At 73.9% G+C, this 56,314-nt stretch carries 55 protein-coding genes and 3 tRNA genes (2 of these 58 cut by a window edge); 13 read left to right on the plus strand and 45 right to left on the minus strand.

All coding sequences use genetic code 11. The annotated features are described in order from the left end of the window. The 19 genes from trmD to rsmD form a co-directional block, all read right to left on the minus strand. Positions 1-12, minus strand: the 5' portion of a protein-coding gene (gene trmD, locus QP090_RS05665; protein WP_285937403.1) for a tRNA (guanosine(37)-N1)-methyltransferase TrmD. It extends 774 nt beyond the left edge of the window; 12 of the gene's 786 nt are visible here — the first part of the coding sequence; the start codon lies at positions 10-12; the stop codon falls past the left edge of the window. After that, positions 9-524, minus strand: a complete 516-nt coding sequence (gene rimM / locus QP090_RS05670) for a ribosome maturation factor RimM (RefSeq protein ID WP_285937404.1) — start codon at positions 522-524, stop codon at positions 9-11. The genes trmD and rimM overlap by 4 nt, the downstream gene beginning before the upstream one ends. 146 nt (positions 525-670) lie before the next feature. Next, positions 671-913, minus strand: a complete 243-nt coding sequence (locus tag QP090_RS05675) for an RNA-binding protein (protein ID WP_021598307.1) — start codon at positions 911-913, stop codon at positions 671-673. Position 914: 1 nt separating this feature from the next. Then, the gene (gene rpsP / locus QP090_RS05680; protein ID WP_285937406.1) at positions 915-1,382 is read right to left on the minus strand and encodes a 30S ribosomal protein S16; all 468 of its coding nucleotides are present in this window, start codon (positions 1,380-1,382) and stop codon (positions 915-917) included. A gap of 447 nt (positions 1,383-1,829) precedes the next feature. Next, positions 1,830-3,413 carry a signal recognition particle protein gene (ffh, locus tag QP090_RS05685; protein WP_285937407.1) on the minus strand — a complete coding sequence of 528 codons (1,584 nt, stop codon included), beginning with the start codon at positions 3,411-3,413 and terminating at the stop codon, positions 1,830-1,832. 119 nt (positions 3,414-3,532) lie between these two features. After that, positions 3,533-5,905, minus strand: coding sequence for a [protein-PII] uridylyltransferase (locus QP090_RS05690; RefSeq protein ID WP_285937408.1), 2,373 nt, complete (start codon positions 5,903-5,905; stop codon positions 3,533-3,535). 8 nt (positions 5,906-5,913) lie between these two features. After that, complete coding sequence (locus QP090_RS05695) at positions 5,914-6,252, minus strand: P-II family nitrogen regulator (RefSeq protein WP_285937409.1); 339 nt, start codon at positions 6,250-6,252, stop codon at positions 5,914-5,916. Continuing rightward, positions 6,249-7,589, minus strand: coding sequence for an ammonium transporter (locus tag QP090_RS05700; RefSeq protein WP_285937410.1), 1,341 nt, complete (start codon positions 7,587-7,589; stop codon positions 6,249-6,251). The genes QP090_RS05695 and QP090_RS05700 overlap by 4 nt, the downstream gene beginning before the upstream one ends. A gap of 256 nt (positions 7,590-7,845) precedes the next feature. Beyond that, positions 7,846-9,015, minus strand: coding sequence for a signal recognition particle-docking protein FtsY (gene ftsY, locus QP090_RS05705; protein ID WP_285937411.1), 1,170 nt, complete (start codon positions 9,013-9,015; stop codon positions 7,846-7,848). Between the two features lie 274 nt (positions 9,016-9,289). Continuing rightward, positions 9,290-12,964, minus strand: a complete 3,675-nt coding sequence (smc, locus tag QP090_RS05710; protein WP_285937412.1) for a chromosome segregation protein SMC — start codon at positions 12,962-12,964, stop codon at positions 9,290-9,292. A 460-nt stretch (positions 12,965-13,424) separates the two neighbouring features. Continuing rightward, positions 13,425-13,622, minus strand: a complete 198-nt coding sequence (locus QP090_RS05715; protein ID WP_160819579.1) for a hypothetical protein — start codon at positions 13,620-13,622, stop codon at positions 13,425-13,427. Between the two features lie 178 nt (positions 13,623-13,800). Continuing rightward, on the minus strand, positions 13,801-14,082 hold the full coding sequence (locus QP090_RS05720) for an acylphosphatase (RefSeq protein WP_285937413.1): 282 nt from the start codon (positions 14,080-14,082) through the stop codon (positions 13,801-13,803). 16 nt (positions 14,083-14,098) lie between these two features. Next, positions 14,099-15,061, minus strand: coding sequence for a bifunctional DNA-formamidopyrimidine glycosylase/DNA-(apurinic or apyrimidinic site) lyase (mutM, locus tag QP090_RS05725; RefSeq protein ID WP_285937414.1), 963 nt, complete (start codon positions 15,059-15,061; stop codon positions 14,099-14,101). Beyond that, a complete protein-coding gene (rnc, locus tag QP090_RS05730; protein WP_285937415.1) occupies positions 15,054-15,851 on the minus strand; it encodes a ribonuclease III in 798 nt (265 codons plus the stop codon). The genes mutM and rnc overlap by 8 nt, the downstream gene beginning before the upstream one ends. 265 nt (positions 15,852-16,116) lie before the next feature. Then, the gene (gene rpmF, locus QP090_RS05735; RefSeq protein WP_285937416.1) at positions 16,117-16,296 is read right to left on the minus strand and encodes a 50S ribosomal protein L32; all 180 of its coding nucleotides are present in this window, start codon (positions 16,294-16,296) and stop codon (positions 16,117-16,119) included. 51 nt (positions 16,297-16,347) lie between these two features. Continuing rightward, positions 16,348-16,968: a YceD family protein gene (locus QP090_RS05740; protein WP_285937417.1), complete on the minus strand. Its 621-nt coding sequence runs from the start codon at positions 16,966-16,968 to the stop codon at positions 16,348-16,350. An 88-nt stretch (positions 16,969-17,056) separates the two neighbouring features. Then, the gene (gene coaD, locus QP090_RS05745) at positions 17,057-17,536 is read right to left on the minus strand and encodes a pantetheine-phosphate adenylyltransferase (RefSeq protein ID WP_285937418.1); all 480 of its coding nucleotides are present in this window, start codon (positions 17,534-17,536) and stop codon (positions 17,057-17,059) included. Positions 17,537-17,628: 92 nt separating this feature from the next. After that, the gene (locus tag QP090_RS05750) at positions 17,629-19,116 is read right to left on the minus strand and encodes a penicillin-binding transpeptidase domain-containing protein (protein WP_285937419.1); all 1,488 of its coding nucleotides are present in this window, start codon (positions 19,114-19,116) and stop codon (positions 17,629-17,631) included. Between the two features lie 147 nt (positions 19,117-19,263). Then, a complete protein-coding gene (gene rsmD, locus QP090_RS05755) occupies positions 19,264-19,827 on the minus strand; it encodes a 16S rRNA (guanine(966)-N(2))-methyltransferase RsmD (RefSeq protein WP_285937420.1) in 564 nt (187 codons plus the stop codon). Between the two features lie 184 nt (positions 19,828-20,011). On the opposite strand from rsmD, the gene QP090_RS05760 reads away from it, so the two are divergent. Continuing rightward, a complete protein-coding gene (locus tag QP090_RS05760; protein ID WP_285937421.1) occupies positions 20,012-21,145 on the plus strand; it encodes a hypothetical protein in 1,134 nt (377 codons plus the stop codon). Between the two features lie 105 nt (positions 21,146-21,250). On the opposite strand, the gene QP090_RS05765 is transcribed toward QP090_RS05760, so the two are convergent. The 6 genes from QP090_RS05765 to QP090_RS05785 form a co-directional block, all read right to left on the minus strand. Beyond that, positions 21,251-23,047 carry a serine/threonine-protein kinase gene (locus QP090_RS05765; protein WP_285937422.1) on the minus strand — a complete coding sequence of 599 codons (1,797 nt, stop codon included), beginning with the start codon at positions 23,045-23,047 and terminating at the stop codon, positions 21,251-21,253. Positions 23,048-23,198: 151 nt separating this feature from the next. After that, the gene (locus tag QP090_RS05770; protein ID WP_285937423.1) at positions 23,199-24,134 is read right to left on the minus strand and encodes a HEAT repeat domain-containing protein; all 936 of its coding nucleotides are present in this window, start codon (positions 24,132-24,134) and stop codon (positions 23,199-23,201) included. A 64-nt stretch (positions 24,135-24,198) separates the two neighbouring features. Then, the gene (locus tag QP090_RS37610; RefSeq protein ID WP_432763012.1) at positions 24,199-24,312 is read right to left on the minus strand and encodes a putative leader peptide; all 114 of its coding nucleotides are present in this window, start codon (positions 24,310-24,312) and stop codon (positions 24,199-24,201) included. Between the two features lie 82 nt (positions 24,313-24,394). After that, a complete protein-coding gene (locus tag QP090_RS05775) occupies positions 24,395-25,831 on the minus strand; it encodes an MFS transporter (RefSeq protein WP_285937425.1) in 1,437 nt (478 codons plus the stop codon). Between the two features lie 200 nt (positions 25,832-26,031). After that, positions 26,032-28,311 carry an ATP-dependent DNA helicase RecG gene (locus QP090_RS05780; protein ID WP_285937426.1) on the minus strand — a complete coding sequence of 760 codons (2,280 nt, stop codon included), beginning with the start codon at positions 28,309-28,311 and terminating at the stop codon, positions 26,032-26,034. 40 nt (positions 28,312-28,351) lie between these two features. Then, positions 28,352-29,953, minus strand: a complete 1,602-nt coding sequence (locus QP090_RS05785; protein WP_285937427.1) for a DAK2 domain-containing protein — start codon at positions 29,951-29,953, stop codon at positions 28,352-28,354. Positions 29,954-30,193: 240 nt separating this feature from the next. On the opposite strand from QP090_RS05785, the gene rpmB reads away from it, so the two are divergent. Next, on the plus strand, positions 30,194-30,388 hold the full coding sequence (gene rpmB, locus QP090_RS05790; RefSeq protein ID WP_067632165.1) for a 50S ribosomal protein L28: 195 nt from the start codon (positions 30,194-30,196) through the stop codon (positions 30,386-30,388). A gap of 144 nt (positions 30,389-30,532) precedes the next feature. Here the strand turns inward: rpmB and thiD are convergent, their stop codons facing one another. From thiD to QP090_RS05805, 3 genes are all read right to left on the minus strand, one after another. Continuing rightward, positions 30,533-31,369, minus strand: a complete 837-nt coding sequence (gene thiD, locus QP090_RS05795; RefSeq protein ID WP_285937428.1) for a bifunctional hydroxymethylpyrimidine kinase/phosphomethylpyrimidine kinase — start codon at positions 31,367-31,369, stop codon at positions 30,533-30,535. Positions 31,370-31,446: 77 nt separating this feature from the next. Further along, positions 31,447-32,382, minus strand: a complete 936-nt coding sequence (locus QP090_RS05800; RefSeq protein ID WP_285937429.1) for a cellulose binding domain-containing protein — start codon at positions 32,380-32,382, stop codon at positions 31,447-31,449. A gap of 279 nt (positions 32,383-32,661) precedes the next feature. Further along, positions 32,662-33,663: a thiamine-phosphate kinase gene (locus tag QP090_RS05805; RefSeq protein ID WP_285937430.1), complete on the minus strand. Its 1,002-nt coding sequence runs from the start codon at positions 33,661-33,663 to the stop codon at positions 32,662-32,664. Between the two features lie 101 nt (positions 33,664-33,764). On the opposite strand from QP090_RS05805, the gene QP090_RS05810 reads away from it, so the two are divergent. Then, positions 33,765-33,998: an Lrp/AsnC ligand binding domain-containing protein gene (locus tag QP090_RS05810; protein WP_285937431.1), complete on the plus strand. Its 234-nt coding sequence runs from the start codon at positions 33,765-33,767 to the stop codon at positions 33,996-33,998. Positions 33,999-34,005: 7 nt separating this feature from the next. Further along, the gene (locus tag QP090_RS05815; RefSeq protein WP_285937432.1) at positions 34,006-34,509 is read left to right on the plus strand and encodes a DUF3515 domain-containing protein; all 504 of its coding nucleotides are present in this window, start codon (positions 34,006-34,008) and stop codon (positions 34,507-34,509) included. A gap of 67 nt (positions 34,510-34,576) precedes the next feature. On the opposite strand, the gene QP090_RS05820 is transcribed toward QP090_RS05815, so the two are convergent. The 7 genes from QP090_RS05820 to QP090_RS05850 all read right to left on the minus strand — a co-directional run bounded on the left by QP090_RS05820 (position 34,577) and on the right by QP090_RS05850 (position 40,087). Continuing rightward, a complete protein-coding gene (locus tag QP090_RS05820; protein WP_285937433.1) occupies positions 34,577-35,128 on the minus strand; it encodes a nuclear transport factor 2 family protein in 552 nt (183 codons plus the stop codon). Next, positions 35,128-35,322: a ferredoxin gene (locus QP090_RS05825; protein WP_285937434.1), complete on the minus strand. Its 195-nt coding sequence runs from the start codon at positions 35,320-35,322 to the stop codon at positions 35,128-35,130. The genes QP090_RS05820 and QP090_RS05825 overlap by 1 nt, the downstream gene beginning before the upstream one ends. After that, entirely contained in the window at positions 35,319-36,656 is a 1,338-nt protein-coding gene (locus QP090_RS05830; RefSeq protein WP_285937436.1) for a cytochrome P450, read from the minus strand. The genes QP090_RS05825 and QP090_RS05830 overlap by 4 nt, the downstream gene beginning before the upstream one ends. Further along, a complete protein-coding gene (locus QP090_RS05835; RefSeq protein ID WP_285937437.1) occupies positions 36,653-37,435 on the minus strand; it encodes an SDR family oxidoreductase in 783 nt (260 codons plus the stop codon). The genes QP090_RS05830 and QP090_RS05835 overlap by 4 nt, the downstream gene beginning before the upstream one ends. Positions 37,436-37,452: 17 nt before the next feature. Beyond that, on the minus strand, positions 37,453-38,661 hold the full coding sequence (locus QP090_RS05840) for a cytochrome P450 (RefSeq protein WP_285937438.1): 1,209 nt from the start codon (positions 38,659-38,661) through the stop codon (positions 37,453-37,455). A gap of 10 nt (positions 38,662-38,671) precedes the next feature. After that, complete coding sequence (locus QP090_RS05845) at positions 38,672-39,262, minus strand: TetR/AcrR family transcriptional regulator (protein WP_285937439.1); 591 nt, start codon at positions 39,260-39,262, stop codon at positions 38,672-38,674. Between the two features lie 285 nt (positions 39,263-39,547). Next, positions 39,548-40,087, minus strand: a complete 540-nt coding sequence (locus tag QP090_RS05850) for a MarR family winged helix-turn-helix transcriptional regulator (protein WP_285937440.1) — start codon at positions 40,085-40,087, stop codon at positions 39,548-39,550. A gap of 194 nt (positions 40,088-40,281) precedes the next feature. Between QP090_RS05850 and QP090_RS05855 the strand changes: the two genes are divergently transcribed. The 4 genes from QP090_RS05855 to QP090_RS05870 are packed head-to-tail and all read left to right on the plus strand — an operon-like array spanning position 40,282 to position 44,230. After that, on the plus strand, positions 40,282-41,349 hold the full coding sequence (locus QP090_RS05855; protein ID WP_285937442.1) for an ABC transporter substrate-binding protein: 1,068 nt from the start codon (positions 40,282-40,284) through the stop codon (positions 41,347-41,349). A gap of 3 nt (positions 41,350-41,352) precedes the next feature. After that, a complete protein-coding gene (locus QP090_RS05860; RefSeq protein ID WP_285937443.1) occupies positions 41,353-42,147 on the plus strand; it encodes an ABC transporter ATP-binding protein in 795 nt (264 codons plus the stop codon). Then, positions 42,144-43,022, plus strand: coding sequence for an ABC transporter permease (locus QP090_RS05865; protein ID WP_285937444.1), 879 nt, complete (start codon positions 42,144-42,146; stop codon positions 43,020-43,022). Before QP090_RS05860 ends, QP090_RS05865 begins: the two co-directional genes overlap by 4 nt. After that, the gene (locus QP090_RS05870; RefSeq protein WP_285937445.1) at positions 43,019-44,230 is read left to right on the plus strand and encodes an alcohol dehydrogenase catalytic domain-containing protein; all 1,212 of its coding nucleotides are present in this window, start codon (positions 43,019-43,021) and stop codon (positions 44,228-44,230) included. The genes QP090_RS05865 and QP090_RS05870 overlap by 4 nt, the downstream gene beginning before the upstream one ends. 159 nt (positions 44,231-44,389) lie before the next feature. Here QP090_RS05870 and QP090_RS05875 read toward each other — a convergent pair whose 3' ends face one another. The 10 genes from QP090_RS05875 to QP090_RS05920 all read right to left on the minus strand — a co-directional run bounded on the left by QP090_RS05875 (position 44,390) and on the right by QP090_RS05920 (position 51,378). Further along, entirely contained in the window at positions 44,390-44,902 is a 513-nt protein-coding gene (locus tag QP090_RS05875) for a cupin domain-containing protein (protein ID WP_285937447.1), read from the minus strand. Continuing rightward, a complete protein-coding gene (locus QP090_RS05880) occupies positions 44,899-45,708 on the minus strand; it encodes an alpha/beta fold hydrolase (RefSeq protein ID WP_285937448.1) in 810 nt (269 codons plus the stop codon). The genes QP090_RS05875 and QP090_RS05880 overlap by 4 nt, the downstream gene beginning before the upstream one ends. After that, positions 45,705-46,547, minus strand: a complete 843-nt coding sequence (locus QP090_RS05885; RefSeq protein WP_285937449.1) for an aspartate dehydrogenase domain-containing protein — start codon at positions 46,545-46,547, stop codon at positions 45,705-45,707. Before QP090_RS05885 ends, QP090_RS05880 begins: the two co-directional genes overlap by 4 nt. A 189-nt stretch (positions 46,548-46,736) precedes the next feature. Continuing rightward, entirely contained in the window at positions 46,737-48,038 is a 1,302-nt protein-coding gene (locus QP090_RS05890; protein WP_285937450.1) for a serine hydrolase domain-containing protein, read from the minus strand. An 88-nt stretch (positions 48,039-48,126) separates the two neighbouring features. Then, positions 48,127-48,212: transfer RNA gene (locus QP090_RS05895), tRNA-Tyr, on the minus strand. Positions 48,213-48,238: 26 nt separating this feature from the next. Beyond that, positions 48,239-48,311, minus strand: a tRNA-Leu gene (locus QP090_RS05900). 4 nt (positions 48,312-48,315) lie between these two features. After that, a tRNA-Leu gene (locus QP090_RS05905) sits at positions 48,316-48,389 on the minus strand. Between the two features lie 252 nt (positions 48,390-48,641). Continuing rightward, positions 48,642-49,697, minus strand: coding sequence for a PDR/VanB family oxidoreductase (locus tag QP090_RS05910; protein WP_285937451.1), 1,056 nt, complete (start codon positions 49,695-49,697; stop codon positions 48,642-48,644). Further along, positions 49,694-50,572, minus strand: a complete 879-nt coding sequence (locus QP090_RS05915; RefSeq protein ID WP_285937452.1) for a metal-dependent hydrolase — start codon at positions 50,570-50,572, stop codon at positions 49,694-49,696. The genes QP090_RS05910 and QP090_RS05915 overlap by 4 nt, the downstream gene beginning before the upstream one ends. A 110-nt stretch (positions 50,573-50,682) precedes the next feature. After that, positions 50,683-51,378: a hypothetical protein gene (locus QP090_RS05920; RefSeq protein ID WP_285937454.1), complete on the minus strand. Its 696-nt coding sequence runs from the start codon at positions 51,376-51,378 to the stop codon at positions 50,683-50,685. A 44-nt stretch (positions 51,379-51,422) separates the two neighbouring features. On the opposite strand from QP090_RS05920, the gene QP090_RS05925 reads away from it, so the two are divergent. The 5 genes from QP090_RS05925 to QP090_RS05945 form a co-directional block, all read left to right on the plus strand. Then, on the plus strand, positions 51,423-52,880 hold the full coding sequence (locus QP090_RS05925; RefSeq protein ID WP_285937455.1) for an aldehyde dehydrogenase: 1,458 nt from the start codon (positions 51,423-51,425) through the stop codon (positions 52,878-52,880). After that, a complete protein-coding gene (locus tag QP090_RS05930) occupies positions 52,877-53,617 on the plus strand; it encodes an SDR family oxidoreductase (protein ID WP_285937456.1) in 741 nt (246 codons plus the stop codon). Before QP090_RS05925 ends, QP090_RS05930 begins: the two co-directional genes overlap by 4 nt. Beyond that, positions 53,614-54,462: an NAD(P)-dependent oxidoreductase gene (locus QP090_RS05935; protein ID WP_285937457.1), complete on the plus strand. Its 849-nt coding sequence runs from the start codon at positions 53,614-53,616 to the stop codon at positions 54,460-54,462. The genes QP090_RS05930 and QP090_RS05935 overlap by 4 nt, the downstream gene beginning before the upstream one ends. Further along, a complete protein-coding gene (locus QP090_RS05940) occupies positions 54,455-54,868 on the plus strand; it encodes a carboxymuconolactone decarboxylase family protein (RefSeq protein ID WP_285937458.1) in 414 nt (137 codons plus the stop codon). Before QP090_RS05935 ends, QP090_RS05940 begins: the two co-directional genes overlap by 8 nt. 156 nt (positions 54,869-55,024) lie before the next feature. Further along, a protein-coding gene (locus tag QP090_RS05945; RefSeq protein ID WP_285937459.1) for a beta-propeller domain-containing protein crosses the window boundary here: on the plus strand, positions 55,025-56,314 show its 5' portion. It continues 681 nt past the right edge of the window; the window shows 1,290 of its 1,971 coding nt (coding positions 1-1,290); its start codon is at positions 55,025-55,027; its stop codon lies beyond the right edge, outside the window.

Below are 56,314 nucleotides of genomic sequence, written 5' to 3' on the forward strand. Positions count from 1 at the left end.
GTCGATTCTCATGATTCGCCGAGGAGCCCGGGGGGCGGGTCGATGACGAGCCGCCCCCCGGGAACGTCCACCTCGGGGACGAGCGCGGCCACGAAAGGCACCAGCACATCGTCCCCGCCGGTCCGGCGCACGACCAGGAGGTCCTGGCCGTGGTGCAGGATCTCGGTGATCGTGCCGACCTCGGCGCCCTCGGCGGTGACCACGGCGAGCCCGACCAGTTCCTGGTCGTGGTAGTCGTCGGGGTCGTCGGTCGAGGGGATGTCGGTGGGGTCGACGACGAGCCACGTGCCGCGGAGCTCCTCCGCGGCGGTGCGGTCGTCGACCCCGGCGAAGCGCACGAGCAGGCGCCCCGAATGCCAGCGAGCACGCTCGATGGTGAGCGGGCCGGTTGCCGCCGGGTCGGTGGTGAGCGAGGTTCCCGGCGCGAACCGGGCCTCGGGATCGTCCGTGCGGACGTCGATCGTGTTCTCACCGCGGATCCCGTGCGGCCGGCCGATCCGGCCCACCACGAGGGGCTCGCTCATCGGGTCTGCTCCGTCAATCGCCGGTCGCCCAGGGGTCCCCCGGTACGGGCTGCCGGGCCGGGGCCGCGTCGCCGCGGCCGCCGGGCCGTCCCACGCCGGAGGGTCCCCCGGCACTCCCCGCATCGCTGCGGATGCCGGAGGGCCACTCAGCGGACCTCGTTGACGTCGAGCAGGTCCACGCGCACGTAGCGTCCCCCGGAGAGGGCGCTGATCACTGTGCGCAGGGCCTTGGCGGTACGACCGCTGCGGCCGATGACCTTGCCGAGGTCCTCGGGGTGCACGCGCACCTCCAGGACCCGGCCGCCCCTGATCCGGCGGGCGCGAACCCGGACGTCGTCCGGGTTCTCGACGATCCCGCGGACCAGGTGCTCGAGCGCTTCTTCGAGCACGTCAGCCCTCGCTCTTGACTTCGGTGGTCTCGGCCTTGGCCTCGGTGTCCTCGGCCTTGGCCTCGGTCTTCTTCGGCTCGGCCTTCTTCTTGGGCTTGGCCGCGGGGGCGGCGGCCGGGGCGTCGCCCATGGACTCCTTGACCGCGGCCTCGAAGACGGCCTTCTTGTCGGCCTTGGGCTCGGCCACCCGGAGGGTGCCCTCGGCGCCCGGCTCGCCCTTGAACTTCTGCCAGTCGCCGGTGATCTTCAGCAGGCTGAGGACCGGCTCGGTCGGCTGCGCGCCGACGCCCAGCCAGTACTGCGCGCGCTCGGAGTCGATCTGGATGAGCGACGGCTCCTGCTTGGGCTGGTAGAGCCCGATCTCCTCGATGGCCCGGCCGTCACGCTTGGTACGGGCATCGGCGACGACGATCCGGTACTGCGGGTTCCGGATCTTCCCCAGACGCTTGAGCTTGATCTTGACTGCCACGAGAGTGGTGTACTCCAGACTTCATTTACAGGGTGAGCAGGCCGTACCCAGGTGGGGAACACCGGTGACCGGCCGCTCGATGGACTCCGGCCGCACAGGACGAGAGAGGGCGCCTTGGCGAATCCGGGGTTTCCAGCCTGCCATTCTGCCAGACGATGGCGGTGAAAGCGCAATCGTACGGTGACACGCGGCGACTTCTCTGCGTGACCGTCCGGTGGACGCTGAGTCGATCATGCCGGGACCGCCGGGGCGTGGCGTGGTCCACCGTGGCGTGCGGCGTCACCCGCTGAGGCGTGCGCCGTCACCCACCGTGGCGTGCGGCGCGACCCGCCGTGGCGCGCCGCGGGCCGTCTCGGCGTGGCGAACCGGGGGTGCTGGGCTGCCGGGCGTGCCAGGGTGCCGGGCGCGTCCCGGCGCCGCTGAGAGCGGCGGCGGGACGCGGCGCGGTCACTTCTTCTTGCGGCCCTGGAGCTTGCCGAGGTCGGGCATCTGGAGGCCGGGGGGCAGCTGGCCGCCGCCCAGGCCCGGCGGGAGGCCGCCGGGACCGCCCAGGCCGGGCGGGAGGCCCTTCGGGGCGGCGTCGGGCGCGGTGGTCTGCTCCTCGGCCTGCTTGCCGCCGGCCTGGCGCTTGCGCGGGTCGCCGCTGCGCTGCTTGCCCTTCTTGCCCTTGGCCGCCTTCGCCGCCTTGGTGGCCTTGCGGCGACCGCCCGGCATGCCGGGGATGCCCATGCCGCCGGCCATCTGGCGGACCATCTTCTGCGCGTCGAAGAAGCGGGTGACCAGGCTGTTGACCTCGCCGACGGTGACGCCGGAGCCGCCCGCGATGCGGGCCCGCCGGGAGCCGTTGATGATCTTGGGGTTGCCGCGCTCCTGCGGGGTCATCGAGCGGATGATCGCCGCGACCCGGTCCAGGTCCTTGTCGTCGATCTGGCCGACCTGGTCGCGGACCTGCCCCATGCCGGGCATCATGCCGAGCAGGTTGCCGATCGGCCCGAGCTTGCGGATCATCATCATCTGCTCGAGGAAGTCCTCGAGGGTGAAGTCCTCGCCCGAGGCGAACTTGCTGGTCATCTTCTCGGCCTGGGCGGTGTCGAACGCCTGCTCGGCCTGCTCGATCAGGGTGAGCACGTCGCCCATGTCGAGGATCCGACCGGCCATCCGGTCGGGGTGGAAGACGCTGAAGTCCTCGAGCTTCTCGCCGGTCGAGGCGAACATGATCGGCCGGCCGGTGATGTGCCGGACCGACAGCGCGGCGCCGCCGCGCGCGTCGCCGTCGAGCTTGGTGAGCACGACGCCGTCGAAGCCGACGCCGTCCATGAACGCCTGGGCGGTGTTGACCGCGTCCTGGCCGACCATGGCGTCGACGACGAACAGGACCTCGTCGGGCTTGACCGCGTCGCGGATGTCGATGGCCTGCTGCATCATCTCGGCGTCGACGCCGAGGCGGCCGGCGGTGTCGACGACGACCACGTCGTGCTGGGCGTGCTTGGCCTGCTCGATGGAGCGGCGGGAGACCTCGACCGGGTCGCCGACGCCGCTGCCCGGCTCGGGCGCGAAGACCGGCACGCCGGCGCGCTCGCCGACGACCTGGAGCTGCTGGACGGCGTTGGGCCGCTGGAGGTCGGCCGCGACCAGGAGCGGGGCGTGCCCCTCGGCCTTGAGCCACTTGGCGAGCTTGCCCGCCAGGGTGGTCTTGCCCGCGCCCTGGAGGCCCGCGAGCATGATCACGGTGGGCGGGTTCTTGGCGTACCGGACCCGGCGCGTCTCGCCGCCGAGGATGTTGACGAGCTCCTCGTTGACGATCTTGACGACCTGCTGGGCCGGGTTCAGCGCCTGGGAGACCTCCGATCCCCGGGCGCGTTCCTTGACCTGCCCGATGAAGTCCTTGACCACGGGCAGTGCCACGTCGGCCTCGAGCAGCGCGACACGGATCTCGCGGGCCGTCGCGTTGATGTCGGCCTCGGAGAGCCGGCCCTTGCTGCGCAACGACGAAAAGACCGTCGTCAACCGGTCGGAGAGCGTCTCGAACACGTGTCTGGACCGTCCTTGGAAAGCTTCTGGGATCGCCTATCAGACTATCGGGTCGACGGCCGGGTCCCGCCCGCCCGAGCACAGCGGATCTCCTGGGCCGTCCGGACGGCGCCCGCGCCCTAGCGGAGCGCGGACATGACCTGGGTGCGGGCGGCCGACAGCGCGGCGGGCTCGGTGAGCGGGCGGCCCGTCCCGTCCACCACGTAGAAGACGTCCACCGCCTCGGCCCCCAGCGTGTCGACCTGGGCGGCGCGGACGTGGAGGCCGCAGGAGCCCAGGGCCTGGCCGATGCGCCACAGGAGGCCGGGTCGGTCGTGCGCGCGCACCTCGACGACCGTGGCGGTGCTGGACGCGTCGTCGACGATCGTCACGCGGGGCGGCGGGACGGTGGCGCCCGGCCGGATCCGGACGGCCCGCGCGCGCCGGTCGAGGCGGGCGGCCACGTCGAGCCGGTCGGCGAGCATGCGGCGCAGGTCGGCTTCGAGGGTCGCGGGGTCGGGCGGGGTGCCGTACTCGGGGACGGCGGTGAAGTCGAGGACGGCGGTCTCGGCGCCGGGGGCGGTGACCGCCCGGGCGGTCCGGACGACGAGGCGGTGCAGGGCCAGGATGCCCGCCGCGCGCCAGAGCAGGCCGGGCCGGTCGGGGGCCGAGATCGTGACGCGGGACCCGACGACGCGGACCGATCCCCCGTCGTGGCGGGCCAGGGCGAGCTGCCCGGGGGTGAGCACGGGCGCGGGCGGGGGCGTGCCGCCGGAGAGGGCCGCGGTGGCGCGCCGGGCCAGCTCGGCGACGAGGCGCGCCTTCCAGGCTCCCCAGGCGGCGGGGCCGGTGGCCCTGCCGTCGGCGATCGCGAGGGCGGCGAGGAGCTCGATGGTCTCGCCCGCGCGGCCTGGGACGGCGGAGACGGCGGCGGTGACGGTGCGGAGGGTCATCGGGTCGTCGATGTCGCGGCGGGTGGCGGTCTCGGGGAGCAGCAGGTGGCGGCGGACGACCGTTTCGAGGACGCGCACGTCGCCGTCCTCGAAACCGAGCCGGACGGCCATGGTGCGCGCGACGCCGGCGCCGCTGACGGAGTGGTCGCCGGTATGGCCCTTGCCGATGTCGTGCAGCAGGGCGCCGATCAGGAGCAGGTCGGGGCGGGCGACCTCGCGGGTGAGGGCGGCGGCTCCGGCGGCGGCCTCGACGAGGTGCCGGTCGACGGTGAAGCGGTGCACGGGGTTGCGCTGGGGCCGGTTGCGGACGCGTTCCCACTCGGGGAGCAGCCGGACGATCAGCCCGGCCTGGTCGAGGGCCTCCCAGACGCCGATGGCGGCGGGGCCCGCGCCGAGCAGCGACACCAGGGCGTCGCGGGCCGCGGCGGGCCAGGGCGGCGCCGGGAGCGCGGCGCGTTCGGCCAGCCGGTCGACGGTCGCGGGGGCGAGCGGCAGGCCGGCCTGCGCGGCGGACGCGGCGACGCGCAGCACCAGCGCCGGGTCGTCCAGGTCGGCGCCGCGGGCGAGGACGACCTCGCCCTCGTGCTCGACGGCGCCGTCGCCGACGGGCCTGCGCTCGACGCCGCGCCGTCCTGGTGCGGCCCCCGACGCCGGGACGGACACGGCCGCCGGCGCGCGCGGCGCGCAGAAGCGTTCGACCCGCCGCCAGAGGTTGTCGCCGACGTAGGTGATGGTGCGGGCGGCCTCGGTGACGGCGCGCTGAAGCACGTTGGCGTCGGGCAGGCCGAGGGCCTGCGCGACGGCGTCCTGTTCCTGGAGGACGAGGCGGTCTGACGAGCGTCCGGTGGCGTCGTGCAGTACGTGCCGGACGTCCAGCAGGAGGTCGTGGGCGGCGCGGACGCGTTCGTCCGGGGCGGACGCCACCCAGGAGGCGGCCACCGCCTGCATGACGTGCACGTCGCGGAGGCCGCCGTGGGCCTCCTTGAGGTCGGGTTCGAGGAGGAACGCCAGCTCGCCCTGCGTCTCCCAGCGTGCCCGGCACATCCGGGCCAGCTCGGCGAGGCGGACCCGGGCGTCGGCGCGCCAGTCGGCCAGGACGGCGGCGCGCAGCTCGTCCACGAGCGCGTGCTCCCCGGCGACGCGGCGGGCGGAGAGCAGGCCGAGCGCCGCCTTCATGTCGCCGCGCGCGACGGTGCGGGCCTCGTGCAGAGTGCGGACCGAGTGGTCGAGCCGCAGCCCGGAGTCCCAGACCGGGTACCAGACGCGGTCGGCGACCTCGGCGACGTCGGCCCGGCCTCGGTGCAGCAGCACCAGGTCCAGGTCGCCGCCGGGGGTCAGCTCGCGGCGGGCGTGGCCGCCCACCGCGACGAGCGCGACGTCCTCGAGGCCGGGCGCGGCGAGGAGGCCGGTGAGCCAGCGGTCGAGGTCGTCGGAGCGGCCGGTCCGCGCCGCCGCGAGGGCCGCGCGGACCGCCCGGGCGGCCTGGGCCGCGCCGCCGCCGGTGGTGCCGGTGGCGCGGCCGGAGGCGGGCGGGCCGGGCGTTCCGTGAGCGAGGACCACTCCGCTCCCTACAGGGCTTCCGGGCCGGTCTCGCCGGTGCGGACGCGGACCACCGTCTCCACCGGGACCGCCCAGACCTTGCCGTCACCGATCTTGTCGGTGCGGGCGGCCTTGACGACGACGTCGATGATGTCCTCGGCGTCCTCGTCGTCGACCAGGACCTCGACCCGCAGCTTGGGCACCAGGTCCACCTTGTACTCGGCGCCCCGGTAGACCTCGGTGTGCCCCTTCTGCCGGCCGAAGCCGCTGGCCTCGCTGACGGTCAGGCCCCTGACCCCGAACGCCTCCAGAGCGGTCTTGACCTCGTCGAGCTTGAACGGCTTGATGACCGCCGTGATGAGCTTCATCCCTGTGCCTCGACCTTCTTGGGAGTCCCGTCGCCGACCGGCGCGGACGGGGGCACCGCGGCGGTCGCCCCGGTGCGGACGGTGCCGAAGTCGTACGCGGTCTCCGCGTGCGCGGCGCTGTCGATGCCGGTGATCTCGTCCTCCTCGCTGATCCGGAAGCCCATCACCTTGTCGATGACCTTGGCGATGACGAACGTCACGACGAAGGAGTAGACGAGCGTCGCCAGGACCGCCACCGCCTGCTTGCCGAGCAGCCCGAGCCCGCCGCCGGCCAGCAGGCCGTCCGCGCCCGCGTCGTTCACCGAGGTGGTGGCCAGGATGCCGATCAGCAGGGCGCCGACGATGCCGCCGACCATGTGCACGCCGACCACGTCGAGCGAGTCGTCGTACCCGAGCTTGTACTTCAGGCTGACCGCGAACGCGCAGACCGCGCCGGCGGCCAGGCCGATGACGATCGCGCCAAGCGGGGTCACGAAGCCGCAGGCCGGGGTGATCGCGACCAGGCCGGCCACCACGCCGGACGCGATGCCGAGCGTGGTGGAGCTGCCGTCGCGGAGCTTCTCCACCACGATCCAGGCGAAGGCCGCCGCGCAGGTCGCGACCAGGGTGTTGATGAAGGCGACCGCCGCGGTGCCGCCGGCGCCGAGCGCCGAGCCGGCGTTGAACCCGAACCAGCCGAACCACAGCAGCCCGGCACCGAGCAGGACGAACGGCAGGTTGTGCGGGCGCATCGGGTCCTTCGGCCAGCCCTTGCGCCTGCCGAGGACCAGCACCAGGGCCAGGGCCGCCACGCCGGCGTTGATGTGCACCACCGTGCCGCCCGCGAAGTCGAGCGCCCCGAGGTCGAAGAGCCAGCCGGACGCGCCGCCGTCCTTGCCGTCCGACCACCAGACCCAGTGCGCGATCGGGATGTAGACGAGGGTGACCCAGACCAGGGTGAACACGACCCAGGCCCCGAACTTGGCACGGTCCGCCACGGCGCCGCTGATCAGCGCGACGGTGATGATGGCGAAGGTGGCCTGGAACGCCACGAACACCAGCTGCGGGATGCCGGACCCGTCGCCCGCCGTCGTCACCTTCTCCAGCCCGACCAGGCCCCAGTCGCCGAACCCGCCGATGAACGAGCTGAGCCCGCCGCCGGTGAACGCGAGGGAATAGCCGTAGACGACCCAGAGCATGCCCACCACGGCGATGCTGACGAAGCTCATCATCATCATGTTGAGCACGCTCTTGGCCCGGCTCATGCCTCCGTAGAAGAAGGCCAGGCCCGGTGTCATCAGCAGGACGAGCGCGGCACTCGTCAGCATCCAGGCGGTGCTACCGCTATCGATCTTCATCTCGGGAAGAGTCCCTCCTCGCAGGGAACTTGAACTGCTCCAGAGACTCTTCCGTGGCGGTTTCACCTGAAAGGCCCTTGCGTTTCCACTATGTGAAACCCAACCCGGGTGTGTTTCGACGATGTTTCCGAGTCCTCACATCGCCTATTCCGCCGCCGATACGGCCGGATTAAAGATTCACCAAAAGCGACGCCCCGCGCGCATCGCATGATGCGCGCGGGGCGTCGGTGACGTACGGGACGGGTGGGACGGGCGGTCAGTCGCCCAGGATCGCCTCGACGAAGGCCTCCGGCTCGAACGGCGCGAGGTCGTCGGGGCCCTCGCCCAGGCCGACCAGCTTCACCGGGACGCCGAGCTCGCGCTGCACCTGGACGACGATGCCGCCCTTGGCGGTGCCGTCGAGCTTGGTCAGCACCACGCCGGTGATGTTGACGACCTCGGCGAACACGCGGGCCTGCTGCATCCCGTTCTGGCCGGTGGTCGCGTCCAGGACCAGCAGCACCTCGTCGACCTCGGCCTGCTTCTCGACCACCCGCTTGACCTTGCCGAGCTCGTCCATCAGCCCGGTCTTGGTGTGCAGCCGGCCGGCGGTGTCGACGATGACGGTGTCGACCTTGCTGTCGATGCCCTGCTTCACCGCGTCGAAGGCGACGCTGGCCGGGTCGGCGCCCTCGTCGCGCCGGACGACCTGGGCACCGACGCGCGACCCCCACGTCTCCAACTGGTCGGCGGCGGCGGCGCGGAAGGTGTCGGCGGCGCCGAGCAGGACGGTGCGGCCGTCTCCGACCAGCACCCGGCCCAGCTTGCCGCAGGTGGTGGTCTTGCCGGTGCCGTTGACCCCGACGACCATCACGACGGCCGGCTTGTTGCCGTGCGGCTCGGTGTGCAGCGTGCGGTCGAGGTCGGCGCCGATCTGCTTGACCAGCTCCTCCTTGAGCAGGCCGCGCACCTCGGCGGGGCTGCGGGTGCCGAGGACCTGGACCCGGGTGCGCAGGTCGTCGGTGATCTGCCGGGCCACCGCGGCGCCCATGTCGGCGGTGATCAGCGTGTCCTCGATCTCCTCCCACGCGTCGTCGTCGAGCGTCTCGCGCGCCAGCAGGACGAGGAGGGTCTTGCCGAAGGTGTTCTGGGAGCGGGCGAGCCGGGCGCGCAGCCGGACCAGCCGGCCGGCGCCGGGCGGGGGCCGCTCGATCTCGACCGCGGGCGGCGCAGCGGTCGCCGCGGCGGCCGGCGGCGCCCGTTCGGCGGTGGGCGCCTCCTGATCCGTGGCCCCTGCGGCGGTGGCCCCGCCGGGGAGGATGTCGGCGGGCCGTTCGGCGGGCTCGACGGGCGGGCGGGGCCTGCGGCGGCCGGGCCGCAGGAACACGACGCCGCCGACGATCAGGGCGAGGGCGGCCAGCCCGGCGATGAGGATCAGATATTCCATAACCACCCCAGTTTTCCAGACCGGCACCGGTGCGCCGAACACACTCCGCTCGTCCACCGGTCACGCGGTCTTGTGATCGTCCCGGAACGCGGGGCGCGTTCGGGGCGACGACAGTTGTTGATCAAGATGGAATTTCCAGCCCTCCGGATCACCAATTCCGCCCGGCCGGCCGGGCAGCGGCGGCGATCCAGCGGCCGAGCCCGTCCGCCGCCTCCTCCGGATCCCCGGCCCGCAGCGTGATGCGCGATGCGCGCGTGCTCCCGGACGGCGCCGGTCAGGCCGGCTCTTGCTCGCGCAGCCGCTGGCTGACGACCTGGGTGACGCCGTCGCCGCGCATGCTGACGCCGTAGAGCGCGTCGGCGCCCTCCATCGTCCGCTTCTGGTGGGTGATGACGATCAGCTGGGACGACTCGCGCAGCTCCTCGAACACGGTGATCAGCCGCTGCGTGTTGGTGTCGTCCAGCGCCGCCTCGACCTCGTCGAGCACGTAGAACGGCGACGGGCGGGCCTTGAACACCGCGACCAGGAACGCGATCGCGACCAGCGACCGCTCGCCGCCCGACAGCAGCGACAGCCGCTTGACCTTCTTGCCCGGCGGGCGCGCGGCGACCTCGACGCCGGTGGCGAGCAGGTCGTCGGGCTCGGTGAGCGACAGGCTGCCCTCGCCGCCCGGGAACAGCCGCGCGAAGATCCGCTCGAACTCGCGGGCGGTGTCCTCGTAGGCGGAGGCGAACACCGCCTGCACCCGGTCGTCGACCTCCTTGACGATGTCGAGCAGGTCGCGGCGGGTCTTCTTGAGGTCCTCAAGCTGCGAGGTGAGGAAGGCGTGCCGCTCCTCCAGCGCCGCGAACTCCTCCAGCGCCAGCGGGTTGACCTTGCCGAGCTGGTTGAGCTGCCGCTCGGCGGCCTTGGCGCGCTTCTCCTGCACCGTCCGGTCAAAGGGGACGGGCCGCGCGTCCTCGGACTCGGCCTCGGGGCCCGTCGGCGGGACGAGCTGGTCGGGCCCGTACTCCGCCACCAGCGAGCCGACCTCCAGCCCGAACTCCTCCAGCGCCCGCTGCTCGAGCTGCTCCAGCCGGAGCCGCTGCTCGGCGCGCGCGACCTCGTTGCCGTGGACCACGTTGACCAGCCGTTCGAGCGTGCCCGACAGGTCGCGCACCTGGGTGCGGACGACCCTGAGCTCGGCCTCACGGGCGGCGCGGGCGCGTTCGGCCGCCTCGCGCCGCTCGATCGCCGATTCCAGCGACGTCTCGATGCCCCGCAGCGCGAACCGGCTGCCCTTCAGGACCGCCTCGGCGATCCTGGCCTGCTGCTCGCGGCGGGCGCGGCGGCGGGCGGCCAGGGCCCGCTCCTCCCGTTCGCGGCGGGCCCCGCGCTCCAGCGCGTCGGCGCGGCCGGTGATCGCCTGGACCCGCTCCTCGGCGGTGCGGACCGACAGCCGCGACTCCATCTCGGCGGAGCGCAGCTCCTGCGTGCGGGCGTTCAGCTCGTCGCGGGCGCCGGTGTCGTACCCGGCCTCCTCGGCGACCTCCGCGGCCTCCTCGGACTCGGCCAGCCGGACCGCCAGCTCCTCGGCCGCCGCGGTGTCGCTCTCCAGGGACTCGCCCGCGGCGTCCAGCGCCTTGGTGAGGCGCTCGGCCTCGCCCCGGGCGGCGCGGACGTCGGCCTCAAGCCGGGCGGCGCGCTTGGCCTCCTGCGCGGCCCGCGCGTCGAACTCGCGGACCCGGGACCGCACCCGGTCGAGCTCGGACTGGGCCTGGTTGACCCCGGCCTGCGCCTGGGTGACGGCCGCCTGCGCCTCGTCGAGCTCGCCCTGGGCGGCCTGCTCGCGTTCGGTGCCGCCGGTGAGCGCGTCCGCGCTCTGCTCGGCGGCGGTCTCGGCGGCGGCGAGATCCTCGGTCGCCTGGTCGAGCGTGGCGCGCATCTGCAACAGGCTCTGCGCTGCTCCGCCACCGCCACCCTGCGCCCAGTGCGCGCCGACGAGCTCACCGCCGCGGGTGACGGCCCGCAGGCCCGGTTCGCGCCGGACGAGCCCGGCGGCGGCGGCCACGTCGTCCACCACGGCCACGTCGCCCAGCAGGTGCTCCAGCGCGGGCCGCACGGCGTTGGGGACGGTCACCGCGTCGATCGCTCGGTCGACGCCCGGGACCTCCGGCGCCCTCGCCGCGCCGCCGCCGCCGACCACCAGTCCCGCCCGTCCGGCGTCGCGGTCCCGCAGCAGCGCCAGGGCCGCCTCGGCGGTGTCGAGCGAACCGACCGCGATGCCCTCGGCGGCGTTGCCGAGCGCCGCCGCCACGGCCGTCTCGTACCCGGGCCGGACGGTCAGCAGCGACGCGACCGTGCCCAGCACCCCGGCGATCGACCCGTCCGCAGCGGCGGCGAGGAGCGCCTCGCCGCCGTCGGCGGCGCTCGCCAGGGTCAGGTCGAGGGCCTCGATCCGGGCTCCGAGCGCGGTGACCCGCTTCTGCGCGGCCTGGTCGGCGGAACGGGCCGCGGTGACCGCCGCGCGGGCGTCCTTCAGCTCCTGGCGCGGCCCGTCGACCGCCGCCCGCGCGGCCTCGGCCGCGTCCTTCGCCGTGGCGAGGGCCTCCTGGACCGCCTCGTGCTCGGCGGCCAGCTCCGGGTCCTCGACGACCTCGGCCTCGAACGCCTCGAACTCGGCCTGGGCGCCCTCGGCGCGCTGCCCGGCCTCGTCGCGGGCGTCGGCGAGCCGGCCGATCTCGGACCGTCCGGCCTGGGCCTTGCTGCGCAGCGCCTCGACCCGGCCGCGCAGCCGGGCCAGCTCCTCGCGGCGGTCGGCGGCGGCGCGGACGGCGGCCTGGAGCCGGCGCTCCTCGGCGCCGAGGGCCTCCTCGGCGCCCGAGCGCTCCTCGACCGCGCGGGCCAGCGCGTCCTCGGCCTCGTCGAGCGCGGCGCGCAGCATCTCCTCCTGCTCGCGGATCCCGGCGGCCTCGCGCTCCATGTCCTCGGGGTCACGGCCGCGCCGCTCCTCGTCGCGCGCCTCGGAGGCGTTGCGGTGCCGTTCGGCGGCGAGGTCGGCGACGCCGCGCAGGCGCTCCTTCAGCGCCGACAGCCGGAACCACGTGTCCTGGACCTGCGCCAGCCTGGGCGCCTCGGCGGTCTCCTCGGCCTCCAGGACGGCCTCGCGCTCCTGCGCCCCCGCCAGGGCCCGCTCGGTCTCGGTGCGGCGCGCGCGGATCGCCGCCTCGTCGGCGGCCTCCTGCTCCAGCCTGGTGCGCAGCGTCACCAGGTCGTCGGCCAGCAGCCGGATCCGCGCGTCGCGCAGGTCGGCCTGGATGACGGCCGCCCGGCGCGCGAGCTCGGCCTGCCGGCCGAGCGGCTTGAGCTGGCGGCGCAGCTCGCCGGTGAGGTCCTGGACGCGGGTCAGGTTGGCCTGCATCGCGTCCAGCTTGCGCAGCGCCTTCTCCTTCCGCTTTCGGTGCTTGAGGACCCCGGCGGCCTCCTCGATCACCGCGCGGCGCCCCTCGTTGCCCGAGTGCAGCACCCGGTCGAGCTGGCCCTGCCCGATGATCACGTGCATCTCGCGGCCGATGCCCGAGTCCGACAGCAGCTCCTGGATGTCGAGCAGCCGGCACGGGTCGCCGTTGATCGCGTACTCGCTCTGCCCCGACCGGAACATCAGCCGGCTGATCTTGACCTCGGTGTAGTCGATCGGCAGCGCGCCGTCGGAGTTGTCGATGGTCAGCACCACCTCGGCCCGCCCGAGCGGCGCCCGGCTGGCGGTGCCGGCGAAGATGACGTCCTCCATCTTGCCGCCGCGCAGCGACTTGGCGCCCTGCTCCCCCATCACCCACGCGAGCGCGTCGACGACGTTGGACTTGCCCGACCCGTTCGGGCCGACGACGGCGGTGATGCCCGGCTCGAACTTCAGCGTGGTGGAGGACGCGAAGGACTTGAAGCCGCGCAGCGTCAGGTTCTTCAGATACACGCGCTCGCCGTCCTCCTCCGGGAATGGCGCAGGGGGCCGCTTCCCCCTGACGTCCTGCCTCGACCGGGACCGGTGGGCCTCCTCGGGAGGCCGCCGCGCCCCCGTCCCGTCCCGGCGCACGCCCGGGAGCCCGTCGAACGATACCGGCCGGGGCCCCGCGAGCCCGGCAACCGGACCGGATACGGGAAATCGAGGGATCGGGAAGATCGCGGCTTGGGTCGTCGCGGGCGGGTCGCGGGCCCAGCGGCCCGTTCGCGGGGTGGCCGAACGGACCCGCCGCCGGGTGGACCCCCGGCCGGCGGGCGGAATGTTCGGCGGATGTCAGGTAGGGCGTAACGGACACGCCGTGCCCGGCCGCCTGCCCTTCCGGGCCGCCGCCCGGCGCCCGCCGAAGCGGCGGGCAAAAAGAAGGGACGCCTTCACACGGCGTCCCTGTCCTGGTTCTCGAAAAAGGCGCCGATCAGGTCAGCGCCGGTTCACGTTCCTTCACTGCGAGCGACATCACGTCGTCGTCCGGAGCCGTCGCGAGCGCGTCGTTCTCTGCCTGAAGCCGCACGAGCTCGGCTTCCAGATCACGTACGCGCTGCTGAAGGCGCCGCATCTCCGCGACCATCCGGGGGTCGGGACCGCCGACGTGGCCGAGTAGAGCCTTCGCCATGACTAAAGGTCCTCCACGCTGAGTAACCAGCAGGGATCGCGCACAAAGAGCAACCGAGGTTGGTGCGCGTATCGTCTAGAGTCGCACCGGCCAGTGTCCTGGTCAAGACGCACATCACGGGCCGGTAACAACCTGTCGGCACTAGTTTAGCAGGTACAAACCGGAATTCCCTACCCGATCACCGTTCCAGGAAACCGGGCGCCTCTCCGCGCGGCTCACTCCACCGTTCGGCGACCCCCGCGACGTGCCCCGGCGTGCCCGGACCGCGCAGCAGTTCGAGCATCCGCTCGCACGACGCGCGCGGCCCCTCGGCCACCACCTCGACCCGTCCGTCCCGCAGGTTGGTGGCGCTGCCGTCCAGACCGAGCTCCAGGGCACGGGCCCGGACCCACCAGCGGAAGCCCACGCCCTGCACCCGGCCGCGGGCCCAAGCGGTCAAGCGTACGGTCTGGTCGTCCATCGTGGGGTCCGTTCGGTTAGTAGCGCGCGCGGCGTGGACGCGGCTGGCACGTCGGGCAACTGTAGGAGGAGCGGTTCATGAACTCGTCGCGGCGGATCGGCGTGCCGCAGCGGCGGCACGGCTCGTCCCGCCGCCCGTAGGCGTCGAGCGACCGTTCGAAGTAGCCGCTCTCACCGTCGACGTCGACGTAGAGGTTGTCGAAGGACGTCCCGCCGACCGCGAGCGCGGCCGACATGACCTCGCGCGCCGCCGTGAGCACCCGGCCCGCCTCGGCCCGGGTGAGCGTCTCGGTGGGCCGCGCCCAGTGCAGCCGGGCCCGCCACAGCGCCTCGTCGGCGTAGATGTTGCCCACCCCGCTGATCAGCGACTGGTCGAGCAGGGCGCGCTTGAGGCCGGTCTGGCGGCGGCGCAGCGCGCGGAAGAACGCCTCCTCGTCGAACGCCTCCTCCAGCGGGTCGGCGCCGATGTGCGCGATCGTCGCGGGGACCGGCGCGCCGCCACCGCCGCCGGTGACGGCGTCGGGCACGAGGTCGGAGACCATGAGGTGCCCGAACGTCCGCTGGTCGACGAAGCGCAGGTCGCGACCGCCGTCGGTGAAGGTGATCCGCACCCGCAGATGCTTCTCCCGCTCGCGGTCGGGCTCGCCCACCAGGAGCTGGCCGCTCATGCCCAGATGCGCCAGCAGCGCCTCCGCGGGCGCCCGCCCCTCCCCGCCGCCGCCGGACCCGGTCCCGGCGGGCAGCGCGCATTCTGGGGCCTCGTGCGGGGCGTCGTCGGCCAGCGGCAGCCACAGGTACTTGCCGCGGCGGCGCGGAGGCCGCACGGTGCGTCCGGCGAGCCGCCCGGCGAAGTCGGCCGGACCCGTCTCGTGCCTGCGGACGGCCCTCGGGTGCAGCACCTCGGCCGCCGCGATCGTCCGGCCGGTCGCCCAGCGTTCGAGCCCCCGCCGGACGACCTCGACCTCGGGCAGCTCAGGCACCGGCCGGACCCGCCGGGCGGATGCCGTCGCCGCCGGTCCCGACCCCGGCCCCGCCGTCGGAGGAGGAGCCGGAGTCGCGCGCCACGACGATCTCGCGGATCGCGTTCCAGGCGGCCTCGGCGGCGTGCTGCTCGGCCTCCTTCTTGCTGCGGCCCTCGCCCGCCCCGTAGGTGGTGCCGGCGACCCGTACCGAGGCGCGGAACGTCTTCTGGTGGTCGGGGCCGCTCTCGGCGACGTGGTACTCGGGCACGCCGAGCTCCTCGACCGCCGTCAGCTCTTGCAGCGAGGTCTTCCAGTCGAGGCCCGCGCCCAGCCCCGCCGAGCGGGCGATGAGCCCGTCGAAGAGCCGGTGCACCAGGGCGGACGCCTCGTCCAGGCCCTGGTCGAGATAGACGGCGCCGATCAGCGCCTCCAGCGTGTCGGCGAGGATCGAGGACTTGTCCCGGCCGCCGGTGCCCTCTTCGCCCCGGCCGAGCCGGATGTGGGCGCCGACGCCCAGGGAGCGGGCGACGCCCGCCAGGGCCCGCATGTTGACCACCGCGGCGCGCAGCTTGGCGAGCTGCCCCTCGGGAAGGTCGGGGTGCCCCCGGAACAGGGTGTCGGTGACGACGAGCCCCAGCACCGAGTCGCCCAGGAACTCCAGGCGCTCGTTGGTGGGCAGGCCGCCGTTCTCATAGGCGTACGAACGGTGCGTAAGCGCCCGTTCGAGCAGGGAAGCGGTGACCTCCACGCCGAGCGCGCTGCTCAGTTCCGCGCGATCCGGCACCGGACCGGACTTCTTACCGCTCACAGGCCCTCCTCACAGGCCGGGCGCCGCGGGGTGCGCGGTCGCCGTCATGGCGCGTGACGGCCTGGGGCGCGGACGCACGGCGGGAGGAGAGGTCCTCGAAGACGAGGTGCGCGCCGGTGGTCAATCCCGGCGTGCACCACGGCTCCGGGCTCCGGTCCTCTGCCGGTCACCACGCCGACGTCACCCGCCGGGTGGTCGATGCCCGGCACCTTGAGGGGCGGGCCGCGTCACGTACGCGGATCCGCCCCCCAGGATGCGAAAGAGCTCAGGCCGACGGGGCGATGACCTGCCGCCGGTCGTAGGTGCCGCACGTCGCACACGCGGTGTGGGGCAGCTTCTTGTCGCGGCAGGTCGGGCAGTCGACCAGGGTCGGAACCGCGGTCTTCCACTGCGAACGCCGGTGCCGCGTGTTGCTGCGCGACTTCTTGCGCTTGGGGACGGCCACGTCAGCCCTCCTGCTTTCCGTATCGTGGGTCGAATGGACTGCGGGGGAAGATTATCCCCCGCTCCCCGCGTCGGGGGAGCCCGGCTCCGTCTCCGCGTCGGTACGCGGGACATCGCCGGTCAGGCCCTTGAGCGCCGCCCACCGGGGGTCGGCGACATCATGGTGGTGGTCAGGTCCGGCGTCGGCCAGCCTGGCACCGCACTCCGTGCACAGGCCGGGACAGTCGTCCCGGCACAGCGGGGACAGCGGCAGCGCGAGCACCACCGCGTCCCGGAGCAGCGGCTCGAGGTCGATCAGGTCGTCCTCGAGGCGCAGCTCGTCGTCGCCCGCATTCCCGCCGGAGCGGGTGTCAGGATAGACGAAGAGCTCCTGGAAGTCCGCCTCGAAGCTCGAGGCGATCGGGTCGAGGCAGCGCGCGCACTCCCCTTCGAGGGGGACCGTCGCGGTGCCCGTGAGCAGCACCCCCTCCAGGACCGCCTCGAGCCGCAGTTCCAGCTCGATGGCCGCACCCTCGGGGACGCCGAGCATCTCGACGCCGAAATTCTCCGGAGCCGGCACGGACAGGCGCTTCTCCTTCGACGATCCGGGTTGCCTGCTCAGCGCTCGGGTATCGAGCACGAGCGGGGCGTGGGGATCGAGGCGGGACAGCGGATTCCTGCTTTCGTGAGGCATGGCGAATGACGACCGTCGTTCACGGCCGCTGTCCAGGGTACCGAACGACGGCACGTGCCCGGACCCCCGCCCCTCGGGCCGGACCGGGTCAGGACTCCTGGAGGCGCTTGACGAGCCGTTCGTGGACCGGATCGGGGATCAGCCCGGACACGTCCCCGCCGTACTTGACGATCTCCTTCATCAGGGACGAGGAGAGGTAGGAGTACAGCGGGTTGGTCGACATGAACATGGTCTCCACGCCCGCCATGCGGTGGTTCATCTGGGCCATCTGGAGCTCGTACTCGTAGTCGCTGACCGCGCGCAGGCCCTTGACGATCACCGGGATGTCGCTCTGCCGGCAGAAGTCCACCAGCAGCCCGTGCCATTTGTCGATCTTGACGTTGCCGTACTCCCTGGTCACCTCGCCGAGCATCTCGATGCGCTCGTCGACGGTGAACAACCCCTGCTTGGTCTTGTTGATCATCACCGCGACGACCACCTCGTCGAAGAGCCGGGAGGCGCGGCTGATGATGTCGAGATGTCCGTTGGTGACGGGATCGAATGAGCCGGGACAAACGACACGGCGCACGAGGGACTCCATCCTTGCGAGTGACCTTCTGTGCAGGTGGGCGCCTGCGGCGCGACCGTACCAAACCGTCCCGAAGCCGCCTTCACCCGGGCTCAGCCGCCCAGTCGTCCGATGATGTCCGCCGCGATCGGGCCCGACTCGATCCCGTACCCGTCGGCCTCCGTCATGACCGCCACCGCGTAGCGCGGGTCGGTCTTCGGTCCGAAGCCGATGAACCAGCGGTCGTTGTAGCCGGCGTTCTCGATGTCGGCGGTGCCGGTCTTGCCGCCGGCGATCGGACCGCCCTGGAGCCGCTTGCCGGTGCCCTTGGTGATCACCGCCCGCATCATCGCGCGCAGCTCGGCCGCCTGACCGGAGGTCAGCGCCTGCGAGAGCCTGCTCGCGGACGTCTCGTCCACCACCGCCCCGTCCGGGCCGCGGACCTTGCCGACCAGGTACGGCCGCATGACCTTGCCGTCGTTGATCGCGGCCGAGGCGACCAGCGCCATCTGGAGCGGGGTCGCGACCGTGCTGCCCTGCCCGATCGAGCCGAGCGCGCTGAGCGAGGGCTGGTCGGTCTTCGGGAACGAGCTGGCGGCACCGGACAGGCCCTTCCCGGCCCCGATCCCGTGGTAGAAGCCGAAGCGGGCCGCCTGCTCGGCGACGGCGGTGTTGCCGGGCTTCTCGGCACCCATGAACGCGAACGTGGTGTTGCACGACTGGGCATAGGAGTCGATCAGGGGGATCGCCGGGAGGTCGCACTGGCCGCCGATGTCGCCCACGTCGTTGTTGATCGCCTGCCCCGCCCCCGCCGGACGGTAGCTGCGGCCCGCCCTGACCTGCTCGTCGCCGGACGAGCCCGCGGCGAGGGCGGCCGCCACGACCACCGTCTTGAACGTGGAGCCCGGCGGGAACACCTCGTTGGCCGCCTTGTTGAGCAGGGGCTTGAGCGGCTGGGCGTTCAGCCGGGTGAAGGCGGCCTGGGCCTTCTTGGCGTCGGGGACGGCCACGTCGTTGGCGTCGTAGGACGGGGTGGAGGCCATCACCAGGATCGCCCCGGTGCGGGCGTCCATCGCGACGGCCGCGGCGCGCCGGGCCCCGCTCCCCTTGAGCGCGGCGTAGGCCGCCCGCTGGGCCTTGGGGTCGATCGTGGTCTCCACGGTGCCGCCCCCGACCCGCTTGCCGATGATCCGGTTGACCAGGTCGGTGGTGGCCAGCCGCGGGTCGGTGCCGTCGAGCACGTGGTTCTCGGCGCTCTCCAGGCCGGTCTGGGAGAACAGCGAGAAGTAGCCGGTGATCGGCGAGAAGATCGCGCTCTCCTTGTAGCGGCGCTGGAAGCGCTTGCCCGCAACCGGCACCGACCAGGCCAGCCGCTCGCCGCCGGCGACGATCGGGCCGCGGTCGATCTTGTCGCGCTCGGCGTACTGCCGGCCGTTGAGCGCGTCGTCGCGCAGGTTCTGCGCCTCGAAGCCCTGGACGTAGGTGACGTTGACCATGAGCGCCAGGCCCATCAGCAGCGCCAGGATCCAGGTCCGTCCCAGGGCCTTGTCGATACCGGACCTCAAGCCGACCAGCTCCCCGAAGCTGAAACGATCACTCATCCTGGTGCCGGCGGAAGACGGACTCCGCGGCCTTCGGCCCGGCCGCCGTGCCCTGGCCCTACGTCCCGCCTTCAGCCCTGCCCTTGGGCCTTGCCCTGCCCCTCCCCTCTTGCCCCGGCCGGTCCCGCTGAACCGGCCGGCCGGGCGTCACCCGTCGGTGCGGCCGTACCAGAACACCGCTTCACCGTAACTCCGGTCGCGTTCGGCGGAGTAGCCCGGGGGCCACGCCAGCGCGGCCCCGCGCACGGACCGCTCGACCACGACCAGCGCGTCCGGGGCGGTCCACCCGTTGTCGCGCAGCGCCTCCAGCAGCGCGGTGACGGCCTCGTCCCCCAGTGCGTAGGGCGGATCGGCGAAGATCAGGTCGTACGGCGCGGAGGGGGGACGGCGAACGAGCCGCTCGACCCGGTCGGCGCAGGGCTGCGCGCCGGGCAGGCCGAGCGCGTCGGCGTTCTGCCTGATCACCTTGGCCGCGCGCGGATGCGACTCGACCAGCAGCGCGTGCGCCGCGCCCCGGGAGAGCGCTTCGAGGCCCACCGCGCCGGATCCGGCGAACAGGTCGGCGACGCGCAGCCCGTCGAGGGGGCCGAGCAGCGCCTGCACGGTGGAGAACAGGCCCTCCCGGGCCCGGTCGCTGGTCGGCCGGGTGTCCCGACCCGGTGGTACGGCGAGCCTCCGCCCGCCTGCGCTTCCCGCGATGACCCTGGTCATCCGTCAAGTATCGGGGTGCCGCCGGACCACCCGGCACCCCGGCCGGATTTCCACGAGAAAGGTCAACAAAGGCACCGGGCGCCGCTTGTGGACCTCCACCAAATACCGCCGTCGCTGTTCACATCGACTACATGACGTGTGAACGTGATTGCAGGTTGTGCAACCTACGATCCAGGAGCCTCCCGTGCACCAAGGACAACGACTGGCGGTGACGGCCGGCGCGACGGTACTGGGCATCGCGGCGATGAGCGGCGTCTCGCAGGCGGCCGGGGCGCAGGCCCCCGCCCCGCGCGCCGACCGGCACGACGCCCGGCCGGCCGCCCCGCACCGCCTCGCGCACCAGCCCGCCCGGGCCGCCGCCGGGCACGCGCCCGCGGGGAGAGCGGCCGTCCCGAAGATCAAATGGCCGGGGACGGACGGCCGGACGGCTCGTCCCGGTGCCCGGAGCACCGCCCGCCACGCGCGGGAACTCGTCGTGAAGCGGGTCGCGACGAAGGCGGCGAAGCCCCGCGCGACCCGGGCCGGGAGCCAGGACGGGAACCGCGGTGCCGGTGCCCGGGACGGTGGCGCCCGTGGTGGCGCCCGCGCGAAGCAGGCGCCGCCGCCCCTGCTCGACCTGCGGCTCAAGGCCACGCTGGGCTATGACGAGCGCACCAGGACCGCGAGCGGTGGGCTCGACGTCGGCGCGGGCCTGAACACCCCCGCGGGCGGTGCCGGGGTGCGGGTGCGCACCGGCGGGTCGCTCTCGTTCGCCGACGGCACGGTGCGCGGCGGCGCGCGGGTGGACGGCAACGTCCGCACCCCGGCCGGACGCGCCGACCTGAAGCTGAAGACCGGCGGGACGGTCTCCCCCGGCCGCCAGGTCATCAGCGGCGCAACCGGGCTGGGCCTCAGCGTCACCCCCGCCGGCGGCCGGCCGCTCGCCGCGAACGTCGGGCTGAGCGGCTGCCTCGGCTCGGGCTGCGCGGAGGCGCCCGTGCCGCCGGTGCCGCCGACACCCCCAACGCCGCCGCCTCCCACCCCGCCGAGCCCCCCGACGCCGCCGACACCACCGACACCACCGCCGGGCGACGGGTCGATCCCGCCGAGCCCGACGCCGCCGCTGCCCGAACTCCCGCCGTCGTCCCCGCTCCTGCCCGCGCTCCCCGCGGGCGGCGTCGTCGAGCCCGGCGCGTCCGCGGCGTCGATGGCACCGCCCGCCGGGCTGCCGTTCACGGGTGCCGACAGCCTCCCGATCGTCGCGCTCGGCCTCGGCGCCGTCCTGGCGGGCGGCGCCGCGGTCGCCGCCACCCGCAGGCGCCAGGCCCGGGAAGCCTGAGCGTCCGCCACTGAAGGTTCACCGCTGAAGGGGCGTCTCCCACTGGGAGGCGCCCCTTCTTCATCCAGGCTGCGGGGGGGCAGAGGCCCTGCGCGACCGATGCGGTCAGCCGCCAGCCGCGCCCTCTGAGGAGAGCCGTTCGCTCTTCGCGATCTGCCAGCCGGCGTTCGACTTTTGCAGAAGCAGCCGCTGGAAGGTCATCTTGTCGGACTCCTTGCAGGCGCCCCGCGCGCACGAGCCCACGACGGCCAGCGCGGTCACCTGCTGGGCGTTCCCTCCGGCGCGCAGGCCGACCTCCACCGGCGTGCCCTCCGCGACCGCTTTGTCGGCCGCCACGGCGGCGAGCACGGCCTTCCCCTGCGCGGCGGGCCAGGACGAGGCGCCGATGTCACCGCGCACCGAGTTTGCGGCGAGGATGTACAGGGTGTCGAGGAGCCAGCCCCCGTCCTGCCTGACCATCGTCACCCGCATCGGGTACTGGAGCAGCTTCGTGGGCGCGTTCGCCGACTTCACCGTCCGCTTCACGTAGGACAGGACGGTGACCCGGTCGGCCGCCGAGGCCACCACCCCGGAGTCGACCACCTCGGTGCCGATGGAGCTCCTGGTCTCCTGGAGCCGGTTGCGCCAGTTGTCGGCCTGCAACTGCCTGTCGTACTCGGTCTTGTAGCGGGACGTGACCCGCCGGTGCGCCGCCGCCACGTTCTGGTCGACGGTCTTGTAGTCGAAGCTGAGGACCGCGCTGATGGCACCCGCGGCCGGTGCCGTCACGGCCTGCGCGGCGGCGGGCGGGACGGCGGTGTCGGGGACGCGCGGCGCGGGGCCTTCCGAGCCGCGGTCCGACATCAGCCCCCAGGCGGTGCCGCCGCCGGCCACCAGGAGCACCGGGACGGCGACGGCGAGGGCGAGCCGTCCGCGCCGGCGGCGGGACGGCGGCGGGACGGTCCGGGCGTCCGGGCGCGGCTCGGCCGGGCCACGGCCGGCGCCGCCGCGCTCGACCTGGTGGGTGGGCGGCGGGATCCGCACGTCGCCGGCGAACGAGGCGCCGGTACTGAGCGCCCCCTCCGGCCGTTCCTCGGCCTCGTGCGCGAGCGGCGCCTGGAGGCCGAGCAGGTCGAGCAGCACCCGCTGGGCGTCGGGGCGCGCCGCCGGGTCCTTGGCCAGGCAGGCGCCGACGATGCCGCGCAGCGAGCCGGGCAGCGGCGACAGGTCGGGGTCCTGCTGGAGGATGCGGTGGAAGACCGCGGAGATCGTGTCGTTGCCGAACGGGTGCCGCCCGGTCGCGGCGAACAGCATCGTCGAGCCCCAGGCGAACAGGTCGACGGCGGCGCCCAGCTCGGCGTCGGTCACCTGCTCGGGTGCCATGTAGGAGGGCGTGCCGACCACACCGCTCGCCTTCGCCGCCGACGGGCCGAGCACGCGGGCGATGCCGAAGTCGATGACGCGCGGGCCGTCCGGCCCCATCAGCACGTTCGACGGCTTGAAGTCGCGGTGCAGGATCCCGGCCCGGTGGATCGCCGCCAGCGCGGTGATCGTGCCGATCGCGAGCCGGTCGAGGTCGGTGCCGGCGCGCGGGCCCGAGGCGGCGAGCAGCCCGGAGAGCGAGGGGCCCGGCACGTACTCGCTGACGACGTAGGGGAGCTCGCCGGACACGTCGGCGTCGAGGACCTGCGCGGTGCAGAACCCGGCGACCCGGCCGATGAGCTTCATCTCCCGCTCGAACCGGCCCCGCCACTCGGGGTTGCGGCTGAGCTGGGCGCGCAGCAGCTTGACGGCCGCCTGCCGCCCGTCGCCGGTGCGGCCGAGGTACACCACGCTCTGCCCGCCCTCGCCCAGCCTGCCCACCAGCTCGTAGCGGCCCAGCCGCGCGGGATCGTCCGGCAGCAGAGGTCGAACGGGCGTCATGGGTTCTCCTCCGTCGCGTGCGGACCCGCCACGGGAGCTGTACCCGCCCGAGTGCCGGATGGCCCTTTCTTCCGTCACTCGTTAGACGCCTGTGATCACCGATGTGTTCGGTGCGTGCCGGCCGCGCCGCGTCCGTGCGCGGCCCGCCGGATCAGGCGAGCGCCCAGCGGGCCTGGGTGCGCACGCCCGGGTCGGGATCGGCCAGCGCCTCGGTGAGCGCGGTGACGACCTCGGGCCGTCCGGCCCCGGCGCGGAGGCCGCCCGTCCACTGCTCCAAGGACTGGACCGCGGCCCGGCGGACGTCCGCGGTGGGGTCGCGGAGGGCACGGACCAGCGGGCGGACGGCGGTTTCCGGCGTCGCCGCCCCCAGCGCGAACGCGGCCCGGCGCCGCACCTGCCAGCTCGGGTGCGCGACGGCGGTCACGACCCGTCCCTCCAGGGGCTCGGGCACGCCGAGCCGGGCGGCTGCGTCGAGGGCGGCCATCACCACGACCGGGTCGTGGTCGGCGAGGAGATGGTCCAGGGCGGGCGTCCCGGCGGGCGCGGCCAGCCGGGCCAGGCCCTCGGCCACCGCCACCCGGATCTCGCGGGACGGGTCGTCGGCGGCCTCGGCGACGGCGCGGACCGCGCGGAGCCCGACCAGCCCGAGGACGGCCTGGAGCCGCACCTGGGGCTCGTCGTCCTGGAGCCCCTGCGCGTAGAGCTCCCCGGTGCCCTGGACCAGGATCGCCAGCAGGTCGGCGGCCGTCTCCCGGACGAAGGGGTCGCGGCCGCGGGCGGCGGCGAGCAGCAGGGCGTCGACGCCGTCGTCCCCGAGGTGGACCTCGGGGAGGCCGCGCAGCGCGTCGGCCGCGAGGCGGCGCACATCCTCGTGCTCGTCGGCCAGCGCCCAGGCGAGGGTGTCGCCGACGCCGCGCGGGGCGTCCTCCGTCCCGGCGATCTCGGCGAGTGCCTTCAGGGCGGCGGCGCGCACCGCGGGTTCGGGGCCGCGGAGCCGGGCCTCGATGTCGGCGAGGCGGAGGTGCTCGGGCCGGGGCGGCCCGATGGCGGGGAGGGGGTCGGGGGTGGTTCGGCCGGTGATCGTCATGGCGGGCCTCCGGGAAGCCGTCGGATCCGGGCGCCGGCGCCGCGGCCGGCGGAAGGGGGCGGGATCAGCGACGGGTACAGAGGGCGCCGGCCTGGCGCCGGAGGTCGACGTGGAGCCGCACGGTGAGGGGCGCACTCGGATTCACCTTCATCCGCTCATCGTGACCCCAGTTTCCCATCAAGTCAACTGGATAAGTAGGAAATATGCACGGGACAGAGGGACCGCGCCACGCGCGGCCCCCTCGCCCGGCGGGCGAACGGTCACGCGGCCCGCTCCGCCGCCGGCTCGGCCGGCCCGTCCGCCCGAGCGGAGGCGCCGCGTCCGCGCAGCAGCGCCAGGCCGAGCACCGCGCCCGCCCCGGCGATCACGGCCGCCACCACGAACGCGGCCCGGAACCCGTCGGTGAGCCGCGCGGCGTCGCCGATGGCGTCCGCGCCCCGGGACGCGGCGAACGCACCCGCCACCGCCAGTCCGAGCGCCGAGCCCACCTGGTAGGTGGTGTTGACGATGCCCGAGGCCAGACCGCTCTGCTCGCCGGGCACCCTGGAGATCGCCGTCATCATCGTCGGGATGAAGGCCAGCGACATGCCGAGCGCCGCGACCATCGAGGCCGCCAGCACGTCCACCGCGAAGCTCCCGTCCGGACGCGCCAGCGCGAGCCAGCCCAGGCCGAGCGCGAGGATCGCCATCCCGGCGACCGCGAGCGGCTTCGTCCCGAACCTGCCCATCAGCCGGCCGGTCACCCCGACCATCAGGACCATCACCGTGACGGTCATCGGCAGCAGCGCCGCGCCACTGGCGAACGCGCCGAAGCCGAGCACCTGCTGGAGGTACAGGTTGAGGAAGTACCAGGCCGGGATCCACGCGCCGCCGAGCAGCGCGAACACCACGTTCGCCGCCGCCAGGTCCGGCGTGCGCCACACCGACAGCGGCATCAGCGGGTGCCGCAGCGTCCGCTGGACGAGCACGAACACGGCCAGCAGGACAGCCGCCCCCGCGAGTTCGAGCAGCGTCCCGGCCGAGCCCCAGCCCTGGTCCGGGGCCCGGACGATCGCGAACACCGCCAGCGCCAGCCCGCCCGTCACCGCGGCGGCGCCGAGCACGTCGATCGAGCCGCGCCGGGACCCGACGGCGGGCAGCACGGCCGGGACCGCGGCGAGCGTGGCCAGGCCGATCGGGACGTAGAGGATGAACACCCACGGCCAGCTCAGCCACTCGGTGAGCACGCCGCCGAGGAACACCCCCGCCGTGCCGCCGGCCGGGGCCGCGGCGCCGTAGAGCGCCATCGCCCTGCCGAGCTCCCGCGGGTTCCGCCCGAAGATCGTCATGAGCAGCGTCATCGACGCGGGGGCGATCAGCGCGGCGCCGACGCCCTGGACGCCGCGGCCGAGGAGCTCGGTCCCGGGGTTCTGGGCCGCCGCCGCGACGATCGAGCCGACGATCAGGACGGCCCAGCCCGCACTGAAGACCCGCCGGGCGCCGAGCAGGTCGGCCAGCCGCCCGCCGAGCAGCAGCAGCCCGCCGAAGACGATCACGTACGCGTTGAACACCCATTGCAGGCCGCCCGGCGAGAAGCCGAGGTCGCGCCGCATGTCGGGGAGGGCGACCCCGATGATCGAGGTGTCCATGATGACCATGAACTGGGCGGTCGCGAGCACGAGGAGCGCCCACCACCGCCGGTTTCCCTGCACGGACACGTCCGCCTCCATATACCTCTAGGGGGTATGTCTGTCTGACGAGAGGGGACGTTAACATACCCCTAGGGGGTTTACTAGGTGACGGTGGTCACAGGGGCGTGCCGACGCCGTTCACGCCGGGCCCGCGGAGGGTGGGCACGCGGAGGCCGGGCCGCGGCCGGTGGCCGGGCCCGGCGGTGCCGGCGGGGTTCCCCGGGCGGTCAGGTCTTTTCGAGGAACTCGGTGCGGTCCTCGTCGAGCAGGGAGGCCAGCTCGGCGGCGAGGCCCGGATGGGCGGCGAGCTCCGGGTCGGCCTCGACCAGGGCGGTGGCCTCCTCACGCGCGTCCCTGATGACGTCCTCGTCCTTCTGGAGCGTGAGCAGGCGCAGGCTGCTCGACCGTCCGGCCTGCGTGGCGCCGAGGACGTCGCCCTCGCGGCGCTGCTCGAGGTCGAGCCGCGACAGCTTGAAACCGTCGGTCGTCGAGGCCACCGCGTCCAGCCGCTCGCGCGCCTTGCTGCCCGGCTCGGCGTCGGTGACCAGCAGGCACAGGCCGTGCAGCGACCCCCGGCCGACCCGGCCGCGGAGCTGGTGGAGCTGCGACACGCCGAACCGGTCGGCATCCATGATCACCATCACGGTGGCGTTCGGCACGTCCACGCCGACCTCGATGACCGTGGTGGCGAGCAGGACGTCCAGCTCGCGCTCGGTGAAGCGGCGCATCACCGCGTCCTTCTCGTCGGCGTGGAGCTTGCCGTGCAGCACGCCGACGCGCAGCCCGGACAGCAGCTCGTCCTGGAGGAGCGGCAGCAGCTCCATGATCCCGAGCGGGGAGCGGCGGCCCTCCTCGTCGGCGGGCGCCGCGTCGACCGCGTCGCCCTCGTCGCCCTCCCGCTCGCCGATCCGCGGGCAGACGATGTAGATCTGCCGGCCCTCCCCCGCCTCCTCGCGGATCCGCTCCCAGGCGCGGGCGAGGAACGCCGGCTTCTCCGGCGGCACCACATGGGTCCTGATCTCGGCCCGTCCCGCCGGGAGCTGGCCGAGCACCGAGGTCTCCAGGTCGCCGAAGACCGTCATCGCGACCGTCCGCGGGATCGGCGTCGCGGTCATCACCAGCACGTGCGGGCGCCCGCCGGTCACCTTCGCGCGCAGCGCGTCGCGCTGCTCGACGCCGAAGCGGTGCTGCTCGTCGACCACGACGAGGCCGAGGTCGGCGAACTGCACGTGGTCCTGGAGCAGGGCGTGCGTGCCGACCACGATGCCGGCCGCGCCGGACGCCACGTCCAGCAGCGCCGCCTTGCGCGCCTTGGCGCCGAGCGAGCCGGTCAGCAGCGCCACCCGGGTCGCGTGCTCGGCCCCGCCGATCTGGCCCGCCCGCCCGAGGTCGCCGAGCAGCGCGCCGATCGACCGGAAGTGCTGCTGGGCGAGCACCTCGGTCGGCGCCAGCAGCGCCGCCTGCCCGCCCCCGTCGACGACCTGGAGCATCGCGCGCAGCGCGACCACCGTCTTGCCGCTGCCCACGTCGCCCTGGAGGAGGCGGTGCATGGGATGGGCGACCGCCAGGTCGGCGGCGATCTCGTCGCCCACCTTCCGCTGCCCGTCGGTGAGGTCGAACGGGAGCCGCGCCTCGAACTCCGACGCCAGGCCGCGGGCCGCGGGCGGCCGGGCCTTGGCCGGCAGCGCGGCGGCGGCCCGCCGGCGGCGGGCGAGCGCGATCTGCAGAACGAACGCCTCGTCCCACTTGAGGCGCTTCCTGGCCCGGCCGAGCTGGTCCCAGCTCCGCGGCCGGTGGATGCCCTCGTACGCCTCGGGCAGCCCGATCAGGGCACGGCGCTCCAACAGGGTGGCTGGAATCGGGTCGGACGGACCGGAGCGAAGCGAGGACCGCCCGGCCCCCTCGGCAGGGGTCCGTGGGTCGTCCCCCGGGGGAAGCGGGTCGGTGGGGAGTTGGAGCTGGTCCAGCACCATGCCGATCGACTTGCCCAGGGTCTCGATGTCCAGGCCCTTGGTGGACGGGTAGATCGGGATGATCTCGTCGGCCCACTCCTGCGCGGCCCGCTCGGCGGACTGGGCCTCGACCACCTTGTACTGGGGGTGCGCGAGCTGGCGCTGGGGCTTGCCGCTGCGCGGCCGGTAGGTGCTGATCTTGCCGGCGAACAGCCCGCGGGTGCCCGGCGCCAGGTCCCGCTCGGGGACATAGGAGCCCCTGCGGCCGAAGAAGCTCAGCTTCAGCTCGCCGGTGCCGTCGGTGACGGTGATCTCCAGCACGTAGCCGGGGCTGCGGGTCAGGCTGCGGCCCTGGACCTTCACCACCTCGGCCATCACCGTGACGTGCTCGCCGTCCTCGAGGCCGCTGAGCGGGGTCAGCTCGCCGCGGTGGGCGTAGCGGCGCGGGTAGTGGTGCAGGAGGTCGCCGACCGTGTGCAGGTCGAGTCCCTTGGCCAGCACCTTGGCCGTCTTGTCGCCGAGGACCTTGTGCAACGGCTCGTCCAGATTCGCCACGCCGTCATTTCTAGCCCATCGGGAGGACGGCGGGGTCCGGTCACTCGACGCCGACGAGCAGCGGGCAGCGCTCCTGGCCGCCGTCGTGCACGCCGGCCTCGACGTCCGGGTGCCGTTCGCGGAGGTGCGCCTCCAGGTCCGCGGCGAGTCCCGGCGGCGCGGGCGCGCCCGGGATCAGCGTGACCAGCTCGCCGCCGCCCGACAGCATCCGGTCCAGCAGGCGGCGGGCGACCTCGGCGACGGTGGCGCCGATCATCGCGACGTCGCCCTCGATCAGTCCGAGGACGTCGCCGGGGCGGCAGAGCCCCGCGCTGGTGACGGCCTCCTCGGCGGCGACCTCCAGGTGGCCGAACCGGGTCGCGCCCGCCGCGCGGGTCATCGCGATCACGTCCTCGCCGAACCGGCGGAGCGGGTCGTGCACGGCGAGCGCCGCCAGGCCCTGCACCGACGCCTTGGCCGGGACGACCGCGATACGGGCGCCGGTGTCGCGGGCGCGTTCGGCGGCGGCCTCGGCCAGGGCCAGCACCCCGGGCCCGTCCGGCAGCACGGTGACCTCGTCGCCCGCGGCCAGGATCGCCTCGGCGAGCACGGCGAGGGGCGGCGCCGCGCCCGGCTCGCGGCGGACGACGCGGGCGCCGTGCGCCTCGAACAGCGCGGCCAGCCCGTCGGCGGCGGTGACGGCGACGATGGCGCGGCCGGCGCCGGACGCGTGCGGCGCCTCGTCCGGGACGTGCAGGAAGGTGACCCGGAGGCGGTGCGGCCGGCCGACCGCGAGGCCCGCCTCGATCGCGGCGCCCGCGTCGTCCACGTGGACGTGGACGTTCCAGAGGCCGTCGCCGCCGACGACCACGAGCGAGTCGCCGAGCCCGTCGAGGGCCTCGCGCAGCGCCGGCATGGCCTCGTCGGGCGCGTCCAGCAGATACATCACCTCGTACCCCGGACCGGGCGGTTCCGGGCGCTCCTCCCCCGCGGGCGCGCGTCCGGCGACGCGGACGGGCACCTCGTACCGCTCCGGGTACTCGTCGGTGATCACGGCGACCAGCGCGTCCAGCACCACGCACAGGCCGGCCGCGCCCGCGTCCACGACGCCGCTGCGCGCCAGGACGTCGAGCTGGTCGGTGGTGCGGCGCAGTGCCCGCCGCGCTCCGGACGCCGCCGCCCGGGCGGTCCCGGCGAGGCCGCCGGGCGCGGACGCTCCGCCGGTCGCCGCGGACGCCGCCTCCAAGACGCTGAGGATCGTGCCCTCGACGGGATGCTCGACGGCCCTCCGCGCCAGCACGGCCGCGTTCTCCAGCGCCGCGGCGAACGTGGCGCCGTCCGCCACCGCGCCCGGACGGCCGAGGACGTCGGCCAGCCCGCGGAACACCTGGCTGAGGATCACCCCGGAGTTGCCGCGCGCGCCCAGCAGCGCTCCCTGCGCGAGGGACTTCCAGGCCGCCTCGGCACCGCCGGCCGCCAGCGCGTCCGCGCCGGTGATCGCGTCAGCGGACGCGAGCACGGTGAGGTGCAGGTTGGTGCCGGTGTCGCCGTCGGGCACCGGGAAGACGTTGAGGGCGTCGATCTCGGCCCTGGTACGGCCGAGGGCCTCGGCCGCGAGCCTGCTCCAGCGCCGGACCGCCGCCCCGTCGAGGACCTCGCCCACATCCGCTCCCCTCCGCCGTGCCCGCTACCTCTGTACCCTGCGGACCCCGCCCTTGGGAACCGTCCAGGCCGGGGACGGGAGTGGATCGGCGGGACGATTCGCCTAGCGGACGCGCGGTCGGCTACTCTGATTCGTGCGCCTCGTCCGAGACGCTTATCAGTGAGCGCTCCAGGTGACCGGCACCCTGCCCGGCATCAGGGGGCTCCGGTTCAGAGCATCGACACCCACTTGGAGTTTCCCGTGGCTTCCGTCTGCGACGTCTGCGGCAAGGGACCCGGTTTCGGCATGCGCGTCTCCCACTCGCACCGCCGCACCCCGCGCCGCTGGAACCCCAACATCCAGCGCGTGCGCGCCGTCGTGAACGGCAGCACCAAGCGGATCAACGCCTGCACGTCCTGCATCAAGGCCGGCAAGATCGTCAAGCCGACCGTCTGACACGGCCCAGCGCCGAGCACGCCTCAGCCGGCTCACCGGAACTCTCCGGAGAGTCGGCTTTCGCGTTCCCGGCCCGCCGCCCCGGCCTGCGGCCCGGTCCGCTCTCCCGGGCCGCTCTTCCCCTTCGCCCGCGCCGGCGGGCCGCTACCTCGGCGCGCGCAGCCGCCAGCCGTGGTCGACCGGGCCGATGCCCGCGCCGAGGGGGAAGCCCGCCGCGATCGCGCCCGTCACGTACTCCTTGGCCTTGCCGACCGCCGCCGGGACGTCCTCGCCGAGCGCGAGGTACGAGGCGATCGCGGACGCGAGCGTGCAGCCGGTGCCGTGCGTGTGCCGGTTCTCGTAGCGCGGCGCGGTGAAGCGGTGCTCCCGCTCGCCGTCGAAGAGCAGGTCGGCGGGCTCGCCGGGCAGGTGGCCGCCCTTGACCAGGACCCAGGCGGGGCCGAGCGCCTTGACCGCCTCGGCGGCCTCGCGCATCCCCGACTCGTCCACCACCTTGACCCCGGTGAGCTGCTCGACCTCCCACAGGTTGGGGGTGACCACGGTCGCGGCGGGCAGCAGGACCGAGCGCACCGCGCCGACGGCGCCCGGGTCGAGCAGCGCGTCGCCGTGCTTGGAGACGCCCACGGGGTCGACCACGGCGGGCGCGGGCGAGCGGGCCAGCGCCTCGGCGACGATCTCGACCAGGCCGGCGGAGGCGAGCATCCCGGTCTTGATCGCGTCCACCCCGATGTCGGACAGCACCGAGCCGAGCTGGGCCCGCACCGCCTCGGGCGGCAGTTCCCAGTAGCCCTGGACGCCGAGGGAGTTCTGCGCGGTCACCGCCGCGATCACGCTCATCCCGTGGGTGCCGAGCGCGAGCATCGTCTTCAGGTCGGCCTGGATGCCGGCGCCGCCGCCGGAGTCCGAGCCCGCGATGGTGAGCACGAGCGGCGGGGCCTGCGCCGTGGACGGGGCCGGGACCGGGGCGGGGTTCTGCGTCATGACGCCCATTTTAGAGGGGTTCACCGGCGCCGCGATCGGCCCGGTGCCCAGGCCGGAGCGGTGGCGGGGCAAGCGGGTCAGACGCGGGCGCAGGCCAGCCGGTTGAGGATGCAGGACGAGGGGCCGGCCGCCTTGCCGGTGGCGGTGAAGGCGATCTTCACGGACTCGCCGGGGACGAGGGGGCCCGTGCCGGTCTTGCTGCGCACGTGGGTGAGCCGTCCGGTCTTGACGACGGCGGCGCCGGACACCGTCCGGACCGAGACGTTCGGGATCGTGAAGGCGAGCGCCCAGCGCGGCACGGGCCGCTGCCCCCGGTTGGCGATCGTCACGGTGGCACGGAAGCCGGTGGCCGTCGAGGACGTCCGCCGGAACGCCACGACCAGGCCGTCGGCGCGATGCGCTCCGCGGCTCGCGCGCTCCTTCGGGTTGCGCTGCGACACCTGGCTGTCCTTGGGGCCGGTCTGCGGCTCCTTCGGGGCGCCGCCGGCGAAGTTCAGCGAGATCTGCTGGGTGCTGAGCGCGTAGGCGACGACGCCGACCGCGACGACCAGCGCGACGATCGGGAGCAGCGGGACGGGCAGCTTGACGAACGCCTTGGACCAGGTGCCGCGGGTGGACGCGCCGGAGCGCCGCGCTGAGGGCGGCTCAGGGGGCGGCTCATCGGACGGCGGGCCGGGCGGGGAGCCGGGCGGCGGCCCGAGGGGCGTCCCGGGAGGCGAAGCGGAGAACGTGTCGACGCGGGTCTCGGCGTACGGCGCGGCAGGACCGGACGGCGCGGACGGGACGGGAGCGCTGAAGACCAGTTCGTCGGACGGGCCGAAGGCGAGCTCCTCGGCCGGGTCGAAAGGGGAGGTGGTGAGCGGATCGGAAGGCGGCGCGGCCGGCGGGGTCGGCGCGGGGGTGGGCGCGGCGTAGGGCGCCTGGGCCTGCGGCGCCCCCGGCCCGGGGTCGAACGGGGCGGGCGCCTCGGATCGCGGCCCAGGTCGCGGCCCGGGTCGCGGCGGTTCGTCCACGCGCGGCATGCCGAACGGCGCCGTATCGAAAGAGCCCCCAGGTCGCAGGCCGTAAGCGGGAGCACCGGGGAGATCGGGTGCCGGACCGGGGGGCTGTCCGGCGGGGCGTCCGGAAAACGGATCGGCGTCCGCCGGGGGCTCGTCTTCCGGATGTTGGAGCTTGGTGTGTCGTCCCATCCCATCCCTCGTTCGATCACAGGATGTATACCAAACCAGTCCCAATGATGCCTACTGGATGAGTAAAGCGACTCACCCCGCCCCATCCCGTTCTACGTGCGTTTACTCGCCGAAATGGTCCCAGCCGCCGGCCCCGTGGGAGGCCCCGTCGACCGTCACGCCGGTCCCTTCCGCGACCGTTCCGATCACGCTCCAGGATGGCGGCAGGACGGCCGCGGCGGGAAAGGTTCCGGCGAACGCGTGGTCTTCCCCGCCGGTGAGCGCGTACCGCAGCCCGGCCGGGCCGAGCACGTCCGGGACCGGCACCGCCGCGGAGTCCACGTCGATCAGGACGCCGCTCGCCGCCGCGATGTGGCCGAGGTCCTGGAGCAGCCCGTCGCTCACGTCGAGCAGCGCGGTGGCTCCCAGCGCGCGGGCCTCGGCGCCGGCCGCGTAGGGCGGGCGCGGGCGCCGGTGGGCCGCGACCAGTTCGCGCGCCCCCTCGCGTCCGGCGGGGCCGGCCGCGCCCTCCCGGCCGGCGGGGTCGGCGGCGACCTCCCCTGCGGCGGGATCGGCCGTGTCCTGCCAGCCGTCCAGCAGGAGGCCGAGGCCGGCCGCGGAGTGGCCGAGCCGGCCGCGCACCGCGACGAGGTCGCCGGGACGGGCCCCGGACCGGGTGAGCGGCGGCGCCCCGGCCAGGTCGCCGAGCGCGGTGATCGCAAGGGTGACCTGGGGCGCCCCGACGACGTCGCCTCCGGCCACCGCAGCGCCGGCCTCGGCGCACTCGTCGCCGAGCCCGTCGTAGACCCGCTCGGCCCAGCCGACCTCGGTGCCGGGCGGGGCCGCGAACCCGACCAGCAGCGCGGTCGGGCGGGCGCCCATCGCGACGACGTCGGCGAGATTCTGCGCGGCGGCCTTGCGGCCGATGTCGTAGGGGCCGGACCAGTCGAGCCGGAAGTGGCGGCCCTCCACGAGGAGGTCGGTGGTGGCGACCACCCGCCCGTCGGGCGCGGCGACCAGCGCGGCGTCGTCGCCGGGGCCGAGCGGGACGCGCGCGCTCGGCGGCAGCCGGCGGACGAGCCGGGCGATCAGCCCGAACTCGCCCAGTTCCCCGATGGTGCCCATCCGCCCCCGTCCCGCCCTCGGCCCGTGCCGCCGCCCGCCGTTCGGGGTAACACGATACGGTGACCGTTCGACGGCTAATTCTCCGCCCAGGGGAGGACGTGATGGTGCAGGCCTACATCCTCATCCAGACCGAAGTGGGCAAGGCGGCCGAGGTCGCCGGCGAGATCGACGGGATCGCGGGCGTCACCCTCGCGGAGGACGTCACCGGACCCTACGACGTGATCGTTCGAGCGGAGGCGCGGAATGTGGACGAGCTGGGCAAGCTCGTCGTCGCGCAGATCCAGGGCGTCGAGGGGATCACCCGTACGCTCACCTGCCCGATCGTGCACATCTGACCGGGCCGTGCGGCGACCCGCCCGGCGCCTGGACGCGCCCGCCGCGCGTCCGGCCCGGTCCGTCCCGGCCGCCGCGGCCCTCGCCGCGCTGGCCCTGCTGGCGACGGGCTGCGCCGACGGTGCGGTGGCGGTCCCGGTGCCCTCGCCGGACGCGATGACGGCCCGGCTGTGCCAGGGCCTGCGGCTCCCCGAGAAGGTGCACGGCCAGTCGCGCCGCGACACCACTCCCGGCTCGCCGCTGACCGCGGCCTGGGGGTCGCCCGCGATCGCGCTGCGCTGCGGGGTGCCCCGTCCGGCCGCGCTGCTGCCCACCAGCCAGCTCAGCACCATCAACGGCGTCGACTGGTTCGGCCAGCCCGCCGACCGTCCGGTCACCTGGACCGCCGTGGCGCGGCAGTCCTACGTCGAGGTGACGGTGCCCGCCAAGTACAGCCCGCCCGGGGACGTGCTGATCGAGCTGGGCCAGGCGATCACCGCGACCATCCCGGCCAAGCCCGAGGGCCAGATCTGACCCCGCGCTGCGCCCACCACTTCGGTCACCGCAGTTCGGTCACCACAGTTCGGTCACCACAGTTCGGTCACCACAGGGGCACCGGGGTGTCGCCCCGCTGGTAGTAGCCGGGCACGGGATCGCCCGCGGCGGCCCGGTCGAGACGCCGCCGCATCCCGTCCGACAGGACGCCCGCCTTCATCATCTCGACGAACACCGAGGTGACGTTGCCGAGGTCGAACCAGTCGCGCTGCCACGACCAGCGCCGGTCCCCCGCGTAGCGGAACCAGCTCCCGCCGATGCCCGCGACCTCGTACGGGCTGCCGTCGGGGCGGCGCGCGTCGGCGACCTGCTTCCAGAAGCCGACCACCGCGCCGTTCCGCTCGTCCACCAGGATGCTCTGGTAGGGGTAGGACCAGCCGTCCAGCCCGCCCATCTCCGAGCCGAGGGCCAAGTCGCGGATCTCGTCGCGGCCGACGGCCATGAAGTCCTGGCCGGGCCCGATGTTCCAGCCGTAGGTGGCGTCCTCGGTGTAGAGCTCGGCCAGTGGGCGCCAGTCGCCCGCCTCCTCGCAGCGCCGGTTGGTGTCGAGCCAGTGCTCCACCATCGCGTCGAGTTCCTCACGGGGGAATGCGGGCATCACGTCTCCAGCAGCTTGAGCGCCCCGGTCGGGCAGTAGCGGACGGCGGCGGCGACCTGCTCGCGCTGGTCACCGGAAGGTGCGGCGTCGAGGACGCGGACCTTCCCCTTGGGCGGGACCTCGAAGACGTCCGGGGCCTCCAGCTCGCACATGGCGTGGCCCTGGCACAGGTCCGGGTCGGCCTCGATCCTCATCGGCGCCTCCGGTAGCGGACGGCGCAGGGGCGGGCGAGCTGGACGACCATCTTGGAGTGGTCGTTGCGGTAGGTCTCGGACGGCTGCGCCAGCTCGAACTCCCAGTCGCGCAGCAGCACCGAGAAGATCGCTTTGAGCTGGATCAACGCGAAGTTGGCGCCGACGCAGCGGTGCCGGCCGGCGCCGAACGGGATCCAGGTCCAGCGGTTGGCCAGGTCCTCCTCGCGGGGGGAGACGTACCGCTCGGGCCGGAACGCGTCGGGCTCGGGGAAGTCGGCGGCGATCCGGTTGGACACCGCCAGGCTGCACCCGACCATCGTGCCGGCCGGGATCCGGTTGCCGAGCACCTCCTGGTCGGTCTTGGCGACCCGCAGCAACAGGATCAGCGGCGGGTGCAGCCGCAGCGCCTCCTTGACGGCCGACTCCAGCCGCGGGATGGCGCGCAGCGCCTGGAAGCCCACCTCGCGGCCGTCGGCGTACAGCTCGTCGAGCTCGCCGGTGACGCCGCCGAGGGTCTCGGGGTGGCGCAGCAGCTCGATCAGCGTCCACGCGGCGGTGCCGGAGGTGGTGTGGTGCCCGGCGAACATCATCGAGATGAACATGCCGGTGACCTGGTCTGCGGAGAACTTGGGGGGACCGTCCGCCTCCTTGATCGACATCAGCACGTCGAGCAGGTCGCGGTCCTCGCGCGGCGGTCTCGGCGGCCGGGAGTCCATGATCCCCTGGACCAGCTCGACCAGCGCCGCGCGCGCCCGGTCGCGCTTGCGGAAGCTCTCGATCGGGGCGTACGGGTCGACGTAGGCGAGCGCGTCGGTGCCGCGTTCGAGGTCGTGGTAGAGCTCGGCGAACCGCCGGTCGAGCTGCTCGCGGAACTTGCGGCCGATCAGGCACGCGGACGAGGTGTAGATGGTCAGCTCGGCGAACCAGTCGAGTAGGTCGATCTCGCCCGCCTCGCCCCAGCCGGCGGTCATCCGGCCGACCTCGGCGGCGATCGTGGCGGCGTGGCCCTTGAGGAAGGACCCCTTCAGCGCCTGGTTGTGCAGGGCCTCGCGGCGCTGCTCGGGGGTGGCGTCGAACACCACCCCCGCGCCGAAGATCGGGGTCATGAACGGGTACGCCTCGGCCTGGTCGAGCTCCTCGTCCGGCGCGCGGAAGAAGTGCTCGTTGGCCTCGGCGCCCGACAGCATCACCACGCGGCGCCCGCCGATGCGGAACGCGCCGACGTCGCCGCACTCGTCCCGGACGCGGCGCATCAGCGCGATCGGGTCGGTGCGCAGCTCGTCCAGGTGGTCGGGCCCGCCGGACACGGCACGCGGTTCGAGCAGTGCGGTCATGACGACGCCTCCAGCGGTGCCTCGGGCTGCACCTCGACCAGCGACAGATGGGAGCCGCGGGGGGTGCCGACGACGGTCGCGACGGCGGCGGCGACGTCGGAGGGCCGCAGGAAGCAGGGGTGGCGGGCCGCGCCCCACTTCACCCACTCCTCCAGCACCGCGCCGGTGGTCTCGGCGTCCCAGCCCATGCCCATGCCGGTCATGGTCGGGCCCGGCCGGATGATGGAGGCGCGCACGCCGGTGCCCTCCAGCTCCATCTGCATGGCCCGCGCCATGCCCTCGACACCGTTCTTGGCGGCGACGTAGGCGCCCATCCGGGTGCGCGGGACCCGCACGACGTCCGACGACACCAGCACCACGTCGCCGCGCCGGCGCGCGACCATCCCGGGGACCAGCGCCGACACCAGCCGGTGCGCGCCGACCAGGTGGACCTGCACCTGCGCGAGGAACGCGTCGGAGTCGAGCTCGTGGACGCGGTCGGCGGCCAGGTCGCCGGCGCCCGACACCACGACCTCGATGGGGCCGAGCGCGTCGGCCGCGGCGGCGGCGAACGCCTTGACCGAGCCGGAGTCGCCGACGTCCAGGTGGTGGGCGAACGCCTCGCCGCCGCCGGCCCGGATCGACACGGCCAGCTCCTCGCACTTGGCGTCGCGGCGGGCGCCGAGCGCGACGGGGTGGCCGGCCAGCGCCAGCGCGGTGGCGGTCGCGGCCCCGATTCCGGAGGACGCGCCGGTCACCACGGCGGGTCGGCGTTCGGGATGGGGATCGAATCTCGGCACTGACAGCACCTCCGGCATCACAGGACGTCCAGGCGTACGGGCAGCGCGGCGAAACCGCGCACGTTCACCGAGTGCACGCGTTCGGCGCGTGCCCCGTCGACCTCGTAGGCGGAGATCCGCGCGGTCAGCTCGGCCAGCGCGATCCGGGCCTCCAGCCGGGCCAGGTTGGCGCCGAGGCAGAAGTGCCGGCCGCCGCCGAAGCTGATCAGCGGGGACGTGTCGCGGTCGAGGTCGTAGTCGCCGGCCCGGTCGAACACGCGGGGATCGCGGTTGGCGGAGCCGACCAGCAGCAGCATCCGGTCGCCCTCGGGGACCTTCCGGCCGTGCAGGACGGTGTCGCGGGCGACCGTCCGGGCGAGCATCTGGCTGGAGGTGTCGTAGCGGAGCGTCTCCTCCACCCAGTCGTCCACCCGAGCGGGGTCGGCCAGCGGCTTGGCGGCCTCGGCGGGGTTGCGCCAGCCCCAGTAGAGCGCGTTGGCGAGCAGTTTGGTGGTGGTCTCGTTCCCGGCCACCACCATGAGGAACAGGAACGCGATGATCTCGCGGTCGGCGAGCCGGTCGCCGCCCGCCTCGGCCTCCAGCAGCGCCGAGGTGAGGTCGGACGTGGGCCTGCGGCGCCGTTCGGCGACCATCTCCTGGTAGTAGCCGACCAGGGTGAGGGCGGCCTCCATCCCGGCGGGCGGGACGTCGTTGAGGCCCTCGTCACGGTGCACGACCAGGTCGGCGAGCCGCCGCACCTCCGCGCGGTCGGCCTCCGGGACGCCCATCATCTCGGAGATGACGTCCATCGGGAGCAGCCCGGCGAAGTCGGCGACCCAGTCGAACTCGCGGCGGTCCAGCGCGGGCTCCAGGTGCTTGCGCGCGAGGGCCCGGATGCCCTCCTCCATCTCCCGCACCCTGCGGGGCGTGAACCCCTTGGACACCAGCGCCCGCATCCGGGTGTGCCCGGGCGGGTCGAGCGCGAGGAAGGACATCGTCCGGTGCGCGTGCGGGCCCCACGCGCTCGGCTCCAGCGAGACGCCGTTGGCGCTGGAGAACGTGCTGTGGTCGCGGAACGCGGCGGCGACGTCGGCGTGCCGCGACAGCGCCCAGAAGCCGAGCTCGTCGTTGCGGTAGAGGGGCGCGTCGTCGCGGAGCCGCGCGTAGATCGGGTAGGGGTCCTCGTGGACCGCGTAGTCGTAGGGGCTGTAGGCGACCTGCCGGTCGGGACGGGGGGCTGGGTCCACAGCCGTCACCTCACTCGGTCTCGGGGAGGATGAGCTCGGCCATCTCGGCGAGCCGGTCTGCCATCCGGGCGTAGGAGGTGTAGCCCATGCCCGCGTGCACGAGCGCGCCGGCGTAGGCCAGCTCCAGCGCGCCGACGATCTTGGGGTCGGCGTGCTCCCCCAGCACCGCCTGGAGCCGCTCGCGGATCGCGACGCCGATCCGGACCCGCAGTTCGCGGACGTCGGGGTCGGTGCCGAGCAGCGCGGTGGTGCAGGCCGCCGCGAGCTCGGGCTCGTCCGACACCAGCAGCGCGATCTCGCGCAGCACCTCCACCACCCGGCCGCGGACCGGGCCGGCGCCGCCGGCCGGCACCGGCGGCAGGGCGCCGAGCCGCCGCCAGAACACCTCGGTGATCAGGTGGTTCTTGGACGCGAAGTAGGTGTAGGCGGTGGCGGGCGCGACACCCGCGCGCCGGGCCACGTTCCGTACGGTCAGGCCCTCGTACCCGGTGTCCCGGACCTCCTCGACCGCGGCGCCGGTGAGCCGGCGCACGGTGTCGGCCTGCCGCTCGGTGAGGCGGCGGCGGGTGGGCTCGGTCGTGAGGCGCTGTTTTCCGGACACATGTCCAGACACTAGTTCAGACAGCGGGACGCGGCAAGCCCGGGTTAGCATTCAGGCGTCACGGGGGATCGGCCACCTGCTCGGGAGTCCCCATGGACCTGGGTCCCCACCATCTCCGGATGATCGCGGCCGTGGCCGCCACCGGGAGCTGGGTAATGCCAGCAGGGCATAAATGAAACGAATGGGGCGGCGCCCCCGGCCGGTGCCGGGGCGCCGCCCCACATGAACGGTTCGGGCTTCGGCGGCGGGGCCCTCAGACGGCCCCGGCGAAGCCTGGTGCGCGCGTCAGCCCGCGGTGCGGCGCGGACGGCGGGGCGGGATGACCGTGCGCTCGGCGACGGTGGCCAGCATGGTGCCCTCAAGCAGGACGAGGGCGGCGACGATCCCGGCGCGCTCCTCGGCGGTCAGCCCGTCGAGGAGCGCCTCCTCGTTCTCCAGGTGCAGGGCGAACACGTCGTCGATCAGCTCGATCCCGGCCGGGGTGAGCTCGGCGAACATCACCCGGCGGTCGCTCGGGTGCGGGGTCCGGCAGATCAGCCCGGCCCGCTCCAGGCTGTCGAGCCGGCCGGTCATGGCGCCGCTGGACAGCAGCGAGGACTCGGCGAGCTCGGAGGGCGTCTTGCGGTACGGGGGGCCGCCCCGGCGCAGGTTGGCCAGGACGTCGAACGACTTGGGCGTCAGGCCGTGCGGGCTCAGGTAGGTCTCCAGCTCGTGCCGGGAGAGCTCGGCCACCCTGCGCAGGCGGCCGAAGACCCCGATCGGCGAGGGATCGAGATCCGGACGCTCCCGGCGCCACTCGTCCAGAGCCTGCTCGACCGTGTCCAATGCGCACCGTCCATGGGGTGAGGGGCGTTTCCAGGTAGCGGAAGAGTAGCGGAACCAAGATACCTTGACACAAGTAGTTTAGGTTCCAGATACTTTGGGCTAAGTAACTCTGCACCTCCGCCACCCTCCAACGGCGGACATCGCATCGGACGGCCGTCCCCGCGTCGTCTGGTCCAGTCTCAAACGAGGTCACGATGCACACACCTATTGCCGCGCTCCGCAAGCGGGGCTGGATGCTGCCGGGCGCCGCCCTGACGGTCGCCGCGGCCCTCACCCTGTCGGCCTGCGGCGGGTCCGGAGACTCCAAGGACGCCTCCGGGAACACCAAGATCAACCTCCGTACCGACGTCTTCTACACCGGCGCGGTCCTCCCCCTCGTGGCGGGACTCGACCAGGGGATCTACGAGAAGCACGGGATCAAGCTCACCCTCAACCCCGGCAAGGGCTCGGCGACCACGCTCCAGACCGTCGCCAACGGGTCCGACGACCTCGGCTACGCCGACGCGGGCTCGCTCGTGCAGGCGGCGGGCAAGAACATGCCGGTCCAGATGGTGGCCGGGATGGTCCAGCGGTCACCGCTGGCGATCTTCACCCGGTCCGACTCGGGGATCAAGACCGCCAAGGACCTGGCCGGCAAGACCGCCGGGTACACCGCGGGCTCCGCCGCCGAGACCGTGTTCCCCGCCTTCGCCAAGGCGAGCGGCCTGGACCCGGACTCGGTCAAGTTCAACAAGGTCGACATCCCCACCCGGGACAGCCTGTTCGTCCAGGGCAAGACCCAGTTCACCTTCGGCCTGCTCAACGTCACCGAGCCGAACATGAAGACCAAGGTCAAGGGCGACCTGACCGTCCTCGGCTACGCCGACGCGGGCCTGGACGTGCTGAGCTCCGGCATCGTGTCCTCCAACAAGTTCGCCAAGGAGAACCCCGAGGCCGTCCGCAAGTTCCTCGCCGCGACCGCGGAGGCCGTCGAGCAGACCAACAAGAACCCCGACGCCGCCGTCGCCTCGTTCTTCAAGGTCGCGCCGACCAGCTCGCTGTCCAAGCAGGTCGTCAAGGACCAGTGGCTGGCCTCGGCCAAGCTGATGACCACCGAGAAGACCAAGGACCAGCCGTTCGGCTGCACCGCCGCGGCCGACTGGAAGAGCACCATCGGCATCATGGAGCAGTACGGCGGCGTCGAGGCCGGCAAGGTCAAGACCGCCGAGATCGCCAGCAACGCGTTCCTCGCCAAGTGCGCGGACGGCCTGGGAACGGAGTAGCGGATGGCCCAGGCAACCACGCCCTTCGTCGAGTTCGACCGGTTCACCAAGTCCTTCGACACCGGCACCGGCGTCGTCACGGCGGTCAACGAGATGTCCTTCGAGCTCGAGCGGGGGGAGTTCCTCGCCATCGTCGGGCCGAGCGGCTGCGGCAAGAGCACGCTGCTGATGGCGCTGGCAGGACTGACCCAGCCCACCTCGGGCCAGGTCAGGGTGGCCGGTGAGGCGGTCCTCAAGCCGTACACCGACCTCGGCATCGTCTTCCAGAACGCCGAGCTGCTGCCCTGGCGGACCACGCTCCAGAACGTGCTGCTCCAGGCCGAGATCCGGCGCACCTCCAAGGCCGAGGCGACCGCCCGCGCCGGGGAGCTGCTCGGGCAGGTCGGCCTGGACGGCTTCGAGGGCCGCTACCCCGACGAGCTGTCGGGCGGGATGCAGCAGCGCGTGGCGCTGGTCCGGGCACTGCTGCACGATCCTGAGATCCTGGTGATGGACGAGCCGTTCGGCGCGCTCGACGCGCTCACCCGCGACCAGATCCAGATCGATCTCCAGCGGCTGTGGATGGAGCGCCGCAAGACCGTGGTGTTCGTGACCCACAGCATCGACGAGGCCGTCTTCCTCGCCGACCGGGTGCTGGTGTTCTCCCCCCGTCCGGCGCGGATCGCGGCGGAGTTCCGCGTCCCGCTGGAGCGTCCGCGGCACCTGAGCGCCCGGACCAGCCGGGAGTTCGGCGACCTGGTCGGCGAGATCCGCGGCGTCTTCGAAACCCTCGGCGTTCTCTCGGAGGAGGCGAAGTGAGCCCGACCCAACAGCAGGCGCGGCAGGCCGCCCCCGCGACGGCCGCCCCGGCCGGCGGAGCGCCCGCGCCGCGCAGGCGTAGGCGCAACCTGCTGGCGTCGCGGTACGCCGACTGGGGGCTGCCGGCCGTGCTGGTCGTCGTCCTGGTCGCGCTGTGGCAGGCGGTCGTGTCGTTCGGCAGCGTCGAGGAGTACGTGCTCCCGGCTCCCGGCGCCGTCCTCGGCAAGATGTTCGGCGACTTCAGCCTGTTCGCCGAGCAGTCGGTGCCGACGATCGTGGCCATCTTCGTCGGCTTCGCGCTCGCCATCGTGATCGCGCTGCCGATCGCCGTGGCGATGGTCTACAGCGAGATCGTGCGCCGCGCGGTGTACCCGCTGCTGATCATCGCGCAGGTGGTGCCGAAGGTGGCGGTCGCGCCGCTGTTCATCATCTGGTTCGGCTTCGGGCAGCTGCCCAAGGTCCTGATGGTGGCGCTGATCTGCTTCTTCCCGATCGTGATCGACTCGCTGGTCGGCTTCCGCGCCGCGCGGCCGGAGAGCCTGATGCTGGTGCGCTCCATGGGGGCGGGCCGGTGGCAGGCGTTCTGGAAGGTCCGCTGGCCGTGGGCGCTGCCGAGCATCTTCGCCGGGATCAAGGTCGGCATCACGCTGGCCGTCGTCGGCGCCGTGGTCGCCGAGTTCGTCGGGGCCGACAAGGGCCTCGGCGTGCTGCTGATGACCGCGCGCGGCGACATGGACAGCCTCACCGTGTTCGCCTCGATCGCCTGGCTGACCGTGATCGGCTTCATCCTGTTCATCCTGGTCGAGGTGCTGGAGCGGGTGCTGCTGCCCGGCCGCAAGAGCGGCCGCAGGTTCGAGGCGTCGGGGGCGTTGTGACCGGGCCGGGAACCGGCGGCACCCAGCGTGCCGTCGTCTACGCCGGTCCGGGCCGCGCCGAGGTCGGCCGCGTGCCGCTGCCGGGGCTGGAGGTGCGCCCGGGACCGGGCGTGCTGCCGCGCCGCTGCGACCACGGCGTCCTCGTGCGGACCCTGGCCACCTGCGTGTGCGGCTCCGACCAGCACACGCTGCACCATCCGGGCGCGGCGCCCGGGATGGTCCTCGGGCACGAGCTCACCGGCGTCGTGACCGAGGTCGGCCGGGACGTGCAGCGGGTACGGGCCGGCGACGTGGTCTCGGTGCCGTTCAACGTCGCCTGCGGGCGCTGCCCGAACTGCCGGGCCGGACTCACCGGGCACTGCCTGGAGACCAACCCGGCCCGTCCGGGCGCGACCTACGGGATGGGCGAGGGCTTCGGCGGCTGGGCGGGCCTTCAGGCCGAGCACGCCCTGGTGCCGTACGCCGACTTCAACCTGTACGTGCTGCCCGACGCCGACCAGGCGCGCGAGCGGCTGCTGGACGTGGCGCTCCTCGGCGACATCCTGCCGACCGGGTACCACGCGGCCAAGGGCGCCCGGGTGGCGCCGGGCTCGACGGTGTACGTCGCCGGCGCCGGCCCGGTCGGGCTGGCCTGCGCGGCGGCCTGCCGGCTGCTCGGCGCGGCGGCGGTGATCGTCGGTGACTTCAACGCCGAGCGGCTGGAGCACGCGCGGACGGTGGGCTTCGAGACCGTCCGGCTCGGCGGCGCCCCGCTGCCCGATCTGGTCGCCGAGATCCTCGGCGTCCCGTACGTGGACGCCGGGATCGACTGCGTCGGCGCGTCCGACCAGGCCGTGGCGGGCGCGGCGGGAGGCGACGGCGGTCCGGACGGGCCCCGGGTGCCGATGGCGGCGGCGCTGAACGACGTGGTGGGCGTGGTCCGTCCGGGCGGCGCCCTCGCCATCCCGGGCGTGTACCCGGCGGGCGCTCCCGGCGCGCGTCCGGCGCTCGGCGTCTGGCTGGGCGGGGTGTGGTCCAAGGCCATCACCGTGAGCGCGGGCGCCACGCCCGCGCGGCGCTACCAGGACGAGCTGGCGAGCGCGGTGCTGCGGGGCGGCCTGGCCATCGGCGAGGTCGTGAACGCGACCCGCGTCCCGCTGGACGACGCGGCGGCCGCCTACGAGCGGTTCGGCGCGGGCGCGTGCGAGAAGTACGTGCTCGTCCCTTAGACCAACTGTCGGACGCGGAAAGGCGCCGGAGTCGTCATGGGCTCCGGCGCCTTTCTGTGTCCGCGGTTCCGTGGGCTTCGCCGTGGGCGCTTCCCGCCGTCCCGCCTGCTGGTCCCGGCCCCCGGACCGGCCTGGCGCGCGGTCCGGGGGCGGGTGCTCTCAGTCCCGGGTGACGCCGTGCATCGGCGAGGTGGCCGGGTAGGTGGGGAGCTGCGGCTTCTGCGTCCCGATGATCACGCAGAAGAGCGCGTCGCCCTCGCCCACGTTCTTCAGGCTCCGCGGGACGCCCGCGGGGACCCGGATCAGGTCGCGGTAGCCGAGTCGCCGGCTCGCGGTCTTGGTGCCGTCCTCGACGTCGTGCACGGTCACCTCCAGCTCGCCCTCCAGGACGAAGAACGCCTCCTCGACGTCGTGGTGGGTGTGCTCGGGGCCCACCCCGCCGACGGGGAGCCGCATGTTGGAGAAGGTGAAGTGCTCGGACGGCAGGATCCGCGAGTCGCCCTCATGGTTGCCCGTCGCCCCGGACCCGATGTAGCGGATCTGGGCGCGGCGGAACTCCTCCCCCGCCTTGGCCTGGAACGCGAGCGTGTCCCAGTCCTCGTCGCGGCTCGCCTTGCTGGCGATGCAGGAGTCGATGAGGGCATCGAGCTCGGTGGTGTTCTTCTCGGTCATCGGAGATGCTCCTCTGCTGGTGTACGGGAGATGAGGAAATCGCGTACGGCCGCTGCGAACGCCTCGGGCCGTTCCTGGGGGGACAGATGTCCGGCGCCGGGGATCTCGGCGTACCGGGCGCCCGGGATGGCGCCGGCGATGAGCCGGCTCTCCGCGGGCGGGCATACGACGTCGTGCTCACCGACCACGACGAGGGTGGGGACGCCGACGGCGGCCAGGCGGTCGCCGTGGTCGGTCGCGGCCATCGACTCCGCCGCGTACCCGTAGCCGGGGAGCCTGATCGCGGCGGCCATCGCCGCGGCGACCCGCGCGACGTCCGCGGCGGACGCGGTGTGCGACAGCAGGCGCGGCGCGCGGGCCCGGGCGAACGCCTCGGCGCCGGTCCCGGCGAGTTCGGCGGCGCGCGCACGCATCCCGGCGGCCTTCTCCGGGGCGCCGCCGGAGCCGCGGGTGGAGTCGGCCAGGACGAGCGCGGCGACCCGGTCCGGGTGCCGCAGGACGAGCCGGGTGGCGATCACGCCGCCCCAGGAGGCGCCCACGAGGCTCGCCCGCTCGATCCCGAGCCGGTCGAGCACGCGGACGGCCGCGTCGGCGTAGCCGTCCATCCCGGGCGGGCCGGACGGGTCGGGCGAGGCCGCGTAGCCGGGCGCGTCCCAGGCGATGATCCTCAGCGGACCGGCGAGGAGCGGGGCCGCGGGGGCGAAGGCGGCGGCGCTGGACCCGATGCCGTGCAGGCACAGGACCGGCGCGCCGGCGCTGGTGTCGAGGGGGACGGCCGCTTCGGCGGGGGCCGGAGCGGGGCTCACGCGATCCGCCAGGCGGTGCCGGGCACCAGGTCGGCCAGCGTCCGCGCGACCGCGTAGGGCACCAGCCCGCTGGTCGCCGGGTTGTCGGCGTCCGGCAGGTTGCCCAGCTCGAAGCGGTATTCGCCGATCCGGGCGCGGAACTCCACGACGTGCCTGGTCAGCGTCGCGCCGGGGTCGGCCACCAGCCGGACCCGGACCGCGGACCAGTCGCCGGCGGCCAGCGCCAGGGTGGCGGCCACGTTGGCGTTGCGGGGGAACCGGATGGCCGCCTCGCGGGCCGGGCCGTCGTGCACCACGACCGGCTCGTCGCCCGGCCGCAGCGCGCGCAGCCGCGCGGCCGTCCCCTCGTCCATCCACGGCTGGACCAGCGAACCGGGCAGCTTGGACGAGGTGAGCCGGGCGGAGATCAGCGGCCCGCCGATGGTGGCGGCGCGGACCACGTCCAGGCCGCCGAGGGCCCCCGGGCACACCAGCAGTCGTCCCCTCGGGACGGCCCCGGCGCCGCGGGCGCCGGTGAGGCCGCGGAAGAGGCCGTCGTCGGCCAGCGCGCCCACCGAGACGGCGACCAGGTCGCATCCGGCGTCCAGGATCTCGGCGCCGTGGTCCCACAGCGCCTGCTGCCCGGCGGCCTCGACCACCACGTCGGCGGACTCGACCAGCGCGCGGACGGTGCGGGCCCGCAGGGGCACCGGTCCGTCGCCGCGCACCAGCACGCCGGTCAGCCGGGCGCCCGGGATCTCGCCCCGGCGCAGCAGCCCCGCGACCTTGGAGCCGATCGCCCCGTGGCCGAGCACGCCGACCCGCAGTTCGGCATCGCGGTCGTCCCGCACGTCACCCACCCTTGATAGCTTGGACTAAAGATACTTGGCCTGAAGATATTTACCAAGCAGGAGCGGTCCGGCGCAAGAGTGAGAAGAATCTCGGCCCGCGCGGGGGCCGGACGAGGGCACGCCAACGGCCCCGGTCAGGAGGCTGACCGGGGCCGGACGGCGGGTGCGGGGTCCCCTCGGGGACGGGCGGCGGGCCGCCTAGAAGTACTTGCCGAACAGGTCGGTCGTGGGCCAGGCGGTGATCGCATTCGCGACGCCGTGCAGCGGCGCGCTGATCTCGTTGTAGCCGTAGGCCAGCCCGGACGGGTCGTCGCGCTGGTCGAACAGCACGGCCCAGGTGACCCCGTCGTACCGGCGGGTCACGATCGTGCTGGTCCCGGGCAGGCTGCCGTCGTGCCAGGTGTTCTTGCCGCCGGTGACGTCGCGCACCGACCAGCCGAAGCCGTAGTAGGAGCCGCCCGAGTTCAGGCCCGTCTCCGGCTTGGCGAACACCTGGTCGACCGAGCCCTTGGTCAGCACCCCGCCGGTCAGGTCGAAGATCTTGGTGAACCGGACGTAGTCGACCGCCGAGGCCAGCCAGCCGCCCATCGCCGTGCGGTTCTCCACGTTGAACGAGCCGTACGGCGCCGGGACGGTGGTGCCCGCGGCGTCGAAGACCGACTTGCCGGTGTACTGCGAGAAGTAGGGGACCTCACCGGGCGCCCGCCCGCTCTTCAGCGACCTGCCCGGCCGCGTGCGGGTGATCCCGAGCGGCGCGAACACCTTCTGCTGGACGTAGGCGGCATAGGTCATCCCGGAGACCTTCTCGATGATCTGCCCGAGCAGGAGGTAGCCGTAGTTGCTGTAGGCGTAGGTGCTGCCCGGCGCGTGGTTCAGCTTCAACCCGGCGCCGTACTTGACCATGTGGGCCTTGGTCACGGGCAGCGGCACGCCGAGCGCGCTGGCGGTGAGCCGGTCCTGGTAGGTCGGGTCGGGCGTGATGTCGCGGTCCCAGCCGCCGAGGTGCTGGAGCAGGCGCTTGACGGTGATGCTCGACAGGCGCGGGTCGGCGGTCATCCCCGGCGGCGGCGTCATGTCGACCAGCTTGGTGACCGGCGTCGACAGGCTGAGCCTCCCGTCCTGGACGAGCCGCATCACGGCGGTCGCGGTGACGGCCTTGCTGAGGCTGCCGAGCCGGAACAGCGAGGTGGGCTGGACGCTCAGCGCGGCGTCGTCGCTCCAGGTGTAGCCGCGCGCGTGGATCAGCCTGCCCTTGCGCATCACCGCGAGCGAGCCGCAGGAGATGTTCCGCGCCTGCATCAGCTTCTTGATCGCGGTGTCGAAGCCGCCGAGGCCGGTGCCCGCCGCGCCCGCCACCCGCCAGGTGCGCGCCGCCGCGACGCGGCCGGCGGTCGCCGCCCCCTCCGAGCATCCGGTGAGCAGCGACGGCGCCGCCACCGCCAGCCCGCCCACGCCCAGCAGCTTGGCGAAATCACGCCGGCCGACCTCAGGAAACTGCACGATCCCTCCAGATGCTCGCCTCACCCATTCCGGGCAGCACCTTAGCCAAGATCGTGACCGCTTGTTCCGTATTCATCCTGATACGAGGTGGTGGGGCGGGTGGGATTCGAACCCACTCAGCACGAGGCGCCCGGGTTACAGCCAGGCCCGACTCTCCCGCGTCGGCGCCGCCCCTCCGGCGGCCCCTCGGGACCACCCGGTACCCCCGGCAGGATTCGAACCTGCATCGCACAGCACCTCATGCTGCCGTCTCTGCCGTTGGACTACGGGGGCGTCGTGCGGCTCCCGGGATTCGAACCCGGAACATCCACTTCCTGAAAGTGGTCCCTCTGCCGATTGGGGTAGAACCGCGCGGATCGAGGAAGGCGTCACTCTGATCGGCGCGACCGGGACCTTAAGAGGCGGGATACCGGCCGTGACGGGCGAGTGGCGCCCCGGGCAGTCGATAACGAAGCTGCTCCATGGTCATGACCGGTTCCTCCTCTCCAGCTCTGGTGCCGCCCTGCCGGGCTGACGTGCTCGACACTGCCATCCCGGCGACAGCGGACGCAACGGATTAATCGCGGCACGTCGCGCATCCGTCGGACAGACCTCCGGCCGGGCTCACAGGTCGAGCGTCAGCCGTCCGCCCTTGCCGCGCGAGACGCAGATCAGCATGGAGCCGTCGCCCTGGTCGGAGGCGGCGCGCTGGTCGACGTCGCCGTCCAGCACCCCGACGCGGCAGGTGCCGCAGAAGCCCTGCCGGCAGGAGTACGCCACGTCGGGCCGCCGCTCCCTGATCACGTCGAGCGCGGAGCGGTCCGCGGGGACGGCGAGCGCGGGGCCGCCGCGTCCGAGCACCACCTCGAACGGCACGCCGTCCACGATGGGCGCGGGCGCGAACCGCTCGTAGTGCAGGGTGGCGCCGCCGCCCGGGGCGAACGCGGCGCGCACGCCGTCGATCATCGGCGCGGGTCCGCAGCAGTAGACCGCGGCGTCCGCCGCCGCGCCCCGCAGCAGCCCGGCGCCGTCCGGCACGCCGTGCTCGTCGTCGGCGCGGATCCGCACGCGGCCGGACGGCAGGGCGGCGAGGTCGTCCAGGAACGGCAGGGACGCGCGGGTGCGGCCGGTGTAGACCAGCCGCCAGTCGGCGCCGAGCCGGTCGGCGGCCTGGACCATCGGCAGGATCGGGGTGATGCCGATGCCGCCCGCGATGAACAGGTACCGGTCGCGGGCCAGGAACGGGAAGGCGTTGCGCGGCGCCAGCACCGGCACCTCCGCGCCCTCGCTCAGCCGGTGCGCCTCGGCCGAGCCGCCCGCGCCGTCCGGCAGCAGCCGCACCGCGATCCGGTACGTCCGCCGGTCGCCGGGGTCCCCGCACAGTGAGTACTGGCGGCGGCGCCCGGACGGGAGCAGCACATCCAGATGGGAGCCGGGCTGCCAGCCGGGCAGCACCCGGCCGTCCGGCGCGGCGAGCCGGAGGGCGACCACGTCCGCGGCCTCGCGCCGCACCTCCTGGACGACCAGCCGCAGCGTCCGGTCGACCGGCCGGGCCCGCGGCACGACGGGGGCGCGCAGCGAGCGGACCCGCTGGACGCCGGTGAACAGCGTGCTGACGGCCACCAGGAACGGGTCGCGGGCCCGGCGCCCGCGCAGGTCGGGCGGGATCGAGCCGCTCACCGCCGCGCCGCCTGGGCGGCCGGCGACGCGGCCAGGTAGGCGAGCGCCTGGCTGGTCGAGCCCTCGTTCAGCGGGCTGTAGGACCGCCGGAGGTAGCGCCGCACCGAGGCGCCGACCATGCGCCCGTCCGGGGTGAGCCCCGCCGGGCCGGTGCGGCGCAGGTGGTGCAGGCCGCCCTTGACCCGTCCCCGGACGAGCGGGTCGCGGGCCATCAGGAAGCGGTGCCCGCGATGCCACAGCGTCAGCAGCATGGTGACCGTCTCGCCCATCGCGCGCAGCCGGGCGGCGTAGCCGCCGTCGAGGTGCATGTAGAGGTCGTGCGCCACGTGCCGGTGCTCGACCTCCTCGGCGCCGTGCCAGCGCAGCAGGTCCATCATCGTCGGGTCGGCGCCCGCCTCGTCCAGCGCCTCCGCGTTGAGGATCCAGTCGCCGAGCACGCCGGTGAAGTGCTCGATGGCCGCGATGATGCAGACGCGCTCGTACAGCCACGCCCGGCCCCGGTCGCCGGTCAGGCCGCGGTCGCCGAGGAGCCCCTCGAAGACGAACTCGACCTGCCGGACGAACGGCCGCACGTCCAGCCCCTGCTGGACGAAGTGGTCGAGCACCCCGTCGTGGGACGCGGCGTGCACCGCCTCCTGGCCGATGAAGCCGAGCACGTCCTCGCGCAGCCCGTCGTCCCGGATGTGCGGGACGGCCTGCTTGAAGACCCGGACGAACCACTCCTCGCCGGCCGGCAGCAGCAGGTGCAGCACGTTGATCAGGTGCGTGGCCACCGGATCGCCGGGGATCCAGTGCAGTGGCAGCCGCGTCCAGTCGAACCGCACGTCCCGGGCCTGAAGGACGAGGTTCTCGGGCTCGGCGAGCTGAACGGGCATGGGCCTTCCCCCTCGGGACTCCGGACCGGCGCGGACACCCTATTGACGATCCGTCCAGAAAGTACCCCGCGGGGCCGCCGGCCGACAACACCGGCGGCCGGTGAGCCTGGTCACCCGTCCGGCGGCCCGCCCGGGAGGTGCGGGGTGCCGTCGCGCATCGGCGGGAAGGCGAAGCCCGCGGCGGTGGTGCCGCGGGTCAGCGCGGTGATCTCGGCCTCCGGCAGCACCTCGGTGTCGTCGTCGATGATCACCTCCCAGCGGCAGTGCGGCACCCGCCCCGCCGGGACGCGGGGCGGGCGGTGCACCGGCCGGACGCGGGCCTTGGGATTGACCGCCTGCGCGGTGATGTCGAACGTGCCGTCCTCGATGGTGTGGCACATCCCCTTGATCGAGCGCTCCCCGAACGGCTCGACGTCCAGCAGCGCGCCGCAGGAGCGGAGCTGGAAGAACCCGTGCGACTCCGAGACCAGCTCGAACTCCACGTCCATATAGTGCTGGGCGAATCCGGGATCGAGCTGGAGAAGCTTGAAGATGGCCGAGACGCCGTCGCCCTCGATGCCCATGATGGCGCGGACCCGCTCGGTGTAGATCGGGCTCGCGCCCTTCCACTCCTCGATCGCGATCTCCTCCACGGCCTGCTGGCCGTAGCGCATCCCGACCGTGATGAGGGCGGAGCGGTCGAGCAGGTGGACGATCAGCGCGTACTCCCGGACGAGCCGGACCAGCGCCTCCCTGCCGAGGTCCTCGAAGCGGAAGTCGGGATCGAAGTCGCCTGAATAGTCCGCGCGGGGCTTGCGTTCCGTCATGCCCTGAACTGTAGTCTGGACAGGTGTCCAGAACAACCGATCGCTTGTTTGCCGATCCTTCCCCCCTCCTCCTGGACGGACGGACCGCCCCCGGCTCCGGCGGAACGTTCGCGACACTCGACCCGGCGACCGGCGAGGTGCTCGGCGCCGCCGCCGACGCCACCGCCGCCGACATGGACGCGGCCGTCGGCGCCGCCCGCCGGGCGTTCGACACCTCGGCCTGGTCCACCGACCTCGCGCTGCGGGTGCGCTGCCTGCGGCAGCTCGGCGAGGCCATGGCCCGGCACGCCGGCGAGCTGCGCGAGCTCACGATCAAGGAGGCGGGCGCCCCGCGCTTCCTGACCTACGGCGCCCAGCTCGACGGGCCCGTGGAGGCCCTCGGCTGGTTCGCCGGCCTCGCCGAGGGCTACGCGTGGGAGACCGACCTCGGCCGCGCCGAGCCGATGGGCATGCCGAGCCACCGCCGGGTCCGCCGGGAGCCGGTCGGGGTGGTCGGCGCGATCACCCCGTGGAACTTCCCGCACCAGATCAACCTGGCCAAGCTCGGCCCGGCGCTCGCGGCCGGCAACACCGTCGTCCTCAAGCCCGCGCCCGACACGCCCTGGTGCGCCGCGGTGCTCGGCACGCTGATCGCCGAAGAGACCGACATCCCGCCCGGCGTGGTCAACGTCGTCACCTCCTCCGACCACGCCCTCGGCGCGCAGCTCGCCGAGGACCCGCGCGTCGACCTGGTCTCGTTCACCGGATCGACCGCGACCGGCCGCGAGGTGATGGCCACCGCCGCGGGGACGCTCAAGAAGGTGTTCCTGGAGCTCGGCGGCAAGTCGGCCTTCATCGTGCTGGACGACGCCGACCTGCGCGCCGCGTGCTCCTACGCGGCGTTCGCGGCGGTGACGCACGCGGGCCAGGGCTGCGCGATCACCACCCGGCTGCTGGTCCCCCGCGCCCGCCACGACGAGGCGGCCCAGAGCACCGCCCGGACGCTGCACAGGCTCGGGCCCGGCGACCCGTCCGACGAGGGGACGATCTGCGGGCCGGTCATCTCGGCCCGCCAGCGCGACCGGATCGAGGACTACCTGCGGCTCGCGCGGGAGGAGGGCGGCGAGTTCGCCTGCGGCGGCGGCCGTCCGGCGGGCCGCGACCGGGGCTTCTGGATCGAGCCGACCCTGGTCACCGGGCTGGCCGCCGACGCCCGCGCGGCCCGCGAGGAGATCTTCGGCCCGGTCCTGGTGATCTTGCCGCACGACGGCGACGACGACGCGGTCCGCATCGCCAACGACTCCCCGTACGGGCTGTCGGGCGCGGTGCACGGCGGCGCGGAGCGGGCCCGCGCGGTCGCGGCGCGGCTGCGCACCGGCACGGTCAGCGTGAACGGCGGCGTCTGGTTCGGCCCGGACGTCCCGTTCGGCGGCTACAAGCAGTCGGGCATCGGCCGCGAGATGGGCGTGGCCGGGTTCGAGGAGTATCTGGAGACCAAGGCGATCGCCGAGGGAGTCTCATGAACGGCAGGTTCGAGGACAGGGTCGCGATCGTCACCGGCGCGGCCGGCGGGATCGGCGAGGCCTACGCGCGGGCACTGGCCGCCGAGGGCGCCTCGGTGGTCGTCGCGGACGTGGACGGGCGCGGCGAGGCGGTCGCCGCCGACATCAAGGGGCTGTTCGTCCGGACCGACGTGTCCGACCCCGCGTCGGTGGAGGCGATGGCGTCGGCCGCGGTGGACCGCTTCGGCGGCATCGACCACCTGGTCAACAACGCCGCGATCTTCGGCACGATGAAGCTGGACTTCCTGTTCACCGTCGACTGGGACTACTACAAGCGGTTCATGGCGGTGAACATGGACGGCGCGCTGCTGTGCGCTCGGGCCGTCCACCCGCACATGCGGGCGCGCGGCGGCGGCTCCATCGTCAACCAGTCGTCCACCGCCGCCTGGCAGTACTCCGGCTTCTACGGGCTGGCCAAGGTCGGCGTCAACGGCCTCACCCAGCAGCTCGCGCACGAGCTCGGCGGCATGAACATCCGGGTGAACGCGATCGCGCCCGGCCCGATCGACACCGAGGCCAACCGCGCCGTGGTTCCCGGCGACATGTCGCAGAAGATCGTCCGCGACCGGATGGCGGTCAAGCGGATGGGCACCCCGGACGACCTGGTCGGGATGTGCCTGTTCCTGCTCTCGGACGCGGCGGGCTGGGTCACCGGGCAGATCGTCAACGTCGACGGCGGCGAGGTGTTCCGGTCATGACCGGGGCGTTCATCGGGCTCGGGCAGATGGGCGCGCCGATGGCCGGGCACCTCACCGGACGCGGCCTGGTCGTCCACGACACCCGCGCCGAGGCGGTCGCGCCGCTGGTCGAGGCGGGCGCCCGCGCCGCGCGGAGCGTGGCCGAGGCCGCCGCGCACGCCGACCTGGTGTCGGTGATGGTCCGCGACGACGCCCAGGTGCGCGAGGTCGCCGCCGAGGTGCTCGCCTCGGCCCGTCCCGGCACCGTGCTGGCGATCCACTCCACCATCCGCGCCGGGACGGCCGAGGACCTCGCCGAACGCGCCCGCCCGTACGGCATCGAGGTGGTCGACGCCCCGGTCAGCGGCGGGTTCATGGGCGCGACCGCGGGCACCCTCGCGGTCATGGTCGGCGGCACGGACGAGGCGTTCGAGCGCTGCCGCGAGCCGTTCGGCGCGTGGGCGGACCTCGTCCTGCACATGGGGCCGGCGGGCGCCGGCACCCGCACCAAACTGGCCCGCAACCTGCTGCACTTCGCCGCGTTCTCCGCCGCCGCGGAGGCGCAGCGGCTGGCCGAGGCGTCCGGGGTGTCGCTGCGCAAGCTGGCCCGGGTCGTCCGGCACACCGACGCCATCACCGGCGGCGCCGGGTCGATCATGCTGCGCGGCAGCACCGCTCCGCTGGAACCGGGCGACGACCTGATCGGCGTCCTGCGGCACGTCCGCGACCTCGGGGAGAAGGACCTCGCGCTCGCCCTCGAACTCGCCGGCGAGCTCGGCGTGGACGCCCCGTTCGCCCGCCTCGCGCTCGACCGCTTCGCCGCCGGCCTCGGGCTCGGCCCGGACGAGGAGGACCCGCATGGATGACCGCCGCGCGCGCGGCCTGGACATGATGCGCCAGGTGTACGGCTGGGAGATCGGCGACGCCCCCGGCGACTTCTTCGGCATCACCGTGGACCACCTGTTCGGCGACATCTGGACCCGGGAGGGCCTCAGCCTGCGGGATCGCCGGCTGCTGATCATCGGGATGCTGGCCGGGCAGGGCCTCAACGACGTGCTGGACATCCAGATCCCGGCGGCCCTCGCCAACGGCGAGCTGTCCCCGGCCGAGCTGCGCGAGACCGCGATCTTCCTGACCCACTACGTCGGCTGGCCGCTCGGCTCCCGGCTCAGCGTCCAGATCGACACCCTGATCGCCAAGCACGAGAAGCAGACGGCCGGGAAGGCGCGGGAGACCGAGGAGGCGGAGAAGGAACCCGGCCGGGACGGGTGACCCGCAGGTCGATCCAGCCGGTCATCGCCGCCTCGCGGCAGTCGTCGGCCGCGCTCGGCGGGAAGTGCGGGTCCCCGGCCCGACAGCCTGGGCGACGATCGCCGGGAAATCGCCGGAGGCCGGGAACGGGTCTCCCCGCCGGAACGTCCAAGCCCAATGCGCCCCCGCATCCTCACTCCCCTCGCCCCGGCCGCGGTGCTGCTGCTGGCCGGCTGCTCCGGGTCCGGCGGCGACGCCGAGACCACCGCTCCCCCGATGCGGCTGGTCGCCTATGACGACTGCGACTCCCTGCTCGGCGGCCTGCGCACGGCGACGTCCCAGCGGGTCGGCCCGTACGGGCTGGACGGCGCGACCCCCTACGGCGCGACCCTGGACGGCGGCATGGCCAGGTCCAAGGCCATGGCCCCGAACGCGCCGGACGCACAGGCCGCGCCCGCCGAACAGGACGCCGCCGCGTCGCACTCGGGCACCAACACCCACGAGCCGGACGCCGACGAGCCCGACCTGGTCAAGACCGACGGCCGCCGGATCGTCGCGCTCGCGGGCCGCCGCCTCCAAGTGGTCGACGCCGCGAGCCGCAAGGTCACCGGCACCCTGGACCTGCCGGACCGGACCCGGCTCGGGCCGGGCGGCGGCGGCAACGCCCAGCTCCTGCTCAGCGGCGACCGCGCCCTGGTGCTCTCCCCGGAGAACCCGGTCATGACGCGCGGCCCGGACGACGGCGCCATGCCCGTCCCCGCCGCGCCGCGGACCCGGCTGACGCTGGTCGACCTCGCCGGAACCCCGAAGGTCGCCGGCACGATGTCCACCCGGTCGACCTACGTCGACGCCCGCCAGACCGGCAGCGTGGCGCGCGTGGTGGTCCAGTCGGCCCCGCAGATCAGGTTCCCCGTCCCGCCCGGCGGCCGGGCCCCCGGGCGGGCGGCCGTCGAACGCAACCGCGAGACCGTCCGCGACGCCCCGCTCGACGCGTGGCTGCCCACCTTCCAGGTGAGCGGCCCGAGCGGGACCGCCAAGACGTACACGGTGCCGTGCGAGCAGGTCAGCCGTCCCGCGTCCTACACCGGCGCCACGATGCTCACCGTGCTGACGCTCGACCTGGCCCGCGGCCTCGGCGACCCGGCGCCGGTGAGCGTCGCCGCCGACGGCCGGACGGTGTACGGCACCGGGTCGAGCCTCTACATCACCGGTACTCCCCCGGTCCCGCCGCGCCCGGACCGTCCGCCGGAGGTGAGGCCGGTCGCGGCGGAGCGCACCGACGTGCACAAGTTCGAGATCCGCGGCCCGGGACGGCCCCGCTACGCGGCGTCCGGCTCGGTCGCCGGGTCCTTGCTGAACCAGTACTCGATGTCGGAGTACGGCGGGAACCTGCGCATCGCGACGACGACCACCCCGGTGTCCGCCGGCGTCCGCCGGGACCTGGAGCGGCCGGCCGCCACGGCCGCG

The sequence above is a fragment of the Actinomadura xylanilytica genome (assembly GCF_030283145.1).
GTDB lineage: Bacteria > Actinomycetota > Actinomycetes > Streptosporangiales > Streptosporangiaceae > Spirillospora > Spirillospora xylanilytica.

What these genes read in the sequence shown, in the direction of transcription:
- rimM (WP_285937404.1), bottom strand. Translation starts at nt 524, where the DNA reads ATGAGCGAGCCCCTCGTGGTGGGCCGGATCGGCCGGCCGCACGGGATC.
- QP090_RS05695 (WP_285937409.1), bottom strand. Translation starts at nt 6,252, where the DNA reads ATGAAGCTCATCACGGCGGTCATCAAGCCGTTCAAGCTCGACGAGGTC.
- QP090_RS05700 (WP_285937410.1), bottom strand. Translation starts at nt 7,589, where the DNA reads ATGAAGATCGATAGCGGTAGCACCGCCTGGATGCTGACGAGTGCCGCG.
- ftsY (WP_285937411.1), bottom strand. Translation starts at nt 9,015, where the DNA reads ATGGAATATCTGATCCTCATCGCCGGGCTGGCCGCCCTCGCCCTGATC.
- QP090_RS05715 (WP_160819579.1), bottom strand. Translation starts at nt 13,622, where the DNA reads ATGGCGAAGGCTCTACTCGGCCACGTCGGCGGTCCCGACCCCCGGATG.
- QP090_RS05720 (WP_285937413.1), bottom strand. Translation starts at nt 14,082, where the DNA reads ATGGACGACCAGACCGTACGCTTGACCGCTTGGGCCCGCGGCCGGGTG.
- QP090_RS05740 (WP_285937417.1), bottom strand. Translation starts at nt 16,968, where the DNA reads ATGCCTCACGAAAGCAGGAATCCGCTGTCCCGCCTCGATCCCCACGCC.
- QP090_RS05750 (WP_285937419.1), bottom strand. Translation starts at nt 19,116, where the DNA reads ATGAGTGATCGTTTCAGCTTCGGGGAGCTGGTCGGCTTGAGGTCCGGT.
- rsmD (WP_285937420.1), bottom strand. Translation starts at nt 19,827, where the DNA reads ATGACCAGGGTCATCGCGGGAAGCGCAGGCGGGCGGAGGCTCGCCGTA.
- QP090_RS05765 (WP_285937422.1), bottom strand. Translation starts at nt 23,047, where the DNA reads ATGACGCCCGTTCGACCTCTGCTGCCGGACGATCCCGCGCGGCTGGGC.
- QP090_RS05770 (WP_285937423.1), bottom strand. Translation starts at nt 24,134, where the DNA reads ATGACGATCACCGGCCGAACCACCCCCGACCCCCTCCCCGCCATCGGG.
- QP090_RS37610 (WP_432763012.1), bottom strand. Translation starts at nt 24,312, where the DNA reads ATGGGAAACTGGGGTCACGATGAGCGGATGAAGGTGAATCCGAGTGCG.
- thiD (WP_285937428.1), bottom strand. Translation starts at nt 31,369, where the DNA reads ATGACGCAGAACCCCGCCCCGGTCCCGGCCCCGTCCACGGCGCAGGCC.
- QP090_RS05805 (WP_285937430.1), bottom strand. Translation starts at nt 33,663, where the DNA reads ATGGGCACCATCGGGGAACTGGGCGAGTTCGGGCTGATCGCCCGGCTC.
- QP090_RS05810 (WP_285937431.1), top strand. Translation starts at nt 33,765, where the DNA reads ATGGTGCAGGCCTACATCCTCATCCAGACCGAAGTGGGCAAGGCGGCC.
- QP090_RS05820 (WP_285937433.1), bottom strand. Translation starts at nt 35,128, where the DNA reads ATGCCCGCATTCCCCCGTGAGGAACTCGACGCGATGGTGGAGCACTGG.
- QP090_RS05825 (WP_285937434.1), bottom strand. Translation starts at nt 35,322, where the DNA reads ATGAGGATCGAGGCCGACCCGGACCTGTGCCAGGGCCACGCCATGTGC.
- QP090_RS05830 (WP_285937436.1), bottom strand. Translation starts at nt 36,656, where the DNA reads ATGACCGCACTGCTCGAACCGCGTGCCGTGTCCGGCGGGCCCGACCAC.
- QP090_RS05855 (WP_285937442.1), top strand. Translation starts at nt 40,282, where the DNA reads ATGCACACACCTATTGCCGCGCTCCGCAAGCGGGGCTGGATGCTGCCG.
- QP090_RS05860 (WP_285937443.1), top strand. Translation starts at nt 41,353, where the DNA reads ATGGCCCAGGCAACCACGCCCTTCGTCGAGTTCGACCGGTTCACCAAG.
- QP090_RS05875 (WP_285937447.1), bottom strand. Translation starts at nt 44,902, where the DNA reads ATGACCGAGAAGAACACCACCGAGCTCGATGCCCTCATCGACTCCTGC.
- QP090_RS05915 (WP_285937452.1), bottom strand. Translation starts at nt 50,572, where the DNA reads ATGCCCGTTCAGCTCGCCGAGCCCGAGAACCTCGTCCTTCAGGCCCGG.
- QP090_RS05920 (WP_285937454.1), bottom strand. Translation starts at nt 51,378, where the DNA reads ATGACGGAACGCAAGCCCCGCGCGGACTATTCAGGCGACTTCGATCCC.
- QP090_RS05930 (WP_285937456.1), top strand. Translation starts at nt 52,877, where the DNA reads ATGAACGGCAGGTTCGAGGACAGGGTCGCGATCGTCACCGGCGCGGCC.
- QP090_RS05935 (WP_285937457.1), top strand. Translation starts at nt 53,614, where the DNA reads ATGACCGGGGCGTTCATCGGGCTCGGGCAGATGGGCGCGCCGATGGCC.
- QP090_RS05940 (WP_285937458.1), top strand. Translation starts at nt 54,455, where the DNA reads ATGGATGACCGCCGCGCGCGCGGCCTGGACATGATGCGCCAGGTGTAC.